Source organism: Pleionea mediterranea, from assembly GCF_003148745.1.
Classification (GTDB): domain Bacteria; phylum Pseudomonadota; class Gammaproteobacteria; order Enterobacterales; family Kangiellaceae; genus Pleionea; species Pleionea mediterranea.
Genome location: NZ_QGGU01000002.1, coordinates 230687 through 288357 on the forward strand (window position 1 = coordinate 230687; position 57671 = coordinate 288357).

Consider the following 57671-nt stretch of genomic DNA (forward strand, 5'->3'; position numbering starts at 1 on the left):
TTTAATTCGCTTTCCAGGATCACATCTTGCTCGACAATGGCGATGGTTTGATCCAGCTCCTGAGCAGCGTTGCTTTGAAAAGAAATACTGCTCAATACAAGAGCGGCGATCAGTGTTGTGCATTTTTTCATGAATACTTCCGTCTTCGTCTTACTTGTTTGACTGCTTGATTGCGTTAAATTAATGGCTCTGCTTGATCGATACTTTGTTAAACCGATGTTTTGCTGAACCGATACTTTGCCGAACCGAATTTCATCCGCAATCGAATAAATGTTGATTAGCGACTGCCCGTAAGCAGAGACTTAAGTTGTTCGCGGCCACCGCCGCCAATACCCTTAAATACAAATTGCAGCAGCAAATCTTGATTAAATGGCTCCGACTGGCCGGCGATTATACCGCCATTTTGGTCCAGACGCGCGCTTAAATGGCGGCGTGACACAATTCGTATCGACCAGCAGCAGGATTCGTACTCGAACCCGGCCAGCGTCTCAAGACTGCGCTTATTGATCAAGTCATAATGCCAGCGACCAATCAATCGCCATTGATCCGACATGGGCACAATAAAACCTATATCGGACTGTTCCTGATATCCACTGCTGGAATCGTTAAAGCGGTGACTGACATTGACCATAAAATCATCGTTAGGTTCATAGCTCAGACCTATATTGCCCTGTTCGGTTTCATTTCGTTCGGTATTAAATCCGATATCGGCGTACACCGATAAATCTTCAAGTGGGTGCCACACCAGTTCCGAGAGAATATTCGAGTGTTGTCGGGTATCAATGATGTCATTGGGCAACAGGGTCACTTTGCGATCGGCAAAGTAATAACTGCGGCCAATGGAGTAACGCAACACTTCTTGCTGCTGTGGGCCGCTGAATAAACGACTGGTGATGGCAAAGGAGGCCTGTTCGGTATCACCGATGCGATCGTAGCCGCTAAACCGGTTGTCGCGAAATAATTGTGAGAATCGAAAGTCAGGCAGTCGGGTGTCAAACAGGCCAATGTCCGATTGATCCTGATAGGGCGTATGCAGTAAAAATAGCCGAGGCTCGATGGTTTGTGCACCATTTTCCAGAGTTCGTTCAAAAATCAGCCCACTGTCGAGACTGCTGGTAGTGGTGTTCACACTGTGATCAGTCTCCGGATTGAGCTGCATGGGATCCGTTTGTTGATAGCGGGCATGGTGCAGCTTAACCGCAGGTTCCAGATAGCCCCAGGGCGCGGATAATCGATAGCTTAATCGGCTCTGCGCAATGCTTCGCTCCGCCTCAAGCGCCGAAGGATCGGCCGACTCAAACTGGGTATACTGGGTGTTGAGCTGCCATTGCAAAGGCTGGCCCGCGGGAGTCGCTTGCCAGTTAAGCAACCATTGTGGCTGCTGACGGTAGGGCTCGCTTTGCAAGGTTAAAGGCTGGTAACGCAGCCAGCTGAGACTGGTTTGCAATTGCGGTGAAAAGTATTCCAGTTGCCCATGACGACTTAACTGTTGCAAGTTAGTGTCACTAAAGCCGGCACCACTGCTGGCCAAATCGGTGCCAAGATCCTGAAAATAGTAGCGATCACTGACGCCAGCGGCTTGCACTTTAAATCGCCAGTGCTCGGTAAACTGACTTAAATGATCCACCTGATAAAACCAGCGTGTTGAATCGATATTGGCGTCGGCGGGGTAAAGGCTTTGATTGGGATCACCTGTTTGAAGCTCGCTTTCGACCTGACGATCGTTTAAATAAGCGAGGGTTTGTTGTCCCTGGTGATGATCCGACAGGTATCGAAACTCTGCGCCCAGTTGAGTGCCGCGCTGCTCCAGATAACGCGGAGTAATAGTCGCGTCGTAATTTGGCGCAATGTTCCAGTAAACAGGCACTGATATATCCAGACCATTGCGACTGTTGTCACTGAACGTTGGCGGCAAAATACCGCTGTGTCGTTGATCATCAATAGGAAATTTCAACCAGGGCAGATAAAGCACCGGAATATCGGCAATGGTTAAAATCATATTATCGGCTTCGCCCCAGCCAGATTCGGTATCGAGCGACAACTCATCGGCGTGTATTCGCCAGCTATTATCACCCGCCGGGCAGGTGGAAAATGATAACTGTTGCAGTGACAGGGTTTCTGCGCCACTGACGGTAATTTGCTTGGCGTCGCCGTTGGCACCACTGTTTTTGATTCGGTATTGGCTATTGTTCAGTGCGGCATCCTGAGTTTGGTTGTTGCCTTCTATGGTTTCTGCAGCAAACAGGGCCGTGTCGGTTTCCAGCAAAATATCCTGATGAGCTGTAAAGTCACTATTGGACTGATCAAACTGCAATTGCCCGGCGGCCAGTCGCATGGTTGGGCTGAGCATTTGTACATCGCCGGTTAATTCAATGGTATTGCGATCGATGCCTTTTGCCTGATCCGCGGATATCCTGAAATTGGCACTGTCGCTGACAAACAGCGAACCAGGACTAATATCCTTACGGGTATCGTCAGTATTAGAGGATGATTTTATCGGGTGATTTTCGAATGCGGAACCTTCGTTTGTGGAATGTTTTCCATTGATTGAAGTCTGAGTGAGCGACGGGCAGGCCTTGGGTAGGATAAACTGTCGACTTTGCCAGAATGATTCCGCAAAGTCTGATTGAAATAGTTCGGATTGGTTTTGCGATTTGTTGAGGGTCTGTTTATTATCCGCAGATCCGGATTGAGTTTGCTCGGATTTGGAGGCTTGTTGTGTAGATGTCGATGATGGCGAAGCTGCCAGCAATGATTGGCTTGAAGTGCCAGCAAGCAACAATAATATAGTTGCCACTTTGAATATAGTCGCCGCTTTGCGATTGATAACAAAAGCCTGGCGAATTGCGACCAGCATTTGGCGAAAACAGTGAGTGGCAATTGTGTGTGCGGCTAAAGGTACGATCAACGCTTGTCCTAAATGATATTTATATATTGATAATTAAACAGTGTTCAGTGGTAATGATGATTAAACCTTAATCGACCCTGACAATAATGACTCGGGCGACGCTAAAGTTATCAGACTCGCGCATAATAAAACAAAACAGACAGTTAGTGGGATAGAAACTCAGAATTATATGAATGATCCTCGATTACAGGCGTTGACCCAGTGGGCCGCAGAACAGTTACAGCAGCCCTTAGAAGAGCTGTCGGTGGTCAGCGGTGATGCCAGTTTCAGGCGTTATTTTCGTCTGCCATGCAACCTCCAAAAACATCAGGTGCGTCTCAATGGTCAGTCTTTAACCTCGGTGGTGGCGGTGGACTCACCACCTGACAAAGAGCCTATTGAGGCTTTTGTTAAGGTGAGCGAATTGCTGGACAAAGCCGGACTATCGGTTCCCCAGGTGCTGCATGCGGATCATCAGCAGGGGTTTATGCTGTTGTCGGATCTGGGCGATGCATTGTATTTACCGGCACTGAATGATTTGTCTGCCGATGAACTGTATCACGCAGCAATTGATGCGCTAATCGATCTGCAACTGGGTTGTTTAAACCGCCAATCGGAATTGCCGCCTTACGATAAGGCACAGTTGCATCGTGAAATGGAACTGTTTCGTGAGTGGTTTTTACAGCAGCATTTGCAAATGCCTCTTGAAGCAGCCGATCATCAACTGCTGGATCAATGGTTTGATTGCTTATCCGGGTCAGCACTGAGCCAACCACAGGTGGCGGTGCATCGAGATTACCACTCCCGAAATTTAATGATTTTACCGCAACACTCCCCCGGTATTATTGACTATCAGGACGCTGTGGAAGGGGCGGTCACTTACGACTTGGTCAGTTTGCTGAAAGATTGTTACATACGCTGGCCACGAGATCGTCAGCTGCAGTGGCTGGCGTATTATCAGTCGCAGCTGGAACAAAAGTCGTTGCAGCACAAAGAGACGCAATCAAAGTCAATCGAGCTTGCAGACGCGGTTAAAACACGTGATCTGGTTCAGGATTTTGACTGGATGGGCATGCAGCGTCACATCAAAGTGGCCGGAATCTTTTGCCGACTTTACCATCGCGATGGTAAAGCAGGTTATCTGGCCGATATCCCCTTGACCTTGGGTTATATTGTTGAAGCGTTACAACAATACCCGGAATTTGAGCAATACCTAAACTGGTTTGAAAGTCGCCTGAAACCTTACTTAGAGCAGCACAATATGATGTGGACAAGCTTTGAATGAAAGCCTTTATACTCGCCGCTGGTTATGGCAAACGCATGCAGCCACTGACCCATACCACACCCAAGCCGCTGTTAAACGTTGGCGGCAAGCCATTAATTCAATATCACATTGAACGGCTGCAACAGGCAGGAATAACCGACATTGTGATCAACACTGCGTATCTTGGCGAGCAGATCGAAGCCACATTAGGTGACGGTTCCCGGTTTGGTGTTGCTATTGAATATTCCCGCGAAGGAACACCTCTGGAAACCGGTGGTGCCATTAGCCATGCGTTGCCTTTGTTGGGAGATTCACCGTTCTTGCTGGTTAATGGTGATATCTATACCGACTACCCGTTTCAGCAATTGTTGCACTGGCAGCCGGATGTGGCGCATCTGGTATTGGTGCCTAAGCCAGGTTTTAAAGCACAGGGTGACTTTGATCTGGTACCGTCAAACTGTATAAATGGTACCAATACCAATAGCTTGTCCAATAATGATGTTGCTGATTATGGCCTGTTGATAAATACCGAGCAAGCATCATATACCTACGCAGGACTCGGTATTTACAATCCGGAATATTTTATTAATAAACAGCGAATTGAATCAGAAAATTGGCATAAACAATCGCTTAATCAGTTTGAAAAAAATAGTAGCCAGCTTGAAAAAAATAGCAGCAAAAGTTATGCGCTGGGATCGGTATTGCGACAAGAAGCCGATAATCAACGCATCACGGCCGAAGTCTATACCGGCAAATGGGTCGATGTTGGTACGCCAGAGCGACTGGCGCAGCTTGATGATTCATTAACTTGATGGTTCATTAACTGGATGTTTCATTAAAGAGTTGAACCACAAATCGTTTGAATAAATTATTGTTTAAGAGAGAGTGATATGGCCTGGTGGGGCAAAGTAATCTGCGGAGCATTAGGATTTGGACTGGGCGGCCCGTTAGGGGCGGCGCTGGGTGCCATGCTCGGTCACAGTTTTGATAAAGGACTGGATCAAAATTTTGAGCCATTGTCGGCATCGGAGCAGGAAAAAATTCAAGCGGCGTTTTTTACCGCAACCTTTACATTGATGGGGCGAATGGCAAAAGCCGATGGCCGTGTCAGTGAAAATGAAATAGAAACCGCGAAACAGGTGATGACGCGAATGGGGCTGGATCAAACGCTGCGTCAATCGGCCATTGATTTGTTTCAGCAGGGTAAAGAAGACGGCTTTGACTGGCGTGGCGCGCTGGATCAATTCGCCGACATTTGTGGTCGACAAAAAAATCTGAAACAAATGTTTCTGGAAATTCAAATTCAGGCCGCTTACGCCGATGGAACCATGCATGAGGTAGAGCGACAACTGCTGCAAGAGATCGCTCGCAAATTGGGCTTTTCAAAAATTATGCTTGAGCAATTATTAATGATGGTTCAGGCGCAGCAGTATTTTCATCAACAACAATCCGGTTACCGGGCTAAGGGCTCGGGCTATCAACAGCCGCATACGCCAAAAGATAATTTACCAAAGGCCTATCAGGTGCTGGGGATAGAATCTTCCGCCAATGATAAAGCGGTGAAAACCGCCTACCGCCGACTGATGTCACAGCATCACCCCGATAAGCTGGTGGCAAAAGGATTGCCCGAAGAAATGATCAAGGTGGCGACAGAAAAAACGCAGGAAATTAAAAGCGCCTACGAAACCATTATGAAATCACGAGGGAAAAAGTGAGTTTAATAAAAGTAAGTCTAAAAAAACTAACGGGAATTATCGGCGTTGTTTTAACCTTGTCGATAAGTGGAACGCTTTCGGCAAATAATGGCGTCTATGTAACTGGCGGTTCTGGCATGGATGATACGCTTATTCAGTCTGGGGATATTTCCGGTGCTAGTGTTCGGGGTTTTGGTTTTCGTCAGGATATTCACAGTCAATTGCGTCTTGGTTTGTTTGACGGGGGGCTGTTTGGCGAAGGGTTGTTTCGCGAAGGTCATTGGTTTATTGATTACGAATGGCACCAGTTATCGAGCCGTTTTGAGGGGCGCTCCCAGCAAATGACTATCTGGGCCGTTAAGCCCACATTACAGTTTTTCTTTCAGCCAGAAAAAAAGTCCGGCCTGTTTTATGAGGCCGCTCTTGGTGCAGCCTATCTGGATGAAAAAACATTTGAAGAAGTAAAAAGGGCGGAACATGTTAACTTTGTTATGCAGTTTGCGTTAGGCTGGCAATCGCAGAACTCTCCATGGCATGTGGCGTTACGTTATAACCATTATTCTAATGGTTATCTGGCACAACCTAATCCGGGGATCGACTTTGCTTCCTTGGTACTGAATTACACGTTTAACTAATCGAGAAAGATATTATGACCGAGCACACTCAAGCGTTGATCACACCATTGGCAACCATGCTGGAAATGCAGGATGCCATGAATAAAAAAGTACACCCGGACTGGTTTAAAAAGAACTTTGAATGGTATCGGGCCATCTGGATTGAGTGCGGCGAAATGCTCGATCATTACGGCTGGAAATGGTGGAAACATCAATCGCCTGATCTGGAACAGGTAAAACTGGAGCTTGTGGATATTTTTCATTTTGGACTAAGTTGCCGCATTAATGGCGTTGATGATTACACGGTGATTGCTGCGCAACTGGCGGAAGAAATGTCGCAGGCGAAGCAGGGCGCTAATTTTCCTGAAACACTTGAAATGCTAGCAGCCTCAGCGTTAACCATGCACGGCTTTGACGCTCAGGCCTTTATTGGTTGCATGCGACAAATTGATATGGACTTTGCCGAGTTGTACCGCAGTTACGTCGGTAAAAATACCTTAAACTTCTTTCGTCAGGATCACGGATATAAAGACGGCAGCTACATAAAAGTATGGCACGGTAAAGAAGACAACGAACATCTGATTGAAGTACTCAATGAACTGGACATCACTGATCCGGAGTTTCGTCAACAAGTGTATCTGGGACTAAAAAGTCGATATCCACAGTGATAGGTCAGTAATAGACAGCGACCAAATTTAACACGTATTTCCAAAAAGGAGTTTACTCGATGAAAGTATTACTGATTGTATTATCCATCATCGTTATTGTGATTGGTGGTGCCATAGGTGCTGGTTACTGGTGGTGGAGCAATAATGAAGCTGTCATTAATCAGCAGGTAGAGCAAGCGTTTGAGCAAGCCTCGGATGTTGCTCAGCAGGGCGACAGTTTCGCCTGCATTAATGCCGCCAAGTTACGAGTAAAACAATGCAGCGATATGACCTGTCAGGTAGCGCACAATGTATTTGTGAATCAATGTTTGCAACAGGCACCACTGGGTGAGGATTTCTGCAGTGATTCATCAACCGGTAATAAAATTGCTGACTTTAGCCAATGGTCTGTTGAAAACTGTGCTGATATGGGCGATAAACAACAGGCTTGTATTATTGCCTTAAGCAGTGTGGCTGACTTTTGTGCCAATCAGTCGAATGGGTAAAAGCCCTTTCAAAAATGTTGCACTTGATGATACGGCGTTAAATTTCGACTCAAAATGCTCATTTACTGCGTGTAAACGGTGCTTTCTCGTCAAAATTTACCTTGTCTCACCTTCGCTCGCTATTTTTGATATGGCTCCTATAAAGGTTTAAAGCCGCTTTCTTGTGTAATGAGCCTTCTGATTCGATGCCCTAATTAACTTTCTGATTAGTTAGGCTGATTTCTGGCAATTAAGAGGTTATTTGCTAAGCTATTTGAATTAACATTTAAATAGCTTGTATAGCCTTTTGAAAAACTTTTTGGTCGCCTTAATATTAGGGCTTTTTGGGATAGCCCTTAATTATTGCACCTTACCATTAATTGATCCCATCGAGTTCTTGCTTTCCCCTGCTATCGCATTTGTAGCAATGCGTCTTTTGCCGTTACGTTTTGCTTTAATCACTCTTTTAATGATTTTGGTGAATCTCAGCTGGCAGTGGCAATCGATCCAGAATACTTCACTTTATTTAATGGAGTTTTTTGCGCTTTACTTTGGCTATCGCAAAGGCTGGAACTTGTTTTATACCAATTTAATTTACTGGATGTTGATCGGTATACCTGTTGCTGCCATTTTAATTTACGTTGCGGGAATTCCACTTGAGACGATAGGCACAATTATATTACTGAAGCAGCCAATTAATGGGGTGCTAAATGTATTAATTGCCAATATTATGGTTTTGATGCCGATTAAACGTTGGTTAGGGGATGAACTTGATAAAAAGGCAACACTGCAAAGTTTTATAAAAGATGTGCTGATGGCCATTCTGTTATTACCCATTTTTTCGTTGTTCTTTGTTTTGAAAGAAAATATTGAGCAGCAGGCTGTTGAGCAAGTAAAACAAAATAATCAATCATTCGCATCAATTGCCCGCTACACCATTGATGACTTTTTATCATCTTATCGACAAGCCATGCTAGCTTTGGCGCGGTTAATGGAAAATCCCTGGCAACTGTCCAGAGAATCATTACAAACAAAGTTACTGCAATATCACAGTGTTTATGATGGCTTTTTGACCATGTTAATTGCGGACGAAACTGGTCAATTGCAATTTTCAAGCCCCAAAAATTTAATTGCAAAAGGCACGGCTGTCAGTGATCGCGAATACTTTATAGAGCCTAAGAAAAATTTACGCCCCTTTATTTCGGATGTGTTTATGGGACGTGGTTTTGGTAACGATCCCATTGTTGCCATTAGTGCTCCATTATTGGATGAAGATAATAATTTTGTCGGCATTGTAGAAGGATCCTTGAATTTATATCAACTGGATTTATTGCTCTATATGCCAGATGTTTTATCCAGCAGTGTGTTGGTACTGGATAATAATGATCGGGTGATTTTTTCAAGCCCGGAACTGCAACTTGATTTTTTGCAAGTTATTAAGCCCGTTATTCAAGAAGATAAACATCTTGAATATGTTGTTGACTTGGGTGTGACTGATAAACTTTATTCATTTGCCAATACAGTTACCCGGCAAAATTGGCAGGTCTATTTTTTAAATGATCGACAAACCTTTATTAATCAGATGAGTATTTCATTTCGTCGATTAATGATATTGGCATTGATGGTTATTTTGGCAACGCTGCTAATTGCGCAGTTATTGGCTTATTACTCAAATCGCCCAATACAATCCTTATTATCAAAGTTTTCAAGGTTAAGCTTAACCGATATAAATGAGTCTGAGCGACAGCAAAATGTTCAGGCGTTTGAAGAATTGCAATTACTGTTCGATAAGTTTGAAGACGCAAAAGAGAAAATAGTTCATTACCATAAAGATGCGCAGTTGGCATTAACGGATAAAATATCCGCCGAAAAAGAAAGCGATGCCAAATCAGAGCTCTTGTCCAAAGTCAGTCATGAGTTAAGAACGCCACTTAATGCCATTCTTGGTCAGGTTCAGCTGTTAAAAATGGAGGATTTGAAAGAAGAGCATATTGAGCAACTGGAAGATATAGAAAAGGCCGGTAAGTTTTTGGTGTTTTTGATAGAAGATTTGCTGCTTATGTCAAAATCAGAAATGGGCGAATTATCCATTAGCCGTCATTCCATTAAATTAAATGATTTGATTTACAGCAGTCTAAAGTTATTCGATAAAGAGTTTGGTCGAAACAGCATTGAGCTTACAGTCGATGTGGATGCCACTCAAAACAGTCAGGTTCATGCCGATGCAAAGCGGTTGCAACAAGCTTTAAATAACTTAATCAGTAACTCGATAAAATACAATAAAGAAAATGGTCGCGTATTTGTTGAAACAAAAGTCAGTAATAACTGTGTCACGATCAGTGTAAAAGATACCGGAGTCGGAATTGCGCCAGAATATAAAGACAAAGTGTTTTTGCCGTTTCACCGTCTCAGTTTTGAACACAGCGATATTGAAGGCAGCGGCATTGGTTTATCTTTGGCGAGTCGTCTGATTCACTTAATGGAAGGTACATTAACGTTTGAGTCAGTTGAAAATAAGGGCAGTGAATTTATTATTGAATTGCCCTTACTTGATGATAAAACAAAGGTCGCTACTCCTGAACAGGAAAAAGTTATTAGTATTGGCTCCCTGGAGCCGTTTCAGTTTTTATATATTGAAGACAATAAAACCAACTTTATGGTATTGAATGCCTGGTTAAAGAAAAAGCAGGCCGGACAGGTGGTTGGTGCTATCAATGGTAACGATGCATTAACTAAATTGAAGCATGATACGTTTGATTTTATTTTTATGGATATGGGCTTGCCAGATATTAATGGACGGGAGTTAATTAAAAAGGTTCGAGAGCTGGGTGTCACCACTCCGGTTGTTGCTCTAACCGCTGATGGATCAGAGCAACTCAAGGAACAAAGTCAGTCATTAGGGTTTGATGCTTTTTTAACAAAACCGGTAGATTTTGTTTTGGTGGAACGAACCATCTACCATTTATTGTTAGAGCGGTAATTTCTCACCGTTTGTTTTTGATTAACTATCCACTAGAGTACAGGTTTTGGGAGTTCACTGTCTGGTGTGGATAAGTCATTGGTTAAAGCTGGCTTAAGCCCCCAATGTTTCCAACGCCAAAGAATAAATACAAATAATAGATCGACGATGACTGCAAAAATGCTGCCTTCAGGGCCAAAGCTACCACCGGTTAACCAATTGGGAGTGGATAAGGTTGATGCAGTTAATATGCTTTGTTGCTCTATTCCACTGACGCCAAATCCCATCACTTGACCTAAAAACCAGTTCCAGCCAAAGTGAAGCCCAATAGGAAGGGCCAGTGACTGCGTGCGTATATATGCAAGTCCAAACAGAATTGCGGCCAGTGCTAAGTCTATGGAAGCGATCCATTGTGTCACACCATCCATCCCCGGATTGCCCCAGTGGCCAACCGCAAATAAAATGGCCAGTAATCCCTGAGCGGCAAAAACTCCAATACCCTTCATCAGACGTTGGAATAAAAAACCTCGAAACAATAGTTCTTCGTAAAGGGCTGTTGTTGCAACCATATAAATACCTAAAGCGATCATTGCTCCGTTAATAGCTGGATTGATGGAGAAAGTGACACCGCCAACACTCCAAATCAATGTTACGGTTAACAACACGCCCAATCCACCCAGTAAAATACCTACTGCGAGCAATGTAAACCAGCGCCTGTTAATCGATAATCCAATACTCGACAAAGGCTTTTTCATCAGTCGAGTACAAATCCAGCTAACCAGCAAAATAAACATAACTGATAAAAATCCAAGCCATTCAACTTTGAAGCCCAACTGTTGGAGGCCCTTTGATATAGGTGTGTAAACCAATGACGTTAATGCGGTAAGAATAATAAAGATCATTATCCACCAGCCATTTCTTAATTGATTGTCTTTATTGAAAAATATAGCTTTCACGGGGACTCTCCATGGATGTATTTATATTATTTGTAATAGTGTGGTAGTAAACTATAACACCATGTCGCAGAGTGTGGGAAGCCATATTTGCTAGAATTGGAAAGAGCTTGTCATCAGAAGAGTCGATCTAGTGGCAAGAAGAAGTGTTTGGAAGGATGATAATTGGATAAGCGTTAATGTATAGCCCTCTATAAAACAGGCTGCCTTATAGAGGGCTTAGAGCATCACCAAGTAATATTTTTGATTAAACCGTCACTCTTGCGGTGATTGAATTCAGTTCTTCGGCCATTTCTGCCAGCGAGGACGCCAACTGATTAAACTTTCTTACATTGCCATGAATTTCATTGGTGGATTCGGATATTTCATTAATGTTCTTACTGATATCTTCCGACACGGTTGTTTGCTCTTCGGCGGCGGTGGCAATTTGAGAATTCATCATATGTATTTCATTGACGGCACCGGTAATTTCATCCAGTGATGAACCCGCTGCATTGGCTTGTTCGACACAGGTGGCGGTAGATTCACTGCCTTGCACCATCGCAACTACAGCGTCTTTGGCTCCGGTTTGTACATTTTCAATGATTTGTTGAATTTCGGAGGTGGACTCCTGAGTGCGCTGCGCCAGATTTCTTACTTCGTCGGCCACTACTGCAAATCCTCGGCCTTGTTCGCCAGCTCTTGCCGCTTCTATGGCTGCGTTTAACGCCAGTAAATTGGTTTGTTCGGCAATGCCGCGGATCACATCGAGCACGGTGCCGACGCTGCTGGTGTCTTCTTCCAGTTTCCGGATCACATCGGAGGCACTGGTGACTTCCTGTGATAGGGCGTTGATGGTGGTAATGGTATTCTGCATGACCTCACGGCCTTTCTGAGCACTGGCGTCTGCGTTTGAAGCGGACGTTGCTGCACCTGTGGCATTTTGTGCAACTTCCTGAACGGTGGAAGTCATTTCGGTAACGGCTGTCGCGGTTTGCTCCAAACGGGAGGTAGTTGACTCCGTGCCTTCTGCGATAGTAGCGGATGTGGTGTTCACTGTGTCCGCATTTTTCGTCAGCTGCTCTGATGCCGATTTGATTTGCGTCATAAAGCTGCGTAAAAATTCCTGAGCATTACCCAGTTGCTGACGCATGCGGCCCAGTTCGTCAATTGAAGTGGCTTTAATCGGTTGAGAAAAATCGCCTTGACCAAATCGTTCAATGTGTATCAGCAAGGCATCAATGGGGCGTTTGAATTGATGAACCAGCACCAGATATAGCAGGCCAATAAGAATTGCCGCAATGATTAATATACTGGGAATCGCAAAAGACACCACCGATTCGGCTCGCTCGGTGGCTGTCTGAGAATGAGTTTTTACCGACTCGGCCAATATATCGGCGGCTTCGCTTAATGAATCGGTTGGTGCCCGATCAATACCTCTTACAGCATTGTCTCCTGCTTTTGGATCGAAATTACTGTTGATAAAAGCATCGTAACCTTGTCGGTATTGAGTCACTAATTGAGAATGAGTGTCGATAAAATCACTGATAATGTTTTTTGCTGTTCCATTCGGTAGTCGATTTTGAAGTGACTTGGCTTTGGCTTGTATCTCCTGATGACGCTCGGTAAATTTTCCCCAGTATTTATCAAGGTCGGACTGTTTATGACCTCTTAATAAGACATTCTTCCATTCTTGAACTTGAATTTTAAATAGTGTGACCAGTTCAGATGAGGACCGTTCGTAATCCACTGATTCACTGATAAGTTGATTGTATTGATCGACACTGTGACTGAGCTTGCCGATGATAAATTGCGACGCGAAAGTGATAATAATAAGCGCTGCAACAATAATGCCTAAAATACGATTACTTAAACTGCGTTTAAAAAAGTTCATGGTTTGAAACCTTGTCCTAAAGTTTTTTGCTGACTCCAGTCGTTTTATCCTGAAGTATGTCAATGTTCAGGTCTGCTCAGTTATCGAATGATTGCTTACGGGTACTTTATTAAGGGCATGGTTTGCCCATTAAATTGGTACCTTAAAACTTTGCTCGTCACGATATATATTTTTAGGGATAACAAGGGTATGGCAGACTACTATTATTGATTGTAGATAAAATGAACGATTTTGCGAATTTAGGTGAATACAGCAAAACCTTGTAAATTAATGATGAGTCGATCAATGTCGGATAATTTAAAATCAAGCCAATTAACGGATAAGCAAGTTGAATCATTAGCGCGGGCTCTTGAGCAAGCACAACATATCGTCGTGATGACCGGTGCGGGTGTGTCTGCTGATAGCGGGATTGATACCTTTCGGGGTAAGCAAAACAGTCTCTGGGCGAAATACGATCCGGTCACTCTGGCCAGTCCGGAAGGCTTTGCCAAGGATCCCGAGACCGTCTGGCAATGGTATCAGTGGCGGCGTCAACAAATTGAGCAGGCGACACCCAACGCAACCCATAATATGTTGGCTAAGCTGGCAGAGCGTTTCTCATTGTCACTGATCACGCAAAACGTTGATGGTTTACACCACCGCGCCGGCAGTCAGCAGGTTGCCGAGCTGCATGGCAATATAACCGTAAATCGATGCAACGGTGAATGCTGTGATTACCAATCCGCTAATGCCGACTCCAGTGCCGAACTGAGTTTATGCCCACAATGCAAAGAGCATTATTTACGCCCCGGAGTCGTCTGGTTTGGTGAATCGCTGGATGAGAATGTGTTGAGCTATGCTGAACAGGCCGCGCAAAAAGCGGATCTGTTTTTATCCGTTGGTACTTCCAGTCAGGTGTATCCCGCTGCCGGTTTTGCGCACATTGCCAAATCCCATGGTGCAACATTAATAGAAATAAACCCTCAGGCCACAGCATTAACCTCCGGTGTCGATTTAGCCATTGCGCAACCAGCGGCTAAAGTTTTTTCTGCGTTAAAACGCCAATAATTCTAGAGCGAAAGATAAACACGTCCAGTTAAGCTCGTTAGAAGTTTTGACTTGTTATTTTGCATAAACATCCTGTCGTCACTGACAACGACAAGCCCGGTGCGAATGATTTATAATGCGCGCATTATTTATTGGGGAAGTTTATGCTGAGTTATTGGTCGTTTATTAAACAGAATCTGCGCTTTCTGTCGTTTGGTCTGGTGCTGGTGTTTGTTGGTAACTACGGACAAACGTTTTTCATTTCTGTTTTTGGTGGCGTTTGGCGTGAAGCATTTGACTTAAGTCATACCCAGTACAGCTTCTACTATTCTCTGGCAACTTTGATCAGCGGCTTTGCGTTAATGATCATTGGCGGAAAGCTTGATACAAGCTCTCTTAAAACCTTCACTCTGTGGGTGCTTACCGGTACGTTAATTGCCACATTGGTGCTGGCTTTTGCGCTGAATGCCTATTGGCTATTTGCCGGATTTTTACTGATTCGATTTTGTGGGCAGGGCTTAACGGGGCACACCGCCTTTACCACCATGGCTCGTTATTTTGACAAAAATCGAGGCAAGGCCATCAGTGTTGCGTCTATGGGAATGCCCATTGGTGAATTTATTTTACCGGTGGCGGCAGCATTTACTATTGCTGCTTTTGGCTGGCGTGAAACCTGGATTGGTCTGGCTGTTTTGCTGGTATTGTGTTTTGTGCCTTTGCTGCTCTGGAGTCTTGGCGATCCTCGAGCCAGTCAACCGGTGACACAGGTGGACGATAATACTGAACAAGATAATAACGTCCAGGATAGTAATCTCCAAGATAACAACCTCCAAGAAAACAGCGCCGAAGCAAACAGTGTTGAAGTAAACAACAGCGACCAGAACAGGCCAAAGCGTCATTGGCAGCGGCGCGATGTTATTCGCGATCCTCGTTTCTGGTTTACGGTGCCTGCTATTTTGTCGCCTGCGGTATTGATCACCGGCATATTTTTTCATCAGGCTTTCTGGGCTGAAGCAAGAGGCTGGTCGCTCAGTTGGGTGGCTTCCAGTATGACGCTTTATGCCATCACTCATGCTTTGGGATCTCTGTTTACCGGCGCATTGGTGGATAAACTGGGTGCGAAACGGGTGATGCGATTGTATTTATTACCGCTGGCGATAGCCACGTTAATGCTGCAGGTGGATGCATTCTGGGGCTGGGCATTCTTTATGTTGGTGGGCGGTCTTTCGGTTGGTGCGAGTGGGCCAACCATTGGTGCATTGTGGCCAGAAGTCTATGGCACAAAACATCTTGGCAGTATTCGCGCCATGGTCAGTGCGCTAATGGTTTTATCCACCGCGGTTGCGCCAATTGTGCTGGGTACCTTAATCGATGAACAACTCTCGGTTTCCAGCATTATGGCGGGGCTTGCCGGTTATGCCATCGTCTCGTTGTTGATCTGTCAGAAGGTTTATCAAAAAGCTTTACAAACCAAGGTTCAAACCATCGACCCTTAAGGCGCGTCTTAATGGATGTATAAAAAATTAACGGGAGTTTAAACAATGATTAAATGGCAAAAAAACAGTTTATTGTTGATAGCCGCATGTTTTGCGTTGATGTCGAATTCAGTGTGGGCCGATCGCGAAATTGAAAAAAACTTTGAGGTTGAGCAAGGCGGCATGCTGGAGCTGGACACCGATATGGGGTCGATTGAAGTTGAAACCCATCAATCCAACAGCATCAAAGTCAGTATTGAAATTGAAGGTTTGGACGAAGACGAGTTTTACGTGACTTTTGATGAAACTAGCAACGGCTTAAGCATCGAGGGCAATAAAAAAGACAGCAACTGGGGCAGTTGGGGATCGCGACGGGTGCGTTTTGATATTACGGTGCCCAAACATTACAACTTAAATCTGCATACATCTGGTGGCTCGATTCGTGTCGATGATCTTGTGGGCAACGCTGAAGTGGATACCTCAGGTGGCAGCTTAAGTTTTGGCAATATAGAAGGCGAAATCGATGGCCGAACATCAGGCGGTTCGATTCGTGTTGAAGGCGCTAAAGGTAATGTAAAAGTCAGAACCAGTGGCGGCTCCTTGTCCATTGGAGACATCGCCGGAGACATTCATGGTCGGACATCGGGGGGCAGTATTCGTCTCGGTGTGGTCAGTGGCACTGCCGATGTGGCAACTTCAGGTGGTAGCATTCGCATTGAAGAAGTAGGCGGCCAGGTGGAGGCGAAAACATCTGGCGGCAGTGTTGAGCTAACCTTATCGAAACAGCCGAAAGGGCATTCCGATATTTCAACCTCGGGCGGTAGCATTACCGCATTTCTGGCAGAGGGTATAGCGGTTGATTTATACGCCCGCGGTCGCAAGGTTTACAGTGACTTTGAGGTTAATGGTGAAACCTCGGCCAAATATAAACTGAAAGGCCCCATTAATGGTGGCGGACCTGAGCTGGAATTACAAACCAGTGCCGGTAATGTTTATATTAAGAAAAAGTAGTCTCAAGAAAAAGTAGTCTCAAGAAAAAGTAGTCTCAAGAAAAAGTAATATCAATCATCGGCTGGAGCAGCTTTTATTGTTCCAGCCGACCTGCCTTATTTATGACCATCATTTGCTCACAGGTAATACTTGCCAATCAGGTCATCTGTTCTAAGCTTAGCTTTACGTTCTACTAACATACCTTCGGCTTTATGCAGTTTAAAGATTACCTGAAAATTCTTGCGGTAAAAGACGGTTCCGATCTTTATTTAAGTACCGGCGCGCCCCCCTGTGCAAAGTTTCAAGGCGTACTTAAGCCTGTGGAGCGTGATCCTATGACACAGGCGCGAATCAAAGAAATTGCGCTGGAAGTGATGAGTGAGGATCAGGCCAAAGAATTTGACAGTCAGTTGGAAATGAATCTGGCAATTTCAGAAAAAGGCGTTGGCCGTTTTCGAGTGAATATCTTTAAGCAACGTAACGACATTGCCATGGTTATTCGAAACATTAAAACGGAAATTCCCAATTACAAAGATCTGGGGCTGCCCGATGTCCTGACCAAAGTCATTATGGAGAAACGCGGGTTAATTTTATTTGTTGGCGGTACAGGTTCGGGTAAGTCCACGTCATTGGCAGCGCTGATTGATTATCGCAATTCAAATGCAAAAGAAGGCGGCCATATCATCACCATTGAAGATCCGGTGGAGTTTGTGCATCGACACAAGCGCTGTATTGTTAATCAACGTGAAGTGGGGGTGGATACCTTAAGTTTTCATGAGGCGCTTAAGAACACCTTACGTCAGGCGCCTGATGTTATATTAATTGGCGAGATCCGTGATCGGGAAACTATGGAACATGCCTTGGCTTTTGCAGAAACCGGTCATCTGGCAATTTCAACATTACACGCCAATAACGCCAATCAGGCACTCGATCGCATCATTAACTTTTTTCCGGAAGAGCGGCGTAATCAATTGCTTAATGATCTGTCGTTAAACTTAAAAGCTTTTGTATCGCAGCGACTGGTGCCCACAGTCGATGGAAAACGCTGCGCCGCTATTGAAATATTGTTGGGTTCGCCAACGGTGCAAGAAATGGTGAAACGCGGTAATGTGCATGAAATTAAAGAGATCATGGAAAAGTCGTTAAACTTGGGCATGCAGACGTTTGATCGGGCTCTTTACCGTTTGTGGGATGATGGAAAAGTTGCACTTGAAGATGCGCTTAAAAATGCTGACTCGCCGAATAATTTACGATTGATGATTAAGCTTGCCGGTAAATCAGAAGTAGAGCAGAAGCCTGTAAAGTCTAAGGAGCCCGATAATTCGAGTTCAGAGTCAACGAAAAAAGAAGAACAACAAAAAGAGTCAACTGAAGCGTCAAGCACAGCGGTTAAAACCAGCTCAGGTCTAACGCTTGAATTAGAGTCTGTCACTGACGATGATGAAGCTGAATCAAAAGGACGCGCAGAATATAAAATTGATACAGGCGAAGAAAAGTCGGATTAATCTATTTATAATAGGCTATGCGAGTTTAGTGCCATTGGGTACCGTATTTTCGTGAAGAACTTTATCGGACATAGATGGTTTAGTTTGTATATTGTCTGGCACAGCTAATATAACCTGATTATTTTCATCATGGAAACCTGTCACCAGACATTCAGACATAAAGGGGCCAATTTGTTTATTCGGAAAATTGACCACGGCAATGATTTGTTTGCCAATTAACTGTTGCCTGGTGTAATGGTGGGTGATTTGCGCGCTGGATTTTTTAATACCAATCTTATCACCAAAGTTAATGGTTAACTTGTAAGCGGGTTTGCGCGCTTCGGGAAATTCATTAACGTCAATGATGGTGCCAACCGCTAAGTGTACTTTTTCAAAATCTGACCACTCAATATTATCCATGGTATTTCTCTATTCTGAGTTAACGTTTGTAGGTAAATAGAATTTATCGAGTGTAACTCAGCGCAAAAATAACCTAAAGCGCTTAAGTGATTTAACGTTTTAATAATTTGAAGCATGAATAACATAATGGATAAATGATTTAATAGATAAACTATTAAATAGATAAATAATGTCTACTGGGCATTGATGAATTCTGTCATAGCATTAAGATCAGACTGAACCGCAGCGGCAGTCACTTCCCGGCCTGCACCCGGTCCGCGAATGATCAAAGGATTGTCTTTATACCAGCGGCTGGTGATTTCAAAAATATTATCACAGGGTGAAATTTGCGCCAGAGGGTCGTTTAAATCAACAACTTTAAGTTTGCAGGTGGCTTTAAAGTCATCTCCAGAGCTGGCGCTAAAGCTGGCTTCATAAACCAGAGTTTTATGATTGTTTTTAGCATCTTGCCATATGGTTTTAAAGTCACCGTTAATGAGCTCGCTTGCGTCCCAGAAGTCGCTCTCTTGATGTTGCAGATACTTACTATCTATCAGTGGCTGGCAATCAATATCATTGAGCGAAATATCAAACCCGGCAAGCCTTGCCGCTATTACCAGTTTACGGGCAACATCTTTGCCGGATAAATCAACTCTCGGGTCCGGCTCACTGTAGCCTTCGGCCTGTGCCTGTTTAACCAGCTGCATAAAGGCTTGTTCGCCATTATAGTTTTTTAAAAGCCACGACAGTGTTCCTGAAAATACACCGCGAATTTGAACGATAGAATCGCCACAGTTGATAAGGTTTTTTATCGCGTAATTAATGGGCAAGCCCGCACCCAGAGTAGCGTTTTGTTGCCACAATACATTATTGATTTTGGCCAGCTGTTGCAGGCTCTTAAAGTGAGTTAAGTCAGAGGATGAACAAATTTTATTGGCAGAAATTAAGTGAATGCCACTTGTTAGTAAACTTGCATATTGATCGGATACTTGTTCACTGGCGGTGGCATCAATCACCACTTTGTGTTTAAAAGGAGAATGTTTAAGCAGCTTATCAGTAATCGTTATCTGATTATCCAGTGTGGCAAAGGATTTATCATTGTGCCTTAACTCTATTTTTTTTGAGTTGGCGGTTAAAACCACCTGTTGATTAATATGGCAAGGCAGATTATGAGTGCTACCTTTGGCGTGGATTTCTTGCCACTGTTTCAACCAGGTAGCCCCGACATTACCTGTGCCTAATAAAAATAATGCAATGGTATTTTGATAAGCCTGCCATTGGTGAAAACAGTCAATCGCCAGATGATCGATATCCGTTTCATCAAATAGACAAAGTAATGCATTGTTGTGTTTGTAGATGGGCGCTTTAATATTTTTCTTGTTTAAAAATTCATTGAAAAATTCTTTATGGTAAAGGTTTCGGTATTCTAGGTTGTTAGACAAAGTTGCCGCAAGACAAGGTTCTGAACTTTGTTTGTCGGTAACCAGCGCTAACAAACAGGCCGGTAAGCTATCAGATATTTGGTTAATGGAATACTGAGTGTCGGATTTTAGCTGGTGTAAGGTTTTCTGCCAGTAAGCTTCTTTGTCAGAATCAATGATTAGAGTTAAGTGATTGGTATGGTTTTTAACAAACAGTGAAAATTCATTGTTGACGTTACAGGCTAATGTTTTCAGGTGTTTGTTTAATTTATGACAGACCAGTTCATTATGGCATTCGATATGAATTTTGGTCAGATTGTTTTTGTGGGTCACTATCGACTGTTGCGAAAAACTATTTTGTTGACATATTTTGCTGCCTTTAAGCTCCGGAGAAAACGTAGAGCGTATGGACAGCTTTATAGAGGTGTCAGACAAAGGTTTTAATGTTTTTGAGTGCAGTACCGGCGAGCCAAGATCACTTAACTCCTGTATCAGGTTTTGATTCAATTGTTTAATGGTGCTTGCGTCATCGCTTAAGTTGGGATCAAAATCAAATACGCCGGCAACATCGGTCCACAGGGTTACTTTTTCTATGCTGAGTAAACTGGCGATTAGGGTTGCACTGTAATCACTGCCATTTCTTCCTAGGGTGATTGTGCCTCCTTCACAGTCACTGGCAATAAATCCTGTAATAATCGATAAGCGCTGTTGGCGTGACTTCAAATGTTCTTCAAGATATTTTTGTGACAGCTCTTTGTTAAGTTGATAACCGTTACTGGAATACTGCAGTTTTAAAAATTGTCGTGCGTCGATCCAGCTGGCATTAATGGACCACTGCTCCAACAACGCGCAGAGAATTTTTGCTGACCAAATTTCTCCAAAGGCAATAATGTTGGATTCGAACTCAGAAATCTGTTCCAGTTCTATCAGATTATCCACCCAACGGCAGTTGGTGTTTATGTCGTTAAGCAGCTGCTGTTTGTAGGGCTCTGTTAGCAAGTCGTGAATGATTGCCTGATGATGGTACTGCACCCGCTTTAAGTATTCTCGTTGCCATTGCGTTTTTGAGTGCTCGACAGTAAACGCCGGCACTCTGTTTTCTTTTTCAGTAAATCGACGGTATGTATTACTGATGGAAGCCGTGCTGGATAAGTTCTCTTTAAATGCATCCTCTTTAAATGAATCCTCCCTTTGTTCGATAGCCACTAACTCACTCAGCCAGTCCGTTGTCTGCCCGGAGGCAGACACAACAATCAAATCGTTTTCCGTTAAATGCTTGCTGATTATCCGGGCCACTTTTTTGTAGGCTTTGGCATTGGCAAGCGAACTGCCACCAAATTTATAAAGTTGCTGCGGCAGTGCCAGTTGTTTAAATTTGGAGGCTTTGTATGGGTTTGTCTGTGCCATGTTAAACCACCTTGTGTTTAATGTATTGTTGAGCGTTGTCATCACCACTTAATACTGTGGCTGCCGGTTCTTCATTAGCTCTATCTGATTTAGTTGTTTCTAAGTGAGTGCTTTGCGCATTAGCGCTTTGAATGTCATCAACTTGTGCTGCGCGATTAAAACCTCGGCGCAAGTCATCAATTAAGTCATCAGCGTCTTCAATACCCACGGACAGTCGAAGCAGTGTGCTGCTTATGCCTGCAGTTTCCCGTGCTGCTGCATCCATAGCGGCGTGTGTCATGGTGGCCGGATGACAAATTAACGACTCAACTCCGCCAAGTGATTCGGCCAATGAAAATTGTTTTAATGCCGAAATAAAAGCACGAACCTGATGTTCGCCACCTTTAATTTCAAAACTCAGCATAATGCCAAAACCACGTTGTTGCTTTTTCGCAATTAAGTGTCCGGGATGATGTTCGAAGGAAGGATGATAAATATTGGCAACCTGATCATGCTGTTGCAAAAACGCTAAAATTTCCCGAGTATTGATCTCATGTTGTTTAAGGCGAGCGTTTAAAGTGCGAAGGCCACGCAGTGTTAAAAAGCTGTCAAATGGGCTGGCGGTAATACCAACGCAATTGGCCCACCATTGCAGTTGTTCGAACAATTCTGTTGTTTTTGCAATGACGGCGCCACCGACAATATCACTGTGACCATTAATGTATTTTGTGGTGGAATGAACAACTATATCAGCTCCCAGTTCAATGGGTTTTTGATACACAGGTGTTAAAAACGTATTGTCCGCGGCCACCAGACAATTATGTTGATGGGCCAGCGCCGCCAGCTTTTCAATATCGACGATACGCAGTAGCGGATTACTTGGGGTTTCTATCCATAATAATTTTGGTTGATGAAGAAATGCTTCCTGTAAGGCGATGGGATCGTTTTGATCAACAAACAAAATACGAAAGTGACCTTTGTCGGCCAAACTGCGAAACAACCGATACGTACCACCATAGCAATCGTGTGGTGCAATCACCAAGTCATTGGCGTTTAGCAATTGGGTCACCAGCAATACTGCGGACATTCCGGTGGAAGTAATCACACCTCCAGCCCCACCTTCTAACTCACTGATGGCATTGCCGAGTAAGTCTCGTGTGGGGTTGCCAGAGCGGGAGTAGTCGTACTGACGTGGTTTGGCAAAATCTTCAAAAGTGTAATTGCTGGATAAATACAAAGGCGGTGTGACTGCGCCATGGGCCGAGTCAGATTCGATACCGGCTTTAACGGCAATAGTAGCACTGCGGTTTTCCGGCCGTTCGGAAGTTTTATAAAATTCAGTCATGGTAACGCTCACTTTAAATCGTTTAAAAATTGTTGAATGATCCGGCCAATCGATTGTTGCTCTTTTAAAAAAGCGTCATGGCCGTAACGGGAATGTATGGAAATCAGTTTTGAATTGGCCAAACTGGCCATTCGTTCAATCAGGGCATGGGGGATCAATTGATCTTCGAACACGCTGACGCAGGTCAGTGGTGTCGAAATGGCACGGGGATTAATGCTGTGCAAATCAATCGACTGAGATAAGCGACAAAATGCATCTGCGTCAAAATGTTGGGCAAAATCATGACCGCGAGATTTAAGATAATTAACAATCTCGGCGTTAAAGCCTTCATCTGTGATCGAACAGCTTTGATTAAATCGATCATCCAGTTCAGCCGATGAGCGATAGGTCAGCATGGCAAGTGCCCGAGCCAATATTTGTGCCTGATGTGTTTGCTGACCCTGCTGGCCAAGCGCAATGATTTCGCGCTGAATATATCGGATGGCAGTACTTTGTGCCGAGGCTGTGTGGGCGGCGCTGATCACCAGTGCTTGTTTGATGGACGCTTGAAATGGTTTCGATTTTTTTAAGGTGCTAAATGATTGTTCTGAACCGTCATGGGTATTATTAGAGCGGTAAAAGGATTTATTAAAACGATTATGGGATTGAACTGGATCCTCGTTATCTGTTTTGGAGCAATTATTCGACAGCAGCGACAACACCACTTTTCCGCCATAGGAGCTGCCAATAGCCGCTTCAAACTGACTGATCGACAAATGATGTTGCAACCAGGCAATGGCATTCGCCTGATCCCGTGTATCTATGGCATTGCAAAGGGCAGAGGCATCCGAGTCGGGCGCTGAAGATTGTCCGTTACCACCAAGGTAGTCGATACCGAGCACGCAGTAGTCGTTTAAGTTTATGGCACCTTCGTTATTGACCTGTGCTGACCACCAACCCGAAGCATATTCTGTGGTGCAATGCGCCACGTCACGCCCAGCGGAGATCCCGCCGAGCACAAGAATACAGGGCTTGTTACTATCGCCGTATAAGGTATAGGCCAGTTTTCCTTCGTTGATAACGCCGCCATAATGTAAGCGCCAGTGTGCAGGCAACGCAGCGCAGGTGCGCTGTATCGCTATTTTGGGCGGACATTTGACGGTTGCGGTGACACTCATTTGCTATCTCGTATGGACGTTTAGACGGCCAAATATAGAGTTGTCCTATATAGATGTCAAGATGTATAGACGTCCATTGGTAGAATTAATGGTTATGTTAATTGACAGATAAGACCAGCAAGGTAAGATCTCGGCGTCTTATCTGTATTTGAGGTGTCAAATGGCTGATCGAAAAGGCGAGGGGATTTGCCCTTACGCTGAACATGGCAAAAAAAGCCAGGAAGTAAAAAAAATAACGGTATCCATACCTTTAAAGGTGTTAAAGATACTGACCGATGAGCGCACACGCCGTCAAATCAATAATCTGCGACACGCTACCAACAGCGAACTGCTGTGCGAAGCCTTTTTGCATGCTTACACAGGGCAACCACTGCCGTCCGATGAAAACCTGTCGAAAGAAAAAGCGGAAACCGAATATTGGGTGAGTGACGAGTCATCTTAATGCTAAAACTTTCGAGGAATTGACGTTTTAACCTAAACAAAACGAAATATTCCTCGAAAGAGCCTTTTATTACCGAATATTCATCTTTTTATGCCTGAAGGAATACCTAAGAATACTCAGGAATGGAGCAATCTACACAGAGGTGAATAATGAAAATCGGTGAAAAAATAAAACAACTGCGACAGTCCCATAATATGACGCAACCAGCGTTGTCGGAAGCTTTGGGCATCGAGCAGTCGTACTTATCCAAAATAGAAAATAACAAAGCTATCCCGTCGTCTGATATTTTTGATCAGATCTTGCTGCTGTTTAATGTCACCAGTGAGCAGGTATTGAAGGATTTAAATGCACGACACATTAAACAGGACTTAATGCAAATTATGGCTTTGCAGCAAGCCATTGGAGCACAACAAACCATGCTGTTGGCAAACCGGCAGCGTTTTCTAATATTGGCCGGTGCCTGTTTTACATTTGGCATTGCGCTCATGGCGATTGGATTTTTAAACGCATTTACCACAACCTATTACACCTACCAGAGCATGGGCATCGTATTGCCAGGCGAGTCAAAAGAGGTGTTTAAAAACTGGAGTAAAGGCGTAAGAGAAGTCAGTAAATCGTTGGATAAAAGAACCGAAATGTACAATCGGCGCAATGAGGTACTGGAAACTCACAACGATTATCGAGGTGATCTTTATTTTGTGGAAGTAGAAGGCGGTAGTCGTACCTTTCGGCTTGAAAAGCAAAAAACCGTCTATTTTAACAATTGGAATAATGCGGCAAAGGTGATGGGGATCGTACTATTTTCGCTATGTTTTTTCTTACTTTATGTAGAGCGACGAGCAGCCAAGATTAGTTAGACTGTTATGAAAATCGCGCGGTTATAAAAAACTAGCGGTTATACATAGTTTATTTTTTATCAAGTTTTGAGATGGCTGTGCTGCAGCAATCTCAAAACAGTTTAGGAAAAAAATCGATTTGATTTAAAGCCTTTTTATCTAAAAAAATTCTCTAATAAATAACCACTTAGTGAACAATCTCAATAAATAGAATCAACAAGCGGCTGTAAATGAGTGTTGAATTTTAGATGTGTCATTCGATCTTCATAAAAAGATCGTCTAATACAATACATTCGTTGATAAAAAAGGTGCTTGGAAATGAAATTAGTAGACTCGTCGCTAAATAAACCCCAATACAACCTGTTTTATCGATCCAGCCGTGTTTTTAGGGTTGATAGGGAGTGGTTCTTCGAAGACGAAAATGGCAAGCCATTTGGTCCGTTTGATTCGAAAGACAAAACCATGAAAGCCGTTAGAATTTATCGCGATGTTAAGCAGCGCGGTGTGCAACTACCGTTTGATAAGGTAACAAAGATCTTGTAGTAATTTAATAAGTCTAAGCTTCTTACCTATATAACTTCTCAGATACACTTATCTATAACATAGGAAAGTAGCGATATTTACTTTCAAATAAATTCTTAAGACTGTATATTAACCAGCCCTAAAGTGACCTTTACCCCAAATAACGGACACAGATTTTAAGCTGCCGAACCCTCGAATATCATAGGCGCTTTATAGCCCAAATGAGAGTGGTGGCACCTTCGATTATAAAATCCTTCGATGTATCTGAACAAGCTCATTCTTGCTTCTCGAAGATTAAAGTAATTTTCAAAATTCACATGCTCACTTTTTAGTGTGCCAAAGAAACTCTCAGCAACGGCATTGTCCCAACAGCTTCCTTTTCGACTCATACTGATAGTGACATTAGCTAAGACTGACTCAAGATCTTCAGAGACATACTGACTTCCACGGTCTGAATGAAATAATCTTGGCAAACACCCTCGACGAACCTGAGCTACTTTAATTGCATTACAGACAAGCTCTGCCTTCATGTGTTCCGCCAGTTCCCAACCAATGACTGCTCGTGAATACAAGTCGATAACAACGGCCAAATAAATCCATCCCGTGTTGGTGGGAATATAGGTAATATCACTGACCCAAACCTGGTTGGCTCCATCAACCGTAAACTCTCGGTTAAGCAAATTACCGGCCACTGGCTTGCCATGATTTGAGTCGGTTGTTACAACGAATTCTTTAAACTGTTTAGGATAAATATTATTTTCTTGCTTAAGGCGAGCGACTCGCTTGTGATTAACCGGTTCCCCTGATTCGTTCAGCTCCTTGGTTAACCTTGGAACACCATAAACCTGTTCGTTATCGTTAAAACCTTCAACAAGCTTGCTCAGTAGCCGCTCATCTTCAATTTTTCGAGCACTCGGTAACCTACTTAGCCAATCGTAATAACCAGAATAAGAGATGCCCAGAGCTCGACATTGTAGATAAACATTAAACTCCGGATGTTCTTTAATAAACTGAAATTTTACGCTTGGTGCTTCGCAAAGTAGTACAGCCGCCTTTTTTAATATTTCTTTTTCCTGTCTGAGCTCAGCTACTTCCTTTCTGAGTTGTTTTAACTCTTTCTCTGACGTAAGCTCGACTTCTGATGGTTAACAGTTCGCTACGATACTTGGTAACCCTGTTATAAAGTGAGTTAGGGTAAATGCCTAGTTCTTGTGCTATGGAAGCTGTACTACGATCACTTGAAGTCGCTAACAGAACCGCATCAAGTTTGAATTGTTTAGAATACTTTCTATTTGACATTTGGATACCTCATTTCTGTTATTGTAACTAAGAAATTTGTACCCGTTAAATTGGGTAAACCTCAAAACTTTAACTATATAGTCAAGAAATTTTAAAAGCATTTAATATGTGGTGTTAACATTTGTGTATAGCTAAAAATTATATATCCATTTTGACATGTATGGATTACCAAGTAATATACACTTTCTAGTGATAATTCACTAGAAAGTGTTGGTGATCTAGTAAAAGTGAAATCCACCTTGGACTTAATGATGGACGTATTTATTGCATTTTATAATGGAAATAAACTTGAACTAAGATTAAATCACGCCGTTTAGGATTGTTGTTTAGTAAATAATTAGTTTATATATAAAAAATAACTCACACCATTAAGGATTATATTTTGTTATTAGTTATGGATAATTTCTTTAAAATATTTAAGTATATTATTTGGAATATATTTGCGATGGGATTGGTTTTTATAAGCGCTCATGCAGAAAGTGGAGACCGAATTGTTGATCCTGACACATGGGAGCGTTTGAATATTAATAATATCAAACCTCTTAACTCCCCTTTTGGAGAACATCTTGACTTAAATTCTGGCTCTCTTTCTTTCAATACTAGGGATGTTGATATCTTGGGGAATTTTGATATTCCTGTAGAAGTTCGTAGAAAAAAGAATATGTATAGTCATGGTAGTGACATGACAAGAGAGTTTGGTGACTGGTCTCTCGATATACCTGTAATTAATAGTAAAATAACATCATACTATGATAACTACTCAAATTGGGGAAGAGATAGACTTACATCTTGGGAAGGAGCTCCTTTTCCTGACCAATCTGCATTAGAGTGTACATCAAAGTTAGGTAATGGTTTTATGTACGATATTCCTGATAACCATCCAGGCACTTCTCACCCAGAAGTTATACCTTCACACTCAATGTGGAATGGTGATCATGTGTCAATACCAGGGATATCTAATGAAAAAATTTTGACTATATCTAGCCAAAACGCAACAAAACTAACCAAGTCAAATTATAAAGTAGAGTGCTTCAATCGTGCTGATGGAACTGGTGAAGGATTTTTAATTACCACAACTGAAGGAGTTGAATACACTTTTGATATGCCGAAGTATGTTGTATATGTCGGTCCTCCAAACAAAAGTGTAATAGCTCAAATGAGAGTTTCTAAAATAAAAGATAAATTTGGAAATGAGGTTATTTATGAGTATGAAAATGGCTTTAATGGAATAAAAGATACTCTTGGTAGCTCACCACGAACAACTCCTTATTATTATGATGCAGGAAACTTAAAGTCCATAACTTCTAGTGATGGTAGAAAAATAGTTTTTCATTGGAAAGATTACGGGATAGAAGAGCGTATTGAAAAGGTTGTGGCTCATACAGGTGAAGCATCAAGAACTTGGTTGTACCAATACACTAATGGTGGTTATCTAAAAAAGGTAATACTTCCTGATGGGAAATCCTGGTCGTTTGGACTTAATACGCCGGTAGTACCTGCTATAGAGAGAGATCGTGGAGGAATGCTTAAATATAGCAAACCTTATTATCCTGGCTATTGCGAAGTAAAAAGTTCTGAAAAAGATAAAGTAATAAGAAACACGATCACAGATCCATATGGAACTAAGGCAACATTTTCTATGAAGCCAGTTTTACATGGAAGAAGTAATTTTTTACATGATCTATTAAATAAAGGGATGACTCCTTCTTTTGAACCATGGAGAGTATCTGTACCAATGTACATAAATGTGAATTGTACAGTTAATTGGGCTGTTGTAAGTAAGAAAATTGAAGTTAAAGGAAATAATGATCAAGAGTGGCTATTTTCTTATTCAGAAAATAGGGGTGGGTACATTAATGAAGATGGAAAAACTCTGCGTTCAGCATTGCCTATAAGTATGAATGATGTTCCTCCTATAATTGAAGACTTAAAAAACTATAAGACTACAATGATAATCAATCCAGATGGATCAAAAACCATTCACTATATAAACCGAAATTTTTCATCTCATAAAGAAGGTCAAACTGTCGCAATTGATTATTTCGATAATGATAGTGTTACGCTTTTGAAGCGAGAAGAGAGAACATATGTTTTAGGTGATAATGTAGGTTGGTCGGGTGTTTCAAGAGAAAATTTGCTTCCTATTAATAATCGTATTAATTTAACTAAAAGAAAGGTAACTAACTACAAAAGTAACTATCCAACAATATATTATAAAGAATATTTTGACTTTAATGAGTATGGAGTACCAACTCGATTATATGAGCACAATAGCTTTTCATCAAATATAAAGGAAACAGTTACTGATTATAAACACGATAAAACTAATTGGATATTAAATTTACCTATAAAAATTAAAGTTAGTAATAATAGAGTGGATTTTCATACTACTCGTCAAGTTGTTTATCATTCAGAAAATCAAGGATCCTCCCAGTACGCAAGTTGGAGTGTACCATATAAAACATATGAATTCGGTGTGCTAACGAACTCTTATAGTCGTTATCACTCGGATGGAAATCGGTATGCTGTCAAAGATTCTCAAGGCAATATAACCTATTATAGAAACTATTATCGTGGAGTACCTAGAGTAATAGATTTACCTGGTATATCAAAAGACTTAATATCTGAAGTTAATAGTGATGGGACAATTAAATCAATAACAGATTATAATGGTTATAAAACAGTTTATGATTACGATTTAATGGGGCGAATTATCAAAATAACATTGCCTCTAGAAGGTGGGCAAAAAAAATGGCAAGACGTCAAAATGTCATTTGGAGTAATTGATAATGACGATTTGGCTATTCCTGGTTTGGTAAGCGGACAATGGAAACATGTTACAACCCAAGGGAGTTATCGAAAAACCTCTTATTTTGACTCTTTGTTAAGAGAGGTTTTATATAAAGAAGAAGATTTGTCAAATAATATCTTACAAAAATTTCGTAAAGTTGAATTTGACTATGCGCATAGGCCGGTGTTCCGATCAGTTTTATCTAGCTATGTAGGAGAGTCTACAGGAACAAGTATTACATATGATGGCTTAGGAAGAGTGGAAGCTATTGCGACTCCGGCTGGTTCTACAAGCTTCAGTTACTTGACGAGTAATCGTATACAGAAAGTTAGCCCTAGAAATTTTACTACAACATATACCTATCAAGCATTTGGCGAGCCGAATTATAACTACATTACAAATATAAAGTCTCCTGAAAATATAGTTACTAATATGAAAAGAGATGTATATGGCAAGTTAAAAAGTATTACTCAAAGTGGTGCTGGAGCTTCTTTTAGCCGCAGTTACTATTATGATAGCAGACAAAAACTATGCCGTATGTATAACCCAGAAACAGGATATACAGCTATGCATTATAATAATGAAGGCTTGTTAAGTTGGGAGCGAGTCGATACTCATTCGAACTTTTGTAATCAATCGGACGTTCCGAGTGGTGCTACAAAATTCACTTATGATCCAATAGGAAACCTTACTAAAGTCAATTATCCCTTGGGGACTTTAGATTTGGATTTTGTATATGATAATAATGGAAATATGACATACGCTTCACGAGGGAGTGTTAAATGGAGTTATGCGTATAATAATTTAAATAAGCTATCAAGTGAAACATTGAATATTGATGGACGCTCATTTAGTGCTAGTTATGGATACGATGGGCGGGGGCAGTTAAATGAAATGATTTATCCAAGTGGCAGACAGCTAGGTTTTTTGACAAATGCATATGGACAACCTACTCGTGCTGGAAATTATGCATACTCCGCTCAATATTATCCTACAGGAGAGCTAAGACAATTTATTTATGGGAATAATCGCATGTACACCATGGTATTAAATGATGAGCTTTTTCCAGAAACCGTTGGCGTTTCTAATCGTGCTCAGGTTACTTATGGATATGATGCTAATGCTAATATTACTTCTATTACAGATCACATAATTTCATCAGAAAATAAAAGTATGATTTATGATGGGTTGGATAGATTAGATTCTGCATCAGGCCCATGGGGTACTTCTTCGTTTGTTTATGATTCGTTGGGTAATATTAAAAACAAACAGCTCGGTTCCAAAAGTTATAATTACAACTATTCTGAAAAGACAAATCTATTGACTTCAGTAACTGGTAGTAAAACATATCAATTCGAGTACGATGTAAACGGGAATGTACAAAGTAATGGCCATCATAATTTTCATTATGATAAAGCCAATTTACTTTTAAGTGTGAATAACGGTAATGTTGCTAACTTTAATTACGATGCGCATAAAAGAAGGGTTAAGGTTACAGAGGACGACAAAACAATTTACCAGTTTTACACACTATCTGGGCAGCTTTTACATAAGTATAACTTAAATAGTAACCAGCCTGAAGATTATATATACATGAAGGAAAAGAACGTTGCTAAGGTTGAAGGTTGGCCTGGTCAACAAGGGCCTGTTGCCCCATCGTTCATCGATATAGTTGAAGGAAGCACGGAAGGTACTTTTTCCATCAGTTGGCCAGCATCGATGAATGCAACCTATTACAGATTGCAAGAAAGAAAAAATAATGGTGGATGGATTAATGTGCAATCAATTAGCGAAAGAAGCAAAGCATTTTCTGATAAACCAAGTGGTGATTACCAGTATCAGGTTAGAAGCTGTAATAGCAATGGGTGTAGTCAATATAGAGTTTCTAAAATATTTAGTGTCGATAATCCGGTTATATCTACACCAGGAAAGCCTACAAATATTACTGCACCATCAACTGATAATGATGGTTATTTTGTCGTAAGTTGGTCTTTAGTTTCTGGAGCTGAACGTTATGTACTTCAACAAAAGAAAGGCAGTGGAATTTGGAGAAATGTATTTAATGATACCGGAACTATGTACTTAACGAACTCATTAAGTAGTGGTTCATACTATTATAGGGTTAGAGCATGCAACTCTGTTGGTTGTGGTAGTTATTCTTCGATTGCAAATACTAATGTAATCAGCGTACCAACGCCAAAGCCATGTAATCCAGTATGTGAAATTGAGCCTTAAAGAAGGATATTTAGTATGAACTTAATGTTTAAAATTATAGCGAGCCTCTTTATTTACTTAATTAGTAATATAGTAGCTTCAGAAACGGTAACATATTACATAAATGATATTTCTGGCTCACCAATGGCAGCTATGGATCAGAGTGGAAATATATTATGGAGAGAAAGTTATAATCCTTATGGTGAAGGACGAAAAAAGCCATCGCAAAATAAAAATGATATAGGGTTTACAGGACATCAAAAAGATGATTTTAGTGGACTTACCTATATGCAGGCTCGGTATTATGATCCGGTGATTGGGCGTTTTTATTCGAATGATCCAAAAGATACTCAATCGTTTTTGGCTGAAGGTAAGATTCAAGGGTTTAATCGGTATGCTTATGCGTTTAACAATCCATATAAGTATACTGATCCAGACGGCAAAAACCCTAGAATTGAAAGACGTATAAAGCCCATTGTTAAAACTGTAGCTGAAGCCTTAGGAGGAAAGCGAGCTGTAGCAAGAGTTGAAGCTCGGTTTACACTCATGAATTCTAATGCTTCAGTCAAAGAAATGACGAAAGCTTTAGATGTATATAGAAACAGAGTTACAAAGGGGCTTGAGACACGAGGGTATAAGCCGCAACCTGGAGAGCGCACCATACAAGGACAAGTTGATGCGGCTACACAGGCTGGTAATCCAACAGTACAACGGGGCGGTCAGGATTTATTTCGATTAAGATCTAGTGGACATGGTCAGGCTGGAGCTACAGCTACTCCTCAGAACGTAAGAAATGTCACACCGGATGGAAGAGTCTTTACTGGTAAAGGCCCTGATAGAGCCGTTACCCCCAGGGATATTCGTGAACTTTATAAGGCGCAAACCGAGCAAGGCACGAGCACTGTACGCACAAGGTCAGGGAGATAGATATGAGCACTACTATAGGCCTTGGTTATTCTTCCTCTTGCAATCCTGATCTTGTTCATGATGTTCAGGTTTTAGCTGACAAGTTTGGATACGGTTTATTGAAAGGAATAGGTTATGCTGAATCTGATGTAAGGGATGGCTTAAAAGCTGCTAAAGAGAATGAAGGCTGGGAGCATCTGCTTCTCTTGCAGTCTCCAAGAAATGATGAAGTTGGCCTGGCTTTTGGAATACATGAAGAGTTGACGGCCTTTGAAACAAAAGGGCAGCGCCCTAAGTTTTTTGATTTTCTTGTAGAACTTTCTGAGTTATGTTCTGGCAGATGTAAGAAGTTAGGTATTTTCTTTGCCGGTGAGTGGTACAAAAAAGACCGAGTGCGATTTAGTTATGGAGCTGTAGATGATTTGCTCTCGTTGTTATCAATGCCTGGTCATTGGGGTATTCGGTATCTGATTCCAGAGACGGGGAGTCTACAAGACTCTGATGAAACTCCGCTTTTGTTTGATTTGAAGCTTTGATAACAAGCCCGTTTCGTCAGGCTTGTTATCAACTTCCCAAAATTGTCTGAACCACTTTACCTAACCTCAGATCTGCATAAGAGTTAAAGCCGAGTCACATTGATACTCGGCTTTAACTCTTATGCAGATCTGAGGTTAATTACAATAAAGTTTCAGATTTCAAAAAAACTTCATGGGATGAGAGTTGTAAAAGTAATGTTTATGAAAATAGAGCTTTAGAGCAGTAGTCAACTCTAGATGCAAGCTTGTAAAATGTCAGCTTTAAGCAATTGGTTCGCACAAAAAGCGTGCAAACCCTACATTAAAATGGTAGTGATGTTTTACACAAGTAATGCATCATCACGACACTTTAATTCTCACCACTTTCATAATTTCCATTTCAAATCCGGCGACGGTTTCCTGATCCGCGTAGTAGGTTAAATTAATGCGTTGTCCTTTTATCTTAGGAAAAGAGAAATGGAATATCCAAGCTGACAGACGCCATAAGTCAATCAGCTTGGAATTGTCACTTTATGTTAATAAACTTCTAGTTCATTTACGCGTACGTAAATATACTGATTGTCGGGACCACGGCGTCCAATGACGCGCAGTTTTGAGCCGTAAATTGGTGCAAAAGTATGAGTGCGTTGAACACTTGTATTGCCTCGTTGTGTAACAACGGTTGTCCAACGGTTTCCATTCCAAACTTGTATATCATAGTCTTTAATTTCATAACCTAGGCTTGTATAAAGGACAACTTTAGAAATTCGCTCCAGTCGACCAAAGCTAAGTTGGAGCCATTGAGGCAGACGGCCATCGGGCGTGTATTTGTGACCATTTGCCCAGCTGTATGCGCCGCCTACTCGAGTATTTCGATTACCATCATTCACTCGACTTGGGCTGTATCCTGAGAAGGTAGATTGCGCTGTTGCGGTTGCATTAAGCGCTAAGTTTTGAGCATCTTCGTACACTTCAAGTTCATTAACTCGACCATAAATATACTGGTTATTTGGTCCTCGTAGTGCGAGTACGCGAATTATCGTTCCATTGGTTGGTGTAAAGGTATGCACACGAGAAACGCTAGTGTTCCCACGTTGTTGTACGACAGTAATCCAGTTTTGGCCGCTTCGAACTTGAATATCGTAATCTCTTAGCTCATATCCACGACTGGTATACAGCACAACTTTGGAGAAGGAGCGCTCTGAACGGTAAGACAATTGAACCCAGTTTGGTAAACGGCCGTCCGCGGTATAAGTATGGCCATTAGCCCAGCTGTAATTTCCGCCAACAGTTGTATTTCTATCGCCATCATTGATATTGCTTGCGCTGTAGCCGGGAAAGGTAGATTGCGCCGATGCGTATCCTTGACTGGCAATGTTGCCCGATGAAAGAGTCTCAGGGAGTTGACGCTCTTTGGATGCAGTAACTTGTACTTCATCCGCAGATTGCAATTCCATTTTGTCTGTTACATCGTTTATTGCTTCCTGTTTTCCAGTGGCTAGTAGCGATGTTGAGATCAACGCTCCTACAGCCAGTGAAAGTAACTGTTTTGTATTCATAATATCTCCAAAAATAGTTTGTTAAACAATCATGTTCATTTGCTGAATGTTTGAAACACTTCAATAATGACCGTATAAGAAGTCTTCAGGTTTTAGGTAAGTCATTATCCATTGGGAAAGTAATCTATATTTCGAAGTGAAATTGTGAAAAAAACATGAAATAATTTTTATGAAAGATGTTTTTTCGTGAAAAACGATATTTTATGAGCCAAAAATTGAGATATAACGCTATTCTATAGTTAAATAACTGGGGCACTGAGTTATAGGGAGAATATGAAAGGCTGTCTGAAAAAATTAAACACGCTCTAGTCGTTTGTTAACGCTCTTTTTATTTTCGAGCAAAATAGTTCGTTGTTGATTTGTTGGCACAAGTCTTGTGAACGTTTTTTAAGGTATATGAAGTCGCTGCGGTATAAGTATCTATTGGTTGGTGTTAAGCCATTTTTTAGCGCTTCAATATTAAAAAAGTAACTATCCGTCAAATCATCAAAAAAATAACGGAGCTTTTGAGTTTGATATTCGTGAATTAATATATAACTAGGAGATTTGTATTTATTTTCAACGGATGCTATTGCTTGCTCAATACTGTCAATATTCATTGCCTTGTTCAGTGCCAGTTCAATGCGCAATTGGGTCACTAAAATAGCGTCATAGAGAACATCGGAGGGCGTTAGCTTATGCCTTTCGATAATATCAAAAGCCATATGAATCCATTGATTTGCTAGTTTTTCATTGCCGCTATAAAGCTGTGATCGAGCCATAAGCATAATGTTTTGTAGATTGTTATCGTTTCCTTCGCCAAGACTCGCTGTATTGATATTTATTGCAGATTTTAGATATTGAATGGCCATTTCAAACTTACCGGTCATAAAAAAATGTTCGCCGATATAGCTATGGATCTTTGCCATCTCAGGGTGAATATCAGGAAAGAGGTTTTGCCTGATATCGAGTGCTTTAAAAAGCATTTTCTCGCCACTTTCCCAATCTTGATTCCAAAAAGTAAGCGTTCTACCCAGTTGTTCAAGTCCTGAGGCAGTTCGTTCGTGCATGTAACCTTGAGTGCTCTGAAAAATGTTTAGTGCTTTCTTGCTAATTTTTATTTTTTCGTTGCCATCCCAGATAAACCAGTTAAGTAACCAAAGCGTATCGGCAATTTCTATGTCGTTGGGATTTAAAATGTTCTCAAAAATTGATAAAGCTTTACGAGTATATTTCTCGCCAATTATTAAGCTTTCTGAGCGATCACAAAAGGGGGCAACACAATAAAGGTAGCTTTTCCCAGAATAATAATAAGATCGGGCTAATAGATATGAGTTATTACTGTGGTGTTTTTTTACCTGCTCAAGCGTCAATTGGGATAAATTAAGAACTTCCTGACGATAGTTTAGCTTTATTAATATATCAATTACATTAAATCTCAACTGTATATACTCTTCGGAGTGTAACCCATAAACCATTACAATAAGCTTTTCTATGCGGTTAACTATAATACGTGAGTCTTCGTAGAAGCCTGCAATGGTATATAATTCCATCAAGGCAAAGAGCATTCCTATTTTTTCGGCATTCGAACCCTTAAAGGCATCAATTTGACCAATTGATTTTTTTAGAATGACTTTTAATGTGTTAGTTGTTTGTTTGGGTGAGTCGTGATAACGAATCAAAATATCTTGATAAAAATTCTTTTTGGACTGTGCTTCTGTCATTTTTATGGTGCTAATTCTAAGTTGTTCATTAGTACTTATGTATCGATAAGTGCTAAAAAAAGCCCACAGAATTATCAACAAAAAGCAAAATGAAAATAACCATTGCCGGTAATTCAAACAAATTAAATGTTGGTAAATACCATGCTTATGCAATGATTTGTCTTTAATCGGTGTTCTTTCTTTATTTTCATTTGATTCTGAACTTACTTTTGAAAGACTCAATGTGACCGATTCTTTATTGAGAAATTCTGTCGTTGATTGAGCCTTTAATTGTTCTGGTTGTATAGAGTGAAAGTTTTGTGGGCAAACACTTGCATGTAAACTGTAACCTTTTTTTGGAACGGTCTTTATTAGTGATTTTTTTTCATCTTTTAAGCAGGAACGAAGCTCTTTTATACTTTGCTTTAATACATTTTCACTAACCTGGCGGCCACCCCAAACGTGCTTAAAAAATACACTCGACTCAACTATCTGGGATTTGTTATTAATTAATAAGTTTAAAACACAAGCTGTCTTTTCGCGCAGTTTTACACTTTTTCTGTTGCTATGAGATAATTCTTTTTCTTGAGGGTTATACAACCACTCATTTTCGATAAGAAAAACTTTAGAATTATTAATAGGGCGCTGTGATTGTGAAGTGTTTTGCCAGCTTAAGAGTTTGTCGACAGGCGGATCTTCGCTATTATGCCTTACCCCCTCAAAGTCAATTACTTTATTCATTAATGCACTGCTCAGATTAGCTGTTTTTCGATTATCTAATATTAATTACGTGGCTTTTAATGGAGTAAGAAATTGTTTGAATACCAAGTAGAATGAGTCCATTCATAAAGCTAGAAACTGGAAATTTATATAGTGCCAATATATGATGGATTTTTGCTAGTGTCTAGCGAGCTGAGTCAAACTTTCTGCTATTGAGATATTAACGATTATTTTAAATGGATAGGGTCAAGTGCAATTACTTTCGGTATTGCGCCAATGTAATGATGGTAGTGTTGGTATTAAGTCATATGATGAGTAGTGAGTGCCGATCAGAAATGATAATTATGGATATCAGTTGTGAATTACTTTAATCAGGAATCACCAAGATTAATATATCGAAAGTTGACGCATTCAGATGTGAGAGCCTGGTCAGAGTTTTTTATAGATAACCAAAATCTTCCATTTCTTGGTATTCCTGAAAACCTATCCGCCAGGGAAATGCCTCGGGAATGGATTGCTAAACAATTGAATCGTTATCAAGAGACTGGATTTGGCGGGTTGGCAGCTATATCAAAGACAACTGGTGATCTTATCGGTATTTCTGGTGTTGTCGAAAAGTGGATAAATGATCACAAGGAATATGAGATTAGTTATTCATTATTACCTAAGTATTGGCGCCAAGGTTATGGGTTTGAAATGGCAAGCACTATGAAGCAATATGCAGTTTGTAATAAACTCCATCCCAGAGTAATTTCTATTATGCATAAAGATAATACTGGATCGATAGCTGTTGCCAGTAAAAATGGTATGCAACATCTGTTCGATCTAATGTATATCGATATGCCTTGCCATGTTTACGGGATATCTATTTAGTTAATCATATCTGATTTTTATAACAAAATCTGTGTCCAGTTTTTTGGGGTAAAGGTCAGAAAGGGTTGTTTCAATGTACGAGAACGTCACACTGATTAAGAATAATGAAATAGCAAAAAGAATTACTAATGCAAACAAATTATATGATTTATATGGTTCGGTATCTTTTGAATTGAAACCTAAAGAGCTAGAGTTTCTTAAAAAGCTTATTGAATCATATAAAATAGAGTGCCGAAAGCCTGACTTTGATACAGTTACTTGGGTTGAAAGTCATATCAATAAAGACGGAACAATAAACGGAGGCAAAGGTTCTTTGGTATTTAGTTTTTTACTTACCCATGGCAGAAGGGCGAGGATAATTACTGAAATGCAAGATGAAATGTGTATTGTGACATTAAGGAATGGCAGTGAAATTATGGAGTCTTAGACTTATTCAATAAAAATGCCGAGATATTTCGATAGAGAAATAAAGTCACGCAATAATTTTAACTTTATATGATAGCTTGTAAGCTAAGTTTAGTAATTGTAATTGAGCCTTATGCTAGCAGAGCAAAGGATGAATTAATAGATGTTAAGATATCTTATTATGTAAACTTGAAAGGTATTTGCTAGGGAAGTAAGTTTTCAAATTACAAAGAGCTACAGGAGACTTTTTAATTTAGTCAAGTAATTCTATTAAGGGAGTTTTGGGAAGGAAATGTGGATATTTAATTAAAAAGCAATCCGTACCTTTATAATGATATATTGTGGCGCATCAGATTAAGTTGGTGATAACTGTGACAGCCTAATAGATAGTAAACTTAAATGAAAAAAATTATTAGTAATAATGAAGTGACGTCATCTGAAATTAAGAGGCTTATACATGAATGGAGTCATTTAGAGTCTGTAGGATTTGAGTTGACGAAAGTGGAGCACTCTCTATTTAAAGAGTTAGTTAGTGACTTTCAAAAGAATTATTATAATATCTCGGATAGAAACGAGTGGCAAGAATACGCCTTTAAAAAAATTAATGAAAGAGGGGGTTTTAAGTTAATACATGTGATTGGTTTTTTACTAAATTATGGTAGTAAATGTCGATTGCATGGGGAAAATAGAGGTTCCAATACTATTGTCTGGATGACAAAAAATAGTCCATAAGAAGTGAGTCTATATGGGGCATATAAGTTTGATAGATAATAAATTGGACACATGGGTGTATCTCGACTTGTCGTGTTACAACAACATGTCTTTAATTTATTAGCACTACTATTTGGGCTTTTTATGAAAAAGAATAAAGAGTTAGAGGTAGCTTTTATTGGTTTTTTATTAGCATTTTTGGGGTTTCTATTAGTGGCTATTGAGGTTAGGGATTTAGGTAGAGTTATTATGGGTGCTGGGATGATAGTTGGTTTTATTGGAATAGGTTTAGGGTGGAGAAAGATATTTAACGGTAAATAGCAATTTTGACACACTTATAGTTCTCAGGTAAATTTTTTTGTGCAGTTCGGTAAAGTGTGCATATTGAGTACCTAGATCATTCTAACGGAAAGCTTGTATAAATTTCAGCCTCAAAAACTAACAGTTGGGGTCAGTGGATAATTCAATGAAGGTATTAAGAGTAAGTTATAATTGGAGTAATAGTGGATAGGCTAAAGTACACAGAACTTGAACTTACAAAGTCGCAATTCGCCTCGATTTTGCGACAAGGGGAGCTGGTTTGTTACGACGCTAGCTTTTTTGTACTCGCTGTATTCTTATATCACAAAGTAAGTGGGATTAGTCGAGTTTTAAGTGACTTTGTTCTTGTGTGGCCTTTATTGTTGTTATTTTGGTCTAAAAAATTTAAGCGAATTTTTTTATGCTACGGATGGGCACGATATGCACTAAAGTTAAATGTTGATATGTTTAAAAAAAATAATATGGTTTGTATTCGATTAAGTTGAAATAATAAACAACACTCCCATTGATTAAGCATCATTGCTATTCCATCATTGAAGGGAAAATAGATTCAATGCTGGGTCTTTGGTTGCGTACTTTTTTAAGACAGACGAAGGTAGTTTAGTGGGGGTATTAAATTATGGCATTTAGAGAGCATGATCTATCCAAAGGGGAGTTCGTTTGCTTGCTTTTGAGAGAGGGTGTGATTCAATATCACTCATCTATTCCGCTGTTGGTTCTGCATTATGATCTTGTCTTATATAATAAAACTAATCGAGTATTAAAGATTTTATTTTTACTTATTTTAACACCATTCTTTTTATTAAAAAAATTTAGACGAATATTCTTATGCGTATATTGGACTATTTATTCTGAAAAGATCTGCTTGGCTTCTAGGAAAAACAAAGACTTTGTATTTTTCTATCTAATGAAAAAATAGCTGGCCAGCCATCAACAAAATAATTAGCTTTAGCTTCAAGTCTGTAAAAATGTCAGCTTTAAGCAATTGGTTCGCACAAAAAACGTGCAAACCCTACATTAGAATGGTAGAGATGTTTTACACAAGTAGTGCATCATCACGACACTTTAATTCTCACCACCTTCATAATTTCCATTTCAAATCCGGCGACGGTTTCCTGGTCGGCGTAATAGGTTAAATTAACGCGTTGTCCTTTCAGGTTTTTGTATTTTTTCTGGCGCTTGTATTTAAAGGGGACGTCGTAGCCTTCAAGCATAATGGTGTTAATATACCAGCCATCATCGAGTTCACGCTGAACGTGAGAGGCGACTTTTTTAGCGTCGGATTGAATCAGTTTTTGATGTGACTTTAATAATTTATCAACGTCGTTTTTCATGAAGTGGGTCGGATCATTGGTTGAAAATATGAGCTAAAATCGAGATTATGATGCAATAACACGTCTGTAGAATGTAATACAAAGACTCAATAGCGTTAATTGCGTAGAAACGGATCCCGAAGAGATACCTTGATGATAAAAGTAATCCAGCAACTTTTAAAGTGGTTTATGGTACTGATGTGTCTGGCAGCCGGTGGATACTGGCTGGTAAAGCAGGGAGTATTGCCAACCGACTTGCTCGATAATTTTACTCAGTCGAAAGCGGAATTGGTGACTTATTATCAATGGACCGATGGGAGTGGTAATGTGCGAATTACCCGGGAGCCACCATCGGGTAATGTGACTTACTCCAGTTTTCAAGGCTCGCCGGGACTCGATAGTCAGGTACAACCGGTAGCATCGAAAAAGCCTGCTGATGCGCCCTCAGCCAAGGTGATCAGCACTTATCGCGATGATTTGGAAGCAACTCTGATCAAAAAGGAAATGTTAACCCAGTGTCGCTGGGTGATTACACAACTGTTTAATACCGAGAAGCAGATAAACAATGCTGAAACGGAGGAGCGTGAACAGCTTTGTAAGGACTATCGGCAACGCCTGTTGCAGTTGCCTTCGTTAAACTGCAAGGCAAGCATGGACGATGTTAAAGCGGATATTTGTGGATGATATGTGCCTTGTAGTTGGAATGGCTAATTTGTAAAAAAGTATGTAAGCCATAGCCTGAGACTATACAACTGTGCATAATCGCATCGTTTTGCTCCCATATTTTGACACTATTCTGTAAAGCGATATGATGTGGGGCTTGTTTAAACTAGCCGCCAGAGGCCAAGGATTTTGGGGATTGGTGAATCAATCGGTTTGCGGTGATGAATGATCAAAGACAGACGTTTTTTGTAAAAATATTATAAAGAGAGAATACAATGACTTTATTGGGGCAAATTAAACGCGGACTTTTTATTGCGTTACTCAGCAGCGTTGCCTGCGCTGGTGCCATTGAGCAAACCAAAGGTGACTTTAAAGACAAGTTTCGTCAGCTGGACGAAGTACTGCCAACACCAAACGATTACCGCAATGCGGCCGGTGAGCCCGGTCGTGATTACTGGCAGCAAAAGGTGGATTACAAAATTGACGTGACGCTACTTGAAGATAAGCGTCGTCTTGAAGCTTCCGAAACCATCACCTACACCAATAACTCCCCTTACACACTGAAATACCTTTGGCTGCAACTGGAGCAGAATCGCTTTAAGCCGGATTCTGTGGCCGAATCGACCGTTGCTTTTGGTGGCTTGGGTCGTCGTGGGCCAACCAGCAGTTTACCGAGCAGCGATAAACCAGCGCGTTTAAGTCTGGGGCAGTTGCGCCGACAACAATTTATGGATGATGTTGAACTGGGTTACACCTTGTCGGATATCACGGATCTTGATGGCAATACTTTAAAGCACACCATTGTTGGTTCGCAGATGCGAATTGATTTAAAGCAACCATTAAAGCACGGTGAATCGATTACTTTCAGTCTGGACTTTGCGTTTAATATTCTGGACGAAGATGCTGTGGGTGCGCGCTCCGGCTTTGAGCATTTTCCCGATGATGCGCGCAAGGGCGGTAATGATATTTTCTTACTGGCACAGTGGTTCCCCAGACTGGCCGCGTTTTCCGATTACGAAGCCTGGCATAACAAAGAGTTTTTAGGTCGCGGAGAGTTTACGCTGGAATTTGGTGATTATGATGTGTCGATGACTGTACCGGCGGATCACATTGTTGCTTCTACCGGTGTACTGCAAAATCCTGACGAAGTGCTCACCGCTACACAACGTGAACGACTGGAGCAGGCGAAAACCGCAAAGCGTCCAGTATTTGTTGTAACGGCTGAAGAAGCACTGGATAACGAAAAAGCATCCACCGATGAAACCAAAACATGGCGATTTACCGCCGAAAACGTACGCGATTTTGCCTGGTCGTCTTCGCGTAAGTTTATGTGGGATGCCAAAGGTTTCCAACAAGGCGGCGACGAGCAACCTTTTGTGATGGCAATGTCGTTTTTCCCAAAAGAGGGTGGCGACTTATGGAAAAAATATTCCACAGAATCCGTCATTCACACCATGGAAGTATACTCACGCTTCACCTTTGATTACCCCTATCCCGTATCCATCAGTGTGAATGGGCCAGTTGGCGGCATGGAATACCCCATGATCACCTTTAATGGGCCGCGCACCATATGGCACGAAGACGGTACTCGAACTTACACACTGGCAGAAAAACGCTTTTTGATTGGTGTGGTTATTCATGAAGTTGGGCATAACTATTTTCCGATGATTGTTAATTCCGATGAGCGTCAGTGGACCTGGATGGACGAAGGCCTTAACAGTTACTTAGATGGTGTTGCTGGCCGCGAGTGGGATCCAAAAATTCCCTGGGGTGTTGAACCAAGAGACATTGTCGAATACATGAAATCCGATGTGCAAGTGCCGGTTATGACACAATCCGACAGTGTTTTAAAACTAGGCCCTAATGCTTACACCAAACCCGCCGTTGCGTTAAATATTTTGCGCGAAACTATTATGGGGCGTGAGCTGTTTGATTTTGCCTTTAAAGAATATTCCACTCGCTGGAAAAACAAACGTCCGACACCGTCTGATTTTTTCCGTACCATGGAAGAAGCCTCCGGTATTGATCTGGACTGGTTCTGGCGCGGCTGGTTTTACACCACCGACCATGTGGATATTTCTATTGATAAAGTCTATAAGCTGCGTTTAGATACCAAAGATCCCGATATCGACTTTGATCGCCGTCGTCAGGAAGAAGCGGATAAACCAAAATCCATTTTTGTTGAACGTAATAAAGAAGAAGGCAAAAAGCTCTGGGTTGAATTAAATCCTGATGTAACGGATTTCCACGATAAACACGACCGCTTTACCGTGACCAATAAAGACAGAAACAAATACACTTCGTTTCTGGCCAAGTTAAAGCCCTGGGAACGCGAAGCGTTTGAGCGAGCAGTCAAAGAAGATAAAAACTACTATGTTTTAAACTTCTCCAACATTGGCGGCTTGGTAATGCCGATTATCTTGCAACTGACGTTTGAAAACGGAGACACAGAGTCACGATACATTCCTGCGGAAATCTGGCGTAAGTCTCCAAAAGAAGTGAGCAAGTTAATTATTACCGATAAAGGTAAAGATCTTGTTTCTGTTACCGTTGATCCACACTGGGAAACGGCCGATGTAGATGTTGATAACAATCACTACCCTCGTAAAATTATTTCTTCGCGTATTGAAGCCTATAAAAGTAAGGCGCGAAAAGGATGGGAGCGAAAAGACATCATGCACGATATTAAAACTGAAATTAAAGAGCCAAAGAAAAAAGTACAGAAGAAGTAATTAATGAAACCTGCTTTTTTATCGCTAAGTTTACTGTGCGTTGTATTTATGTCGGGTGTGCTTATGGCACACCAGCAAAAAGAAAGTTATACAACGGTTAACTTTAATCAGCGCACCAGTAATATTGAAGTTGTTCATCGTTTTTATTTACATGATGCCGAGCATGCCATTAATCGTATGCTCGATACCAAGGCAGACATAATCAACAACAAACAGTCTCAAGCCGCATTCGCTCAGTACGTCAAACAAAACTTTGGTTTGAGAGTTAATAAAAGTACAGAGCTATCGTTGCACTATGTCGGTTTTGAGGTTGAAGGGAAATACTTGTGGGTGTATCAGGAAATTCCACTTAAGGATAGCATTTCTGAAGAAAATACAGTTCAAACCAAAACTATTCAAGTAGAGTCTATTCAAAAAGACGCTATGCAAGAAAGCTCTTTGCAGCAAAGCTTTCAACAAAAAGCTCTTAAAGGACTGTGGGTTAAGATGACTGCGCTTCAGGAAGTTTGGCCCCAACAAACCAATCAGGTTAACTTTGAGCAAAACAGCCAGGTTAATGCTATTCGCCTAAAACAAAACGACGGCTGGAAGTTTGTAGTGTTCGATTAAAAATCAAAGGACTTTTAATCTTAACAGTAAGGAATCATTTATGAATAATGTTTGGAAAGTTAGCTTAATTTTATTAACCGTGATTTTTGTTCTTGCAGGGTGTGCTGGTCAGCAAACACGGTCAAGAAGCAGTGTTGTAGATTATTTGTATCCAAGTGATCAGGATGTTGCGATTAAACCATCGGTTCCAGTACTTAAACTTCCTGTAAAAGTAGGCATCGCGTTTGTTCCTTCAACGCCAATCGATAATCATGCTACTAATTTTTGGACAGGTAAAAAGCTAACACCCAATGCCCTTACATCTGTTGCAAAAGCTGAATTGTTGGAGCAAGTTGCATCTCAATTCAGAGAAAGAGAATATGTTCAGTCGATAGAGCTTATTCCGACAGAATATTTATCACAAGGTGGTGGTTTTTCTAATCTTGATCAAATCAAAACCATGTTTGATATTGACATTATTGCCCTTGTGTCACATGACCAGACCCAGTTTACAGATGAAAATTATTTATCACTAACATATTGGAGTATTGTTGGCGCATACATCATCAAAGGAGAGATAAACGATACTAATACTATGATGGATACTGTTGTGTACGATATAAGTAGCAGAAAAATGTTATTTCGAGCACCCGGTAAAAGTGTTGTTAAAGGTTCGGCAACTCCAGTGAACTTAAGTGAACAATTGAGGAATGACAGTATTAAAGGATTTGAGCTTGCTGCAGATGAAATGATTAAAAACCTATCTTTACAACTCGAAGTATTTAAAAACAAAATTAAAAATAAGACTGAAGATGTAAAAGTGGTACACCGAAAAAATTATACAGGTGGCGGTGCTCCTAGTTTACTAATATTTATTATACTTGCCTCTCTTTCTTTAGTTCGAAACCGAAATAGCTAGTAATTATTAATGCTTGAAAGATTATGTTTTTTCGAAATAGATAAAAGTGAAGTCAATCTAATCTGCCATTATTATTGATGGCAGATCTCGATGAATCAGTCGTAAATGGTTATCTAAAAAAACTCAAAAGTAATTGTGGCAAAATGGCAGGAAGAAGTGGTCGCTGCTGCAGTTCTTCTGGAGCAAGGTTCCAAGTTTGAGCTTAAAAATATAGCGGTTGCTAAGGATTGGCAGGGCAATGGCATTGCAAATCAATTGATAGAAAAAACAATCTTTTGGGAGTCTGGAAGTGGCGCAACAGAGATATGGGTAGGCACCGGCAACTCAAGTCTTAATCAATTGGCGTTATATCAAAATGTGGCTTTCGAGTGAGTCATGTTGAGCCTGATTTCTTTTCTCACTACAAACCTGCAATTTATGAAAATGGTATTCGCTGTCTCGATCTAATTATGTTAAAAATGAAGTTAGTTTAACGACATTATTGACAATGCCAATGAGCTGCACTTTTATGTTCCATGAGGTAGAGAATCCTGACTTCGCTTACGAGAGCGATGCTTCCGGTTCCAACGATATGGGAATTACCGTAATGATTCATGCGAGATAGGTGATTATATTACTGCGGCTGACATCCTCAGGTAATCTCCTTATAATGCGTTTGTCACTCATTGAAAAGAATAGAGCATCCTATGCGCATTAACGGACACGGACATTTATTACCGACACCCGATCAGATCCCTCAGTTTATGAAGGATAAAAAGTATTTTTGGGTCGATGATGAAAGAAAGTTTATGCATCAGGGCGACTGGAAACGACCCATTACCGATCCAAGTTTTTTTCTCGATGAAAAACTACAGTGGATGGCACAGAATGATATTCAACACGAGGTGGTGTTAAGTCTGTCTCAGCTTTACTGCAATGGTGTTAGTGAAAGCGAAACCTTTGATATTATCCGTTTCCAGAATGATTTTAATGCCGGAGTGCAGCACCAGCACCCGGATAAATTCACCACCGGCTTTGTGGTGCAACCGGCGCATCTGAAGCAGGCGTTAAAAGAAATAGAGCGCTGCGTTCAAGAACATAAAATGAGCATGCTGTGTTTGAGCACTCACTATCAAAATAATGACGGTGAGTGGGTGTCCGTTGCCGATAAATCCGTGGCGCCAATTTGGGAATTGGCTAATGAGCTCAATCTGGCTATCGAGCTCCATCCTTACGATGCGGGCAAAATGGTTAACCTGAAAGATCAGTTTTGGCGCAATCATCTTGTGTGGATGATGGCGCAAACCGCCGATACCTACCTGATGTTTGTGCTGAACGGCCTCGCCAATCAATACCCGAAGGTTCGAACCTGCTTTGCCCACGGCAATATGCTGGGGTTGGCGAATCACGGTAGGGTGATACAGGGGGTTGAAGGCCGTCCGGATTTGTTTCCTGGAGTGAGTCATCCAGATAAGACATTAGGCAGTTCTAACGTTTACTTCGACACTCTGGTACACGATGTTGCCACGCTGCAAATGATGGTCAGTCGATGTGGCGCATCACAGATGGTCTGGGGCGTAGACGACCCCTACCCACTGGGCGAAATGGCTACCGTTGATGGCTGTTATCCGGGTATTTTTCTTGATCAGGCTGAGCAGGCCGGAGTCATAAACACCGCGGATAAAGGCCGCATTATGGGGCAAAATGTACTTAACTGGTTAGGTAAAACCCTCTAGGGTTACATCAGCTAGGGGCGCGTAGTCGCACCACATAGTTTTATTCGTATTAGCATTGTTCGTAATACCCGCGTTCGTAAAATACGAACAATACTATTTTATTAATCTATTATACTAATTTAAATCTAAGCCTTAATATAATTCCTGAGTTGAACAGAAACCTATTGATCAAACACTAACAACGTTAACTTCAGGAGTTATCCATGACACAGTCACTAATCAACACCACTATCAAACCTTTTAAATCAACAGCGTTTCATAATGGCGAGTTTGTTGATGTCACCGAAAAAGACATTGCCGGTAAATGGGCCGTGTTTTTCTTTTACCCCGCCGACTTTACATTTGTCTGCCCAACCGAGCTGGGTGACATGGCGGATCACTATGCGCAGTTGCAAGAAATGGGTGTAGAAGTTTATTCGGTATCAACCGACAAACACTTTACTCATAAAGCATGGCATTCAAGCTCCGATACCATCAATAAAATCACTTTCCCAATGCTGGGCGATCCAACCGGTGAGATTTCGCGTAATTTTGGTGTACTGGTTGAAGACGATGGCGTCGCATTGCGTGGCACCTTTGTGGTTAATCCAGAAGGCGAAATTAAAGTCAGCGAAGTTCATGATCTGGGGATTGGCCGTTCAGCAGCCGAACTGGTTCGTAAAATTCAGGCGGCTCAATACGTTGCTGAGCACGACGGTGAAGTTTGTCCTGCTGCGTGGAAACCCGGTTCGGAGACACTAACACCTTCTCTCGATCTTGTTGGAAAAATCTAATCTTTTTGTGGTCGGTCTTACTTTAGCTCGTGAATGAGCACACCCTCCAATTGTTGTAAGCCCGGCCCTTTTTTTGCCTGCTTTTTGCCCGAAATCTGGAGATCATGATGTTGGATCAAACTTTAAAGACACAACTAAAAAGCTATCTCAACAACCTGAAACACGACATTGTTTTGACTTTGACGCTTGATCAACAACAGGCATCAAAAGAATTAAAATCGTTGGCCTATGAGATTCGTGAGCTGTCACCGAAGGTCTCGGTTGTTGAACAAGAAAACCCGTCTGATACCGCACGTACGCCTTTAATGTCAATTGCATCCTTGATGGATAAAAAGGCAGCAAGGGTTTCGTTTGCAGGTGTTCCTTTGGGTCACGAATTTACATCGTTAGTGTTGGCGCTATTACACGCCGGCGGTCATCCGATGAAGTTGGACGATGAGCTTATTGAACAAATTAAAAATCTTGATGCACCTCTGGAATTTAAAACCTATATTTCATTGTCGTGCCAAAACTGTCCCGATGTTGTTCAGGCGCTCAATATGATGGCGCTACTGAACCCCAATATTAAACATACCATGATCGACGGGGCGCTTTTTCAAAGTGAAGTTGAAGCGCTTGGGATAAAATCGGTGCCTTCGGTTTTCCTGAATGGACAATCTTTTTCACAAGGTCGAATCACATTAAAAGACGTGTTGAATAAAGTCGATTCGGGTGCGCTAGCCCGTGAAGCGAAAAAACTGTCCGACAAAGATCCGTTTGATATGTTGATTGTTGGTGGTGGACCCGCCGGTGCTTCCGCAGCAGTTTACAGTGCCCGTAAAGGATTAAATACCGGTGTGATAGCGGATCGTTTTGGCGGTCAGGTAGCCGATACGGTGGGGATTGAAAACTTTATTTCGGTGAGTTACACCGAAGGCCCCAAACTGGTGGCCAGTCTCGAACAGCATGTGAAAGATTACGACGTGGATATTATGTCGGGGCAGACAGTAAAGTCGATCAGTAAAAAGGATCATTTTGAGATCGAAACCGACTCGGGCGCGATACTCAAAAGCAAGTCCATTGTTGTGGCTACCGGCGCTCGCTGGCGAAAAATGAATGTGCCAGGAGAACAACAATATTCTGGTAAGGGCGTGGCTTATTGCCCACACTGTGACGGCCCCTTGTTTAAAGGTAAGCGGGTGGCCGTTATCGGTGGGGGTAACTCCGGCATCGAAGCCGCCATCGATTTGGCGAATATTGTCGAGCATGTGACCGTGCTTGAATTCAGCGATGTGTTACGAGCCGATGAAGTGTTGCAGGAAAAAGCCCGCTCCATGAGTAATATCGATATTATTATGCAGGCACAGACCACGGAAGTGTCAGGTAATGGTGATGAAGTCACCGGACTGCAGTATACCGATCGCAGCACAGGTGATTCTAAAGCCATCGAGCTGGCCGGTATCTTTGTGCAAATAGGGTTGGTACCCAACAGTGAGTTTTTACGGGATACCATTGATTTGACAGAGCGAGGCGAGGTGATTGTTGACGCACGTGGGGAAACATCGCTCAGTGGCCTTTATGCCGCAGGCGATGTAACCACAGTGCCATTCAAGCAAATTATCATTGCCATGGGAGAAGGTTCGAAAGCAGCACTGGGCGCATTTGATTATTTAATGCGATTACCACAAAACGATTTATCGCAAAAAGAAGGATCCAAATCGGCCAGGGCAGCGTAAGTAGATGTGATAATCCCCTAGGCAGTTATCAATAACTTGGCATTAACCCAATCTTAAATGTCTGCAAGATGAGTGGTTGTTCTATGAGCGAAAAGACAAGGATGTCGTTTTAATAAAGCGAGTTAGATTATTCCGATAATCGAACTCGCTTATTTTTTATGAGTAACCAGAGCATTAGTAAAGGATAAGAAAAAGGAATTAAAACACTGACAATAAGTGAGCGGTAGCCTTCTATCAAATCAACATTTCCGGTACTTTTGAGCAGCAGTTGATCACCAATGGGTCCATTCGAAAATACCAGTATAGTGACCAGATTCCAGCCCAGATGAAGGGCAATCGGAAGAGTAATCGATCCGGTTTTTGCAAAGGCATAGGCCAGCATTAAACCAAAGGTGCCTGTTAATAGAAATACATACACCATGGGCACAATACTGCCAATAACACCGTATGAAAACCAGTGATATACACCAAATGCAATGGCCGATAAAAAACAGCCCCATCGCTCGCCTAATAACTGGATGGCTTTATAAAGTAGATAACCTCGAAATATCAATTCTTCAAATAACACCGAGTTAATGTTCCAGCGCAAACTTTCAAGAGCATTATAAAGGGAGTAGTCGGTATTTAATTGCCAGTTAAAATTCGACCAGTGTGACATAAGAATAAACTGGAGTGATGCGTAGGCTCCGGCGATTATTAATCCGGCTGAAAATTCTATCGAACGTCGCTTTGGACGATTAAATCCCAATACTGTAAGGTTCTTTTTCTCATACTTGAGCGCTAACCAGCTGGCCGCCAGTAAAATAATACCTATCATGGAATATCCAGAAAATTATTTTGATCAATAGCTCAACCAATATCGAATCATTAGTTGATAGGTTCCGTTATTATTAATCAATGATTGTTTTTATGGATTATGACAAATTAATCAGCGATTTACACTCAGTTTAATTGAGCATAAATCGCAGATAACTGGACTTGATAGTGTAACCAAAGTTACAAAGAATATTGGATACGCCTTATAAATACCGACCGTGTGGCTCTTCAAAAGGTATCGCCGGACCGGATGGGATTATTCCTGTTGGATTAATGGTGTCATGACTGGCGTAATAATGGGTTTTAATGTGCGTCATATTTACTGTGTCTTTAATTCCTGACATTTGATACAACTCTTTTAAATAGCCCCAGATATGTTTGTAATCGAAAACTCGTTTGATATTGCATTTGAAATGCCCGACATACACCGCATCAAATCGAACCAATGTGGTAAATAAACGCCAGTCAGCTTCTGTGATTTTATCACCGGTGAGATAACGGTTTTTCGCTAATATACCTTCTATTTTTTCTAAGGCATTAAATAAATCGGAGACGGCTTTTTCATAAACTTCCTGTTTTGTCGCGAAGCCTGCTTTATAAACACCATTGTTAATGTTGTGATACACAAAGTCGTTTATATCATCAATTTTTTCACGTAATGGCTCTGGGTAAAAATCGCCTTCTGCAGCACCGACTTGATCAAACGCGGAATTAAACATTCGAATAATTTCCGATGATTCATTACTGACAATGGTGTTACTTTTTTTATCCCAAAGCACCGGCACGGTAACACGACCAGTGTAGTCAGATTTAGCTGCGGTATAGATCTGGTGCATATGTTCCGCATTGAATATGGGATCCTTTACCACACCGTCAAACGCCTTAAAACTCCAACCTTGTTCCAGCATATAGGGATTCACCACCGACACATCAATAAGATCTTCAAGGCCTTTCAGTTTACGAAAAATCAAAGTGCGGTGTGCCCAGGGGCAGGCCAAAGAAACGTACAAGTGATAACGATTGGCTTCTGCTTTAAACCCCTCGTCGCCACTTGGGCCTGCGCTGCCATCGGAGGTTACCCAGCTGCGAAAGCCACTTTCTTCACGTTCAAACTTTCCGCCGGTCGAGTCGGTGTCGTACCACTTATCTTGCCATTGTCCATTCACTAATAAACCCATGTGAGCTCCTGTTGATTAAATGATTGTGCTCGAAAATTGAGAGTCGATCGCAACAAAAAATGCCTATTCGTTGAGTTAAGTCATCTTGGTTTCAAGTATTAAGTGCAATTTAGAAGCCATCTCAAAAATATCGAGCACAGTATCAATATCGAGCGCAGTATCATCAAGTACTGCATTTATAAGATAGCTTCTAGTATAGGTAACTTGTGGTCAGGTTTGTATCGAGGCAGTCGATGGAATACAACGAATTTCTCTCTGTTAACTCAAATCGGTGTTTTAGACGTATAACTGTTTTATTGTCAGCTAGTTTTTTTGTAGTCCTATCGCTTGTTTATATCAATGTTTGATAGCTTGTATAGTCATGTTGTTCTGTGGCATAGCACTTTTTAGTGGATTTTAAGCGACGGCTACTGAAAACGCTGATTACCTGTATAATGCGATGTTTGTTACTTAAGAAAGGTTCAATTCCGTGACTCGAATCATTACAGTTTGTTTAAAACACTCGGTAAAGCAATTGGCTGAAAATGTTAAAGCATTGGCTATTTTCAATGTTATAGGCTTGAGCGCATTGAGTGTTGCGAGTGTTCAGGCAGAATCAATCTACGAAAAACCGGTTGAGTTTCCTGTCGTGAAGCCTCAGGTGGCTTACAGCAAGGTTACCGAGCTTGAATTTCGTCGCCACAATGAAAAAATTAAATACGGCACCGATCCTTTGCAGTTTGGTTTGTTATGGAAACCTGCTGCTCCGATGAATAAACCATCGCAACAAACTAAAGCCACGGCCAACAATGCAAATGACAGCACGCTTACAAAACCGATCATCATTTTGATCCACGGCGGTTGCTGGTTAAGTGCGTTTGATATTGCCCATACTTATCCGCTGGCGACTCATTTGTCACAACAAGGCTATCCGGTGTATTCCCTTGAGTATCGTCGAACAGGCAACAAAGGTGGTGGATGGCCCGGCAGTTTTAATGATATTCAACAAGGCGTTCGGTCGCTAACAAAGTTATCGGAATTTAACCTTGATGTATCCCGCTATATTTTGATGGGGCATTCCGCAGGTGGGCATTTGGCTTTATTGGCGGCGAGTGATTTAAACAAACAACCATTAGTAGAAAGCAATTTAGTGGCTACGGTTGGCTTGGCAGCCATCACTGATATTGCGCAGTACGCTAAAGGGAGCAACTCCTGTCAAACCGCTACACCCAAGTTTATGGGTGGCAGCGTTGAAGAAAAAGCATTGGCGTATCAGGCGGCCAACCCAATCAATCACGACCTACCCGATAACGTTCACTTACTGATTGGTAATGCCGATTCCATTGTGCCTATGGATCAATCGAGCTTAAATAAAGCCCGAACAAAAATCATAAAAGACGCGGGGCATTTTGACTGGATCCATCCGGGGAGTCCTGCAATCAAGTCGCTGGTTACATTATTAAATACATTTTAATGAGTTGCTCAACATCACAATGTAAATATTAGATAAACATACGACAAAACAGCAACAGAGATACAACGAAATCACAACAGGTAGGGCAGTACTGTGACAAAACAAGAAATTTTTTTTGACGATATCGAACGAATGGATGCGCAGGATCCTTTAGCAAATAAACAAAAAGAATTTTATTTGCCCGATAATAAAGTTTATCTCGATGGCAACTCATTAGGACCATTACCTTTGGTTGCCAAACAGCGGGCTAAAGAAGTCGTTGAGCAGCAGTGGGGCGATGATTTGATCACCAGCTGGAACCGTCATCAATGGATTGAACTGCCTACGAGTGTGGGTAGAAAAATTGCACCTTTAATTGGCGCCAATGTAAAGCCAGATTGCGCAAATCAGGTTATCTGTTGCGACTCGGTATCGGTTAATATTTTTAAGCTGCTGGCGACCGCATTATCCATTAATTCAAACCGACATAAAATCTTGTCGCAGTCGGATAACTTTCCAACGGATCTCTATATGGCCCAGGGATTATCCCAGTTACTGGGTAATCAGCGCTGTGAACTGGTTGCTGTGGATGAAGCCAGTATCGAGTCATCCATCGACGATTCCATCGCGGTTTTATTGTTAACACAAATAAATTTTCGAACCGGGAAAGTTCACGACATCAAACGCATTACCGAGCTGGCCCATCAACACGGCGTGCTGGTTATATGGGATTTAGCTCATAGCGCGGGTGTAATACCTATTGAGCTTGATAACTGGAATGTGGATTTTGCCGTAGGCTGTGGCTACAAATATTTTAACGGTGGGCCTGGCGCGCCTGCTTTTATCTATGCGGCAGAACGTCATCATGCCAACATGCAACAACCATTATCAGGATGGATGGGGCATCAGTCTCCTTTTGAGTTTAATGCTAACTATCAAAGCGATGCCGGAATTAAACAATTCTTATGCGGCACACCGGCTGTGGTTTCCATGAGTTTGCTCGATGCGGCATTGGATGTATTTAACGATGTCACCATAAATCAGATACGAGAAAAGTCATTAGCTCTGTCGGATTTATTTATTCGTCTGGTTAAACAACACGCTTGTCTCAAATCACTGCAACTGATTACACCGTTAGAGCGCAATAATCGTGGCAGTCAATTAGCCTTTACTCATGATCAGGCATACGCCATTTGTCAGGCACTGATCGCCGAAGGCATTATTGCCGACTTTAGAGCGCCGAATATTTTAAGGGTTGGATTTTCGCCACTGTTTTTAAGTTTTAAAGATATTTATCGCAGTGTTGAAACGTTAAATCGAATTGTCAGTGAGAAGATTTACGAGAATGAAATGTTTCAAGTACGTCAGGCTGTGACCTAGAGTCAAAAAAATTCATTTGAATCTCCTCACTTCCTTCATGGAAAGTGAGGAGGTGATTAACCTAGCTTTGGTAAGTTCCTCGAATCGGATAATCGTTTTCCTGAATAAATTTAATGCCCTGTAATAGACCATCAATATTGGGTCGAGAGAAAGGGGCATTACTGATGTCAACAATTTGCACCTTGCCTTTATCATTAATGACAAAAATGGCCGGTTCTGCAAAAGGATGATCGGTTTCTTCTTTCGAATGGGGCTCAGAAATATATAGCCCTAGTTGTTTCATTTGATCCACCGTTAAACCGTAGGCGACAGGGAAGGTAATTTCAGTACGTTTAACCTGCTCACTGGCCTGTTGCAAACTGTCTGCAGAAATAGCTATTAAGTCAGTTTTTAAATCGTAGAACTTCTGTTTTTTCTGTTCCAGTTCTTTCAATTGTTTGTCACAAATTGGGCAGTGCTGTCCGCGATAAACCACGACCACTCGCCATTGATTATCTTGCTCTGGCTCAGCCAGGTTGGAGACACTTTGATTGACTTTTTGTACGGTTAATTCTGGAAAGGTATCGCCAGAAGTGAACTTAGTATTTGGCATATCAAGCTCCTGTTTCTATTGCCGATGTGTCGCTTGTCGATGAATGTCATTACTGTTTTAGTGCCAACGTAACGCTTAGTACAGCCAGAAATTGTCTCATGATATTAAGTTTTGCGATGGACATTCTAACTGATGTTCATTATAGGATTGTGCTGATATTGAAAAATTTCAAGGTCTGGTGTTAATTCTTTGGTTGGCAAAGCTTATAAAAACAAATTTTTTTATAAGCTTTTAAGCATTAAAAGGGACGTGTATTTGCGGTAGTCTTAGATTAAGCCATAATTAAAATAAGTACTTTCACTTATTCCAATTATATCAAGTGAGTTAACGATTGGTTTAGGAGACGTTTATGAGCGCCCGTGTATTGCGACTCGACAAAGCCGGTTTTCCCATGGAATGGATTGGCATTGAGCAGGCTGCCTGCTTTTATGTGAAAAATCAGGTGCTATGGAGCCTTGGAAATATTAATTGGACACTGCATGGTGGTATCAGTCGGTTAACGGGCAAACAATCGCTGCTTTCCATTGCCCCTGTTATTGCGGTTGACGGTCAAGTTTATCCAAAAAGCCACAGACCTCCGCCATTAACGAATACCGCTTTATTCGCACGTGATCATCACTTGTGCATGTATTGTGGCGATAAGTTTTCTAAGTCTCTTTTAACACGGGATCATATTAAACCTCGCGCGCAAGGCGGGAGTGATGTCTGGAGCAATTGTGTTGCCGCCTGTCGGCGTTGTAATAACTTGAAAGGATGTCGCACACCAGAGCAGGCTAATATGCCGTTGTTAGCCATTCCATTTAAGCCTAATAAATTTGAATATATGGTGTTAGCCAATCGAAACATACTGGTGGATCAAATGGATTATTTGGCGAAGGGATTTGTAAAATTTAGCGCTTGAATCACTGCAACATGAACATTAATACGAACAGTAGATGTTGATTATTGCAGCTAAAAATCAGTGATTTTCGACAAAATAACCTTAACGGGTATGAGCCGTTACTATTTTTAATAGTTAAAAAATGCCTTCAGCCATTGCCTTAGCGATTGCTTGTGCTCGATTGACCACATTAAGTTTTCGATAGATGTTTTGTAGATGGAATTTTACAGTGCGTTCTGAAATACCAACAATAACACCTGTTTCCCAACATCCCTTTCCTTGTGCAACCCAGTTTAAGACTTCTTTTTCTCTAGGCGTCAGGCTGGTTGGTTTAGATTTGCCAGAATCGACACGGGAAAATGCTTCATTAATATAAGGTATTAGCTGATTCATTACTTCTGTGGCTGACTTTGATGTTGTGGCATTTTCTTTTTCAGAAACAAGACAAAATTGTCGATTACTGAGATTGCCAAAGCAACCAACATTGATGCTAGTGTCTTTAGTAACCTGTTTATTGGTTGATTTTGAGCAGCAGTGCTTTTTATTAGTGTGTGATTTAGATTGTTTTGAAGGGGTTGAAGAATTTGCTGATGAAAAGGGAGTGTCAAAATTTATATTGGGTGCTGTTTTTTTATGGTTATTACAGTAAAGAACTTTTACATCATCATTTTGAAAAACTTGATGACTCACGGATTGGATAGAGTTCTCTAAGGCATCAATGTTATCAACGGTTTTACAGTTGAAGATGAATTTTATTAAGTCAACGAGTGTACTTTTTGATAGATTGTCGAGAGACTCCAATTCCTTTGGACTCATGGCTTTTACATTATTCATGCGATATATCCCTATTGCTCTTGTCTATTTGCTTCTCAGAATTCACCAAAATATTTGTTAAGTACATTGTGAAAAAATGTATAAGAAATAATCGTTAACAATCAGTCTATATGATGTTTTACATAGGTATCAAGATTATTAACGTTTTTATCTCAACATAATTGATTTTAGTTTAAATATTTTTAAAGGTATTACTTTTAGCAATATAAAGGTGATTCAGGAGCAACAACTCACTGCTGATTTTGAGGCTGTAGATGTCTGACCAGATTGTTCTGTTGCGGTACCA

At 41.3% G+C, this 57671-nt stretch carries 49 protein-coding genes and 1 pseudogene (2 of these 50 running past the window's edge); 32 read left to right on the top strand and 18 right to left on the bottom strand.

Annotated elements, in window-relative coordinates:
* A protein-coding gene (gene surA, locus C8D97_RS03100; protein WP_109761875.1) for a peptidylprolyl isomerase SurA crosses the window boundary here: on the bottom strand, nt 1-131 show its start. It extends 1165 nt beyond the left edge of the window; the window shows 131 of its 1296 coding nt (coding positions 1-131); it begins with the start codon at nt 129-131; its stop codon lies off the left edge, out of view.
* Nucleotides 132-277: 146 nt separating this feature from the next.
* The gene (locus C8D97_RS03105) at nt 278-2908 is read right to left on the bottom strand and encodes an LPS-assembly protein LptD (RefSeq protein WP_146196065.1); all 2631 of its coding nucleotides are present in this window, start codon (nt 2906-2908) and stop codon (nt 278-280) included.
* 169 nt (nt 2909-3077) lie between these two features.
* Between C8D97_RS03105 and C8D97_RS03110 the strand changes: the two genes are divergently transcribed.
* The 7 genes from C8D97_RS03110 to C8D97_RS03140 all read left to right on the top strand — a co-directional run bounded on the left by C8D97_RS03110 (nt 3078) and on the right by C8D97_RS03140 (nt 10571).
* Nucleotides 3078-4172, top strand: a complete 1095-nt coding sequence (locus tag C8D97_RS03110; RefSeq protein WP_109761877.1) for an aminoglycoside phosphotransferase family protein — start codon at nt 3078-3080, stop codon at nt 4170-4172.
* The gene (locus tag C8D97_RS03115; protein ID WP_109761878.1) at nt 4169-4963 is read left to right on the top strand and encodes a nucleotidyltransferase family protein; all 795 of its coding nucleotides are present in this window, start codon (nt 4169-4171) and stop codon (nt 4961-4963) included. The genes C8D97_RS03110 and C8D97_RS03115 overlap by 4 nt, the downstream gene beginning before the upstream one ends.
* A gap of 78 nt (nt 4964-5041) precedes the next feature.
* On the top strand, nt 5042-5866 hold the full coding sequence (djlA, locus tag C8D97_RS03120; RefSeq protein WP_109761879.1) for a co-chaperone DjlA: 825 nt from the start codon (nt 5042-5044) through the stop codon (nt 5864-5866).
* A complete protein-coding gene (locus tag C8D97_RS03125) occupies nt 5863-6480 on the top strand; it encodes an acyloxyacyl hydrolase (RefSeq protein ID WP_109761880.1) in 618 nt (205 codons plus the stop codon). Before djlA ends, C8D97_RS03125 begins: the two co-directional genes overlap by 4 nt.
* Nucleotides 6481-6494: 14 nt before the next feature.
* Nucleotides 6495-7127 carry a dUTP diphosphatase gene (locus C8D97_RS03130; protein ID WP_109761881.1) on the top strand — a complete coding sequence of 211 codons (633 nt, stop codon included), beginning with the start codon at nt 6495-6497 and terminating at the stop codon, nt 7125-7127.
* A gap of 59 nt (nt 7128-7186) precedes the next feature.
* Entirely contained in the window at nt 7187-7612 is a 426-nt protein-coding gene (locus C8D97_RS03135) for a hypothetical protein (RefSeq protein WP_109761882.1), read from the top strand.
* A 457-nt stretch (nt 7613-8069) separates the two neighbouring features.
* On the top strand, nt 8070-10571 hold the full coding sequence (locus tag C8D97_RS03140; RefSeq protein ID WP_170115118.1) for an ATP-binding protein: 2502 nt from the start codon (nt 8070-8072) through the stop codon (nt 10569-10571).
* Nucleotides 10572-10603: 32 nt separating this feature from the next.
* Here C8D97_RS03140 and C8D97_RS03145 read toward each other — a convergent pair whose 3' ends face one another.
* Nucleotides 10604-11506, bottom strand: a complete 903-nt coding sequence (locus C8D97_RS03145; protein WP_109761884.1) for a CPBP family intramembrane glutamic endopeptidase — start codon at nt 11504-11506, stop codon at nt 10604-10606.
* Nucleotides 11507-11750: 244 nt separating this feature from the next.
* Complete coding sequence (locus C8D97_RS03150; RefSeq protein ID WP_109761885.1) at nt 11751-13376, bottom strand: methyl-accepting chemotaxis protein; 1626 nt, start codon at nt 13374-13376, stop codon at nt 11751-11753.
* Between the two features lie 285 nt (nt 13377-13661).
* Here C8D97_RS03150 and C8D97_RS03155 point away from each other — a divergent pair, with 285 nt between their 5' ends.
* From C8D97_RS03155 to C8D97_RS03170, 4 genes are all read left to right on the top strand, one after another.
* Nucleotides 13662-14423: an SIR2 family NAD-dependent protein deacylase gene (locus tag C8D97_RS03155; RefSeq protein WP_109761886.1), complete on the top strand. Its 762-nt coding sequence runs from the start codon at nt 13662-13664 to the stop codon at nt 14421-14423.
* Between the two features lie 143 nt (nt 14424-14566).
* Entirely contained in the window at nt 14567-15898 is a 1332-nt protein-coding gene (locus tag C8D97_RS03160; protein WP_109761887.1) for an MFS transporter, read from the top strand.
* 45 nt (nt 15899-15943) lie between these two features.
* Nucleotides 15944-16888 carry a DUF4097 family beta strand repeat-containing protein gene (locus tag C8D97_RS03165; RefSeq protein WP_109761888.1) on the top strand — a complete coding sequence of 315 codons (945 nt, stop codon included), beginning with the start codon at nt 15944-15946 and terminating at the stop codon, nt 16886-16888.
* A gap of 191 nt (nt 16889-17079) precedes the next feature.
* Complete coding sequence (locus C8D97_RS03170; protein WP_109761889.1) at nt 17080-18372, top strand: PilT/PilU family type 4a pilus ATPase; 1293 nt, start codon at nt 17080-17082, stop codon at nt 18370-18372.
* A gap of 15 nt (nt 18373-18387) precedes the next feature.
* Here the strand turns inward: C8D97_RS03170 and C8D97_RS03175 are convergent, their stop codons facing one another.
* The 4 genes from C8D97_RS03175 to C8D97_RS03190 all read right to left on the bottom strand — a co-directional run bounded on the left by C8D97_RS03175 (nt 18388) and on the right by C8D97_RS03190 (nt 24059).
* Nucleotides 18388-18771: a tRNA-binding protein gene (locus tag C8D97_RS03175; RefSeq protein WP_109761890.1), complete on the bottom strand. Its 384-nt coding sequence runs from the start codon at nt 18769-18771 to the stop codon at nt 18388-18390.
* Nucleotides 18772-18944: 173 nt separating this feature from the next.
* A complete protein-coding gene (gene metL / locus C8D97_RS03180) occupies nt 18945-21578 on the bottom strand; it encodes a bifunctional aspartate kinase/homoserine dehydrogenase II (RefSeq protein WP_170115119.1) in 2634 nt (877 codons plus the stop codon).
* A gap of 1 nt (nt 21579) precedes the next feature.
* Nucleotides 21580-22902, bottom strand: coding sequence for a cystathionine gamma-synthase (metB, locus tag C8D97_RS03185; protein WP_109761892.1), 1323 nt, complete (start codon nt 22900-22902; stop codon nt 21580-21582).
* An 8-nt stretch (nt 22903-22910) separates the two neighbouring features.
* Nucleotides 22911-24059, bottom strand: a complete 1149-nt coding sequence (locus C8D97_RS03190; RefSeq protein ID WP_109761893.1) for an alpha/beta hydrolase family protein — start codon at nt 24057-24059, stop codon at nt 22911-22913.
* A 160-nt stretch (nt 24060-24219) separates the two neighbouring features.
* Between C8D97_RS03190 and metJ the strand changes: the two genes are divergently transcribed.
* From metJ to C8D97_RS03205, 3 genes are all read left to right on the top strand, one after another.
* Nucleotides 24220-24501, top strand: a complete 282-nt coding sequence (metJ, locus tag C8D97_RS03195) for a met regulon transcriptional regulator MetJ (RefSeq protein WP_109761894.1) — start codon at nt 24220-24222, stop codon at nt 24499-24501.
* Between the two features lie 149 nt (nt 24502-24650).
* Nucleotides 24651-25358: a helix-turn-helix domain-containing protein gene (locus C8D97_RS03200; RefSeq protein WP_109761895.1), complete on the top strand. Its 708-nt coding sequence runs from the start codon at nt 24651-24653 to the stop codon at nt 25356-25358.
* A 297-nt stretch (nt 25359-25655) separates the two neighbouring features.
* Complete coding sequence (locus tag C8D97_RS03205; protein ID WP_109761896.1) at nt 25656-25880, top strand: DUF6316 family protein; 225 nt, start codon at nt 25656-25658, stop codon at nt 25878-25880.
* Between the two features lie 155 nt (nt 25881-26035).
* On the opposite strand, the pseudogene C8D97_RS18090 reads toward C8D97_RS03205, so the two are convergent.
* Nucleotides 26036-26971, bottom strand: a pseudogene (locus C8D97_RS18090) (IS3 family transposase); the annotation flags it as partial.
* The gene (locus C8D97_RS18560) at nt 26943-27158 is read right to left on the bottom strand and encodes a transposase (protein ID WP_109761898.1); all 216 of its coding nucleotides are present in this window, start codon (nt 27156-27158) and stop codon (nt 26943-26945) included. The pseudogene C8D97_RS18090 and the gene C8D97_RS18560, both read right to left, overlap by 29 nt.
* Nucleotides 27159-27540: 382 nt before the next feature.
* Here C8D97_RS18560 and C8D97_RS03220 point away from each other — a divergent pair, with 382 nt between their 5' ends.
* The 3 genes from C8D97_RS03220 to C8D97_RS03230 are packed head-to-tail and all read left to right on the top strand — an operon-like array spanning nt 27541 to nt 33605.
* Nucleotides 27541-32184 carry an RHS repeat domain-containing protein gene (locus C8D97_RS03220; protein ID WP_146196068.1) on the top strand — a complete coding sequence of 1548 codons (4644 nt, stop codon included), beginning with the start codon at nt 27541-27543 and terminating at the stop codon, nt 32182-32184.
* Between the two features lie 15 nt (nt 32185-32199).
* Nucleotides 32200-33090 carry an RHS repeat-associated core domain-containing protein gene (locus C8D97_RS03225; protein ID WP_210204834.1) on the top strand — a complete coding sequence of 297 codons (891 nt, stop codon included), beginning with the start codon at nt 32200-32202 and terminating at the stop codon, nt 33088-33090.
* A 2-nt stretch (nt 33091-33092) separates the two neighbouring features.
* Entirely contained in the window at nt 33093-33605 is a 513-nt protein-coding gene (locus C8D97_RS03230) for a hypothetical protein (RefSeq protein ID WP_109761900.1), read from the top strand.
* A gap of 515 nt (nt 33606-34120) precedes the next feature.
* On the opposite strand, the gene C8D97_RS03235 is transcribed toward C8D97_RS03230, so the two are convergent.
* Both C8D97_RS03235 and C8D97_RS03240 read right to left on the bottom strand, forming a co-directional pair.
* Complete coding sequence (locus tag C8D97_RS03235) at nt 34121-35143, bottom strand: discoidin domain-containing protein (RefSeq protein WP_109761901.1); 1023 nt, start codon at nt 35141-35143, stop codon at nt 34121-34123.
* Between the two features lie 305 nt (nt 35144-35448).
* Nucleotides 35449-37566, bottom strand: a complete 2118-nt coding sequence (locus C8D97_RS03240; protein WP_109761902.1) for a winged helix-turn-helix domain-containing protein — start codon at nt 37564-37566, stop codon at nt 35449-35451.
* 336 nt (nt 37567-37902) lie between these two features.
* Here C8D97_RS03240 and C8D97_RS03245 point away from each other — a divergent pair, with 336 nt between their 5' ends.
* From C8D97_RS03245 to C8D97_RS03260, 4 genes are all read left to right on the top strand, one after another.
* Entirely contained in the window at nt 37903-38418 is a 516-nt protein-coding gene (locus tag C8D97_RS03245) for a GNAT family N-acetyltransferase (RefSeq protein ID WP_170115120.1), read from the top strand.
* Nucleotides 38419-38491: 73 nt separating this feature from the next.
* The gene (locus C8D97_RS03250; RefSeq protein WP_109761904.1) at nt 38492-38845 is read left to right on the top strand and encodes a hypothetical protein; all 354 of its coding nucleotides are present in this window, start codon (nt 38492-38494) and stop codon (nt 38843-38845) included.
* A 377-nt stretch (nt 38846-39222) separates the two neighbouring features.
* Nucleotides 39223-39555, top strand: a complete 333-nt coding sequence (locus C8D97_RS03255) for a hypothetical protein (protein ID WP_109761905.1) — start codon at nt 39223-39225, stop codon at nt 39553-39555.
* A gap of 123 nt (nt 39556-39678) precedes the next feature.
* On the top strand, nt 39679-39855 hold the full coding sequence (locus C8D97_RS03260; RefSeq protein WP_170115121.1) for a hypothetical protein: 177 nt from the start codon (nt 39679-39681) through the stop codon (nt 39853-39855).
* 1055 nt (nt 39856-40910) lie between these two features.
* Here the strand turns inward: C8D97_RS03260 and C8D97_RS03270 are convergent.
* Entirely contained in the window at nt 40911-41189 is a 279-nt protein-coding gene (locus C8D97_RS03270; protein WP_109761908.1) for a hypothetical protein, read from the bottom strand.
* Nucleotides 41190-41321: 132 nt separating this feature from the next.
* Between C8D97_RS03270 and C8D97_RS03275 the strand changes: the two genes are divergently transcribed.
* The 8 genes from C8D97_RS03275 (at nt 41322) to ahpF (ending at nt 50273) form a co-directional block, all read left to right on the top strand.
* Nucleotides 41322-41852, top strand: a complete 531-nt coding sequence (locus C8D97_RS03275) for a hypothetical protein (protein WP_109761909.1) — start codon at nt 41322-41324, stop codon at nt 41850-41852.
* A 254-nt stretch (nt 41853-42106) separates the two neighbouring features.
* Nucleotides 42107-44563 carry a M1 family metallopeptidase gene (locus C8D97_RS03280; protein WP_109761910.1) on the top strand — a complete coding sequence of 819 codons (2457 nt, stop codon included), beginning with the start codon at nt 42107-42109 and terminating at the stop codon, nt 44561-44563.
* 3 nt (nt 44564-44566) lie between these two features.
* Nucleotides 44567-45172 carry a DUF6702 family protein gene (locus C8D97_RS03285; protein WP_109761911.1) on the top strand — a complete coding sequence of 202 codons (606 nt, stop codon included), beginning with the start codon at nt 44567-44569 and terminating at the stop codon, nt 45170-45172.
* Nucleotides 45173-45212: 40 nt separating this feature from the next.
* Nucleotides 45213-46070 (top strand): rhombotarget lipoprotein, encoded by an 858-nt coding sequence (rhlP, locus tag C8D97_RS03290; RefSeq protein WP_109761912.1) that lies wholly within the window; start codon nt 45213-45215, stop codon nt 46068-46070.
* A gap of 132 nt (nt 46071-46202) precedes the next feature.
* Entirely contained in the window at nt 46203-46442 is a 240-nt protein-coding gene (locus C8D97_RS03295; RefSeq protein ID WP_109761913.1) for a GNAT family N-acetyltransferase, read from the top strand.
* 314 nt (nt 46443-46756) lie between these two features.
* Entirely contained in the window at nt 46757-47785 is a 1029-nt protein-coding gene (locus C8D97_RS03300; RefSeq protein WP_109761914.1) for an amidohydrolase family protein, read from the top strand.
* 203 nt (nt 47786-47988) lie between these two features.
* Complete coding sequence (ahpC, locus tag C8D97_RS03305; RefSeq protein ID WP_109761915.1) at nt 47989-48558, top strand: alkyl hydroperoxide reductase subunit C; 570 nt, start codon at nt 47989-47991, stop codon at nt 48556-48558.
* Between the two features lie 107 nt (nt 48559-48665).
* Nucleotides 48666-50273, top strand: a complete 1608-nt coding sequence (ahpF, locus tag C8D97_RS03310) for an alkyl hydroperoxide reductase subunit F (protein WP_109761917.1) — start codon at nt 48666-48668, stop codon at nt 50271-50273.
* Nucleotides 50274-50400: 127 nt separating this feature from the next.
* Here the strand turns inward: ahpF and C8D97_RS03315 are convergent, their stop codons facing one another.
* On the bottom strand, nt 50401-51090 hold the full coding sequence (locus tag C8D97_RS03315; RefSeq protein WP_109761919.1) for a CPBP family intramembrane glutamic endopeptidase: 690 nt from the start codon (nt 51088-51090) through the stop codon (nt 50401-50403).
* Nucleotides 51091-51292: 202 nt separating this feature from the next.
* Nucleotides 51293-52267 carry a glutathione S-transferase family protein gene (locus tag C8D97_RS03320; protein WP_109761921.1) on the bottom strand — a complete coding sequence of 325 codons (975 nt, stop codon included), beginning with the start codon at nt 52265-52267 and terminating at the stop codon, nt 51293-51295.
* A gap of 469 nt (nt 52268-52736) precedes the next feature.
* Here C8D97_RS03320 and C8D97_RS03325 point away from each other — a divergent pair, with 469 nt between their 5' ends.
* Both C8D97_RS03325 and kynU read left to right on the top strand, forming a co-directional pair.
* A complete protein-coding gene (locus C8D97_RS03325; protein ID WP_210204835.1) occupies nt 52737-53720 on the top strand; it encodes an alpha/beta hydrolase in 984 nt (327 codons plus the stop codon).
* Between the two features lie 93 nt (nt 53721-53813).
* A complete protein-coding gene (gene kynU, locus C8D97_RS03330; RefSeq protein WP_210204836.1) occupies nt 53814-55079 on the top strand; it encodes a kynureninase in 1266 nt (421 codons plus the stop codon).
* Nucleotides 55080-55140: 61 nt separating this feature from the next.
* Here kynU and C8D97_RS03335 read toward each other — a convergent pair whose 3' ends face one another.
* Nucleotides 55141-55671, bottom strand: coding sequence for a redoxin domain-containing protein (locus tag C8D97_RS03335; RefSeq protein WP_109761923.1), 531 nt, complete (start codon nt 55669-55671; stop codon nt 55141-55143).
* Between the two features lie 349 nt (nt 55672-56020).
* Between C8D97_RS03335 and C8D97_RS03340 the strand changes: the two genes are divergently transcribed.
* Nucleotides 56021-56572: an HNH endonuclease gene (locus tag C8D97_RS03340; RefSeq protein ID WP_109761925.1), complete on the top strand. Its 552-nt coding sequence runs from the start codon at nt 56021-56023 to the stop codon at nt 56570-56572.
* A 114-nt stretch (nt 56573-56686) separates the two neighbouring features.
* Here the strand turns inward: C8D97_RS03340 and C8D97_RS03345 are convergent, their stop codons facing one another.
* Together C8D97_RS03345 and C8D97_RS03350 are read right to left on the bottom strand one after the other, a co-directional pair.
* Nucleotides 56687-57385: a response regulator transcription factor gene (locus C8D97_RS03345; RefSeq protein WP_109761927.1), complete on the bottom strand. Its 699-nt coding sequence runs from the start codon at nt 57383-57385 to the stop codon at nt 56687-56689.
* Nucleotides 57386-57601: 216 nt separating this feature from the next.
* Nucleotides 57602-57671: the 3' end of an NAD(P)-binding domain-containing protein gene (locus C8D97_RS03350; RefSeq protein ID WP_109761929.1), read on the bottom strand. Its footprint extends 1268 nt past the window's final position; only the last 70 of its 1338 coding nucleotides appear in the window; the start codon falls outside the window, past its right edge — the gene reads right to left on this strand; the stop codon is at nt 57602-57604.

Bases quoted from the DNA above. Each gene is read 5' to 3' on its own strand.
- C8D97_RS03110 (WP_109761877.1), top strand. From the start codon at position 3,078: ATGAATGATCCTCGATTACAGGCGTTGACCCAGTGGGCCGCAGAACAG.
- C8D97_RS03115 (WP_109761878.1), top strand. From the start codon at position 4,169: ATGAAAGCCTTTATACTCGCCGCTGGTTATGGCAAACGCATGCAGCCA.
- djlA (WP_109761879.1), top strand. From the start codon at position 5,042: ATGGCCTGGTGGGGCAAAGTAATCTGCGGAGCATTAGGATTTGGACTG.
- C8D97_RS03130 (WP_109761881.1), top strand. From the start codon at position 6,495: ATGACCGAGCACACTCAAGCGTTGATCACACCATTGGCAACCATGCTG.
- C8D97_RS03135 (WP_109761882.1), top strand. From the start codon at position 7,187: ATGAAAGTATTACTGATTGTATTATCCATCATCGTTATTGTGATTGGT.
- C8D97_RS03150 (WP_109761885.1), bottom strand. From the start codon at position 13,376: ATGAACTTTTTTAAACGCAGTTTAAGTAATCGTATTTTAGGCATTATT.
- C8D97_RS03155 (WP_109761886.1), top strand. From the start codon at position 13,662: ATGTCGGATAATTTAAAATCAAGCCAATTAACGGATAAGCAAGTTGAA.
- C8D97_RS03160 (WP_109761887.1), top strand. From the start codon at position 14,567: ATGCTGAGTTATTGGTCGTTTATTAAACAGAATCTGCGCTTTCTGTCG.
- C8D97_RS03165 (WP_109761888.1), top strand. From the start codon at position 15,944: ATGATTAAATGGCAAAAAAACAGTTTATTGTTGATAGCCGCATGTTTT.
- C8D97_RS03170 (WP_109761889.1), top strand. From the start codon at position 17,080: ATGCAGTTTAAAGATTACCTGAAAATTCTTGCGGTAAAAGACGGTTCC.
- C8D97_RS03175 (WP_109761890.1), bottom strand. From the start codon at position 18,771: ATGGATAATATTGAGTGGTCAGATTTTGAAAAAGTACACTTAGCGGTT.
- metL (WP_170115119.1), bottom strand. From the start codon at position 21,578: ATGGCACAGACAAACCCATACAAAGCCTCCAAATTTAAACAACTGGCA.
- metB (WP_109761892.1), bottom strand. From the start codon at position 22,902: ATGACTGAATTTTATAAAACTTCCGAACGGCCGGAAAACCGCAGTGCT.
- C8D97_RS03190 (WP_109761893.1), bottom strand. From the start codon at position 24,059: ATGAGTGTCACCGCAACCGTCAAATGTCCGCCCAAAATAGCGATACAG.
- metJ (WP_109761894.1), top strand. From the start codon at position 24,220: ATGGCTGATCGAAAAGGCGAGGGGATTTGCCCTTACGCTGAACATGGC.
- C8D97_RS03200 (WP_109761895.1), top strand. From the start codon at position 24,651: ATGAAAATCGGTGAAAAAATAAAACAACTGCGACAGTCCCATAATATG.
- C8D97_RS03205 (WP_109761896.1), top strand. From the start codon at position 25,656: ATGAAATTAGTAGACTCGTCGCTAAATAAACCCCAATACAACCTGTTT.
- C8D97_RS18560 (WP_109761898.1), bottom strand. From the start codon at position 27,158: ATGTCAAATAGAAAGTATTCTAAACAATTCAAACTTGATGCGGTTCTG.
- C8D97_RS03225 (WP_210204834.1), top strand. From the start codon at position 32,200: ATGAACTTAATGTTTAAAATTATAGCGAGCCTCTTTATTTACTTAATT.
- C8D97_RS03230 (WP_109761900.1), top strand. From the start codon at position 33,093: ATGAGCACTACTATAGGCCTTGGTTATTCTTCCTCTTGCAATCCTGAT.
- C8D97_RS03235 (WP_109761901.1), bottom strand. From the start codon at position 35,143: ATGAATACAAAACAGTTACTTTCACTGGCTGTAGGAGCGTTGATCTCA.
- C8D97_RS03240 (WP_109761902.1), bottom strand. From the start codon at position 37,566: ATGAATAAAGTAATTGACTTTGAGGGGGTAAGGCATAATAGCGAAGAT.
- C8D97_RS03250 (WP_109761904.1), top strand. From the start codon at position 38,492: ATGTACGAGAACGTCACACTGATTAAGAATAATGAAATAGCAAAAAGA.
- C8D97_RS03255 (WP_109761905.1), top strand. From the start codon at position 39,223: ATGAAAAAAATTATTAGTAATAATGAAGTGACGTCATCTGAAATTAAG.
- C8D97_RS03260 (WP_170115121.1), top strand. From the start codon at position 39,679: ATGAAAAAGAATAAAGAGTTAGAGGTAGCTTTTATTGGTTTTTTATTA.
- C8D97_RS03270 (WP_109761908.1), bottom strand. From the start codon at position 41,189: ATGAAAAACGACGTTGATAAATTATTAAAGTCACATCAAAAACTGATT.
- C8D97_RS03275 (WP_109761909.1), top strand. From the start codon at position 41,322: ATGATAAAAGTAATCCAGCAACTTTTAAAGTGGTTTATGGTACTGATG.
- C8D97_RS03280 (WP_109761910.1), top strand. From the start codon at position 42,107: ATGACTTTATTGGGGCAAATTAAACGCGGACTTTTTATTGCGTTACTC.
- C8D97_RS03285 (WP_109761911.1), top strand. From the start codon at position 44,567: ATGAAACCTGCTTTTTTATCGCTAAGTTTACTGTGCGTTGTATTTATG.
- rhlP (WP_109761912.1), top strand. From the start codon at position 45,213: ATGAATAATGTTTGGAAAGTTAGCTTAATTTTATTAACCGTGATTTTT.
- C8D97_RS03300 (WP_109761914.1), top strand. From the start codon at position 46,757: ATGCGCATTAACGGACACGGACATTTATTACCGACACCCGATCAGATC.
- ahpC (WP_109761915.1), top strand. From the start codon at position 47,989: ATGACACAGTCACTAATCAACACCACTATCAAACCTTTTAAATCAACA.
- ahpF (WP_109761917.1), top strand. From the start codon at position 48,666: ATGTTGGATCAAACTTTAAAGACACAACTAAAAAGCTATCTCAACAAC.
- C8D97_RS03315 (WP_109761919.1), bottom strand. From the start codon at position 51,090: ATGATAGGTATTATTTTACTGGCGGCCAGCTGGTTAGCGCTCAAGTAT.
- C8D97_RS03320 (WP_109761921.1), bottom strand. From the start codon at position 52,267: ATGGGTTTATTAGTGAATGGACAATGGCAAGATAAGTGGTACGACACC.
- C8D97_RS03335 (WP_109761923.1), bottom strand. From the start codon at position 55,671: ATGCCAAATACTAAGTTCACTTCTGGCGATACCTTTCCAGAATTAACC.
- C8D97_RS03340 (WP_109761925.1), top strand. From the start codon at position 56,021: ATGAGCGCCCGTGTATTGCGACTCGACAAAGCCGGTTTTCCCATGGAA.
- C8D97_RS03345 (WP_109761927.1), bottom strand. From the start codon at position 57,385: ATGAATAATGTAAAAGCCATGAGTCCAAAGGAATTGGAGTCTCTCGAC.